The organism is Alteromonas sp. ABV2_168 (assembly GCF_056161165.1).
In genome coordinates this window covers 57672-115342 of record NZ_JBSWYQ010000012.1, presented here as the reverse complement: position 1 = coordinate 115342, position 57671 = coordinate 57672, and the positions used below count along the sequence as shown (strand labels likewise).

Genomic DNA, 57671 nt, shown 5'->3' with positions numbered 1-57671 from the left:
TACATGCTGAAACTGAACCACTTAGTAGACGACAAGATGCACGCCCGTTCTACCGGTTCTTACAGCCTGGTTACACAGCAGCCTCTGGGTGGTAAAGCACAGTTCGGTGGTCAGCGCTTCGGTGAGATGGAAGTGTGGGCACTGGAAGCATACGGTGCTGCTTACACACTGCAGGAAATGCTGACTGTTAAGTCGGATGACGTTAACGGCCGTACCAAAATGTACAAGAACATTGTTGATGGCGATCACAGAATGGAGCCTGGCATGCCAGAATCCTTCAACGTATTGCTTAAAGAAATTCGTTCACTCGGTATCAACATCGAGCTGGAAGAAAAGTAATACGGCTAACGCCATTGTATGATTTGATGGCCCGGTTCGCCGGGCTATAGAGACTGACTCCGCCGGGAGAGTAATGTGAAAGACTTATTAAAGTTTCTAAAGCAACAAAACAAGACAGAAGAATTCGATAATATTCGAATTGGTCTGTCATCACCTGACATGATTCGTTCATGGTCATTTGGTGAAGTTAAGAAGCCTGAAACCATCAACTACCGTACGTTCAAGCCTGAGCGTGATGGTCTGTTCTGTGCGCGTATTTTCGGACCTGTAAAAGACTACGAATGTCTTTGCGGTAAGTATAAGCGTCTGAAGCACCGTGGTGTTATCTGTGAAAAGTGTGGCGTTGAAGTGACATTGACCAAAGTACGTCGTGAGCGTATGGGTCACATCGAACTGGCCAGCCCGGTTGCCCACATCTGGTTCCTGAAATCACTGCCGTCACGTATCGGTCTGATGCTGGATATGACTCTGCGTGATATCGAACGTGTACTGTATTTCGAATCTTATGTTGTTACCGAACCTGGTATGACAACGTTAGAGCGCAGCCAGCTTCTGAACGAAGAAGAATATCTGGATGCTCTTGAAGAGCACGGTGACGAGTTCGAAGCGAAAATGGGTGCTGAAGCCGTTTTCGATCTGTTGAAAGTCCTCGACGTAGATGCAGATGTTGCTGCAATGCGTGAAGAGCTGCCTTCAATCAACTCTGAAACTAAGCGTAAGAAAATCACTAAGCGTCTGAAGCTGCTTGAGTCATTCCAGCAGTCTGGTAACAAGCCAGAGTGGATGATCATGACTGTACTGCCAGTTCTGCCACCGGACCTGCGTCCTCTGGTACCACTGGACGGCGGTCGTTTTGCGACTTCTGACCTGAACGATCTGTATCGTCGTGTTATCAACCGTAACAACCGTCTGAAGCGTCTGTTGGATCTGGCTGCGCCGGATATCATCGTACGTAACGAAAAGCGTATGCTTCAGGAAGCGGTAGATGCGCTGCTTGATAACGGTCGTCGCGGTCGTGCAATTACCGGTTCTAACAAACGTCCTCTGAAATCTCTTGCCGACATGATTAAAGGTAAGCAGGGTCGTTTCCGTCAGAACCTGCTCGGTAAGCGTGTTGACTACTCAGGCCGTTCTGTAATCACCGTTGGTCCTACACTGCGTCTGCACCAGTGTGGTCTGCCTAAGAAAATGGCACTTGAACTGTTCAAGCCATTCATCTACGGCAAACTGGAAGGCCGTGGTCTGGCGACTACCATCAAAGCTGCTAAGAAGCTGGTAGAGCGTGAAGCACCGGAAGTATGGGACGTTCTGGATGAAGTCATCCGCGAACACCCTGTGTTACTTAACCGTGCACCAACACTGCACAGACTGGGTATCCAGGCGTTCGAACCTACCCTGATCGAAGGTAAAGCGATTCAACTGCACCCACTGGTGTGTGCGGCATATAACGCTGACTTCGACGGTGACCAGATGGCGGTTCACGTACCTCTGACTATTGAAGCACAGTTAGAAGCACGCGCCCTGATGATGTCTACCAACAACATCCTGTCTCCTGCGAACGGTGAGCCAATCATCGTACCTTCACAGGACGTTGTATTGGGTCTGTACTATCTGACCCGTGACAAAGTAAACGGCCGCGGCGAAGGCATGGTATTCACCAGCCCGCACGAAGCTGAAAAAGCGTACCGTACCGATGCGGCAGAACTGCATGCACGCGTAAAAGTACGTATTACTGAATATGACATTGCTGAAGACGGCACCAAAACTGAGAAAGTAACATTAACTGACACTACTGTTGGTCGTGCGATTTTCTCTCTGATCCTGCCTAAGGGTTTGCCGTTTGAAATTATCAACCAGGCAATGGGTAAAAAGCAGATCTCTAAACTGCTTAACGAGTGTTACCGTACGCTGGGTCTGAAAGACACTGTTATTGCAGCTGACCAAATCATGTATACCGGTTTCCACTACGCGATGATCGCGGGTGCGTCTGTAGGTATCGACGATATGGTTATTCCTGATGCGAAGAAAGATATCATCGAAGGCGCTGAAGCCGAGGTTATCGAAATTCAGGAACAGTTCCAGAACGGTCTTGTAACAGCCGGTGAGCGTTACAACAAAGTTATCGATATCTGGTCGAACGCCAACGAAAAAGTTGCCCGTGCGATGATGGATAACCTGAAAACGGACACCGTTATTAACCGTGACGGCGAAGAAGAAGAGCAGGCATCATTTAACTCTGTTTACATGATGGCCGACTCCGGTGCTCGTGGTAGTGCCGCTCAGATTCGTCAGCTTGCTGGTATGCGTGGTCTGATGGCTAAGCCGGATGGCTCAATCATCGAAACACCTATCACGGCTAACTTCCGTGAAGGTCTGAACGTACTACAGTACTTCATCTCAACTCACGGTGCCCGTAAGGGTCTTGCCGATACGGCACTGAAAACTGCGAACTCCGGTTACCTGACTCGTCGTCTGGTAGATGTTGCACAGGATTTGGTTATCACCAATGACGACTGTGGCACGTTTGAAGGCGTGAAGATGACACCACTGATTGAAGGTGGTGACGTTGTAGAGCCGCTGCGTGAGCGTGTACTGGGTCGTGTGGTAGCAGAAGACGTAATCAAGCCGGGTACTGACGAAGTGCTGGTTGAACGTAACACGCTGCTGGACGAAGCGCTGGTAGACATGCTGGAACAGAATTCTGTTGACCAGATGATGGTTCGCTCGGTTATCACTTGTGACAACGACTTCGGTGTTTGTGCTAAGTGTTACGGTCGCGACCTTGCCCGTGGCCACATGGTGGCTAAAGGTGAATCTGTTGGTGTTATCGCTGCTCAGTCAATCGGTGAGCCGGGTACACAGCTTACCATGCGTACATTCCACATCGGTGGTGCGGCATCAAGAGCGTCAGCAGAAAACAGCGTGCAGGTTAAAACTGCAGGTAGCCTGAAAATGCATAACGCTAAGTTCGTTCGTAATACCGACGACAAAGTGGTTATCGTTTCACGTTCAACCGAGCTGACTGTTATCGACAGCCATGGTCGTGAGAAAGAGCGTTATAAGGTGCCTTACGGTGCAATCCTGTCTGTTGATGATGGTGCTGCTGTTGAAGCCGGCGAAATAGTTGCGAACTGGGATCCGCATAGTCACCCAATCATTGTTGAGCGTCCGTCTAAGATCTCGTTTGCAGATATCGACGACTCCAACACTGAGATGCAGCAGGACGAGCTGACCGGTCTGACCCGTATTGTGGTTAAAGACCTGGCTAAGGTTAACGCCAAAGAGCCTAAGCTTATTCTTGAAAGCGAAGAAACGGGTCTGCAGGAAATTCGTCTGCCAAGCTTCACCACTATCGAAGCGGCAGATGGCAAACTGGCTCATGCCGGTGACGTGTTAGCACGTATCCCGCAGGAAAGCTCGAAGACACGTGATATCACCGGTGGTCTGCCACGGGTTGCTGACCTGTTCGAAGCGCGTAAGCCGAAAGAACCTGCAATCCTGGCTGAAATCTCCGGTACCATTGGTTTCGGTAAAGAAACCAAAGGTAAGAAACGTCTGGTTATCACACCGAAAGACGGTGCCGATGCTTACGAAGAGATGATTCCTAAGTGGCGTCAGCTGAACGTGTTCGAAGGTGAATCTGTAGAGCGCGGTGAAGTTCTGGCCGATGGTCCTGAGTCTCCACACGATATCCTGCGTCTGCGTGGTATCAGTGCGGTTTCTAACTACATCGTGAACGAAGTTCAGGAAGTTTACCGTCTGCAGGGTGTAAAAATTAACGATAAGCACATCGAGGTGGTAATCCGTCAGATGCTGCGTAAGTGTATTATTACTGCTGCCGGCGATACTCAGTTCCTGGAAGGCGAACAGGTTGAAGTGGCTCACGTTAAGATCGCGAACCGTGAAATGGAAAAAGCCGGTAAACTGCCTGCACTGTATGAAACACAGTTGCTGGGTATTACTAAGGCGTCACTGTCTACAGAGTCATTCATCTCTGCAGCATCGTTCCAGGAAACTACACGCGTACTGACAGAAGCCGCGGTACAGGGCAAAGAAGACGATTTACGTGGTCTGAAAGAAAACGTAATTGTTGGTCGTCTGATCCCTGCCGGTACCGGTTTCGCATACCACGAGCGTCGTATGCAGAAACGTGCTGAAGCCATTGAAGAGATGTCTGTATCTGCTGCTGAAGCAGAACAGGCACTGACTGAAGCATTAAATGCTGAAGTGAGTGGTGGAGACGCATCAGACGAGTAAGACTTGTCACTGAACGGTGGATATTTCGCCGTTCAGTGCATTCAGGGTATGCAAACGTGAATAATCGCCTGGTTATCCTTTGTACACCTTGACACTGGCTTATGAGATCATTAGAATTCCGCGACCCAATTTCTGGTAAGTCCGCTTAATTTAGCGAAGACATACTGAAACAGGGCCGCGGTTTTTTTGTTTTCGGGGCGGGTAAATGTAGAGCACGTTTACAACAAGCTTCAGATTCAATAAGCCGTTTAACAGACCCGACCATGGATCGGGTTTTCATTTTTTACTAACAGGAGCTAGTTAATGGCAACAGTTAACCAGTTAGTGCGTAAGCCACGTCGTCAGCCAGTTGCAAAAAGCAACGTAGCTGCACTGCAAGCTTGCCCACAACGTCGTGGTGTATGTACTCGTGTATATACCACTACGCCTAAGAAACCAAACTCTGCACTGCGTAAAGTATGTCGTGTACGTTTAACTAACGGTTTCGAAGTGTCTTCATACATCGGTGGTGAAGGCCACAACCTGCAAGAGCACAGCGTTGTTCTTATCCGTGGTGGTCGTGTTAAAGACTTACCAGGTGTTCGTTATCACACTGTTCGCGGTACTCTGGACTGCGCAGGCGTTAACGATCGTCGTCAAGCCCGTTCTAAGTACGGTGCGAAGCGGCCTAAATCTTAACGGTTCTCCGTTAGTAAGGCCAAACTGAAGTAATCAGAGTTTTGGGATTTCCCTGAATTCATACGGAGAATTGTAAAATGCCAAGAAGAAGAGTCGTAGGTCAACGTAAAATCCTACCAGAACCAAAATTTGGTTCACAACTGCTTGCTAAATTCATGAATGTCGTAATGCTCGACGGCAAGAAATCAGTTGCTGAAAAGATTGTTTACGGTGCGCTTGATATTGTTGCTGAAAAAACCGGCAAAGCACACTTAGACGTGTTCGAAGACGCTCTGGACAACATCCGTCCTACAGTGGAAGTTAAATCACGCCGTGTGGGTGGTTCTACTTACCAGGTTCCTGTAGAAGTTCGTCCTGTTCGTCGTAACGCGCTGGGTATGCGTTGGATGGTAGAAGCGGCACGTAAACGTGGCGAAAAGTCCATGGCACAACGCCTTGCAGCTGAAATGTTAGATGCAGCAGACAACAAAGGTTCTGCGGTTAAGAAACGTGAAGACGTTCACCGTATGGCCGAAGCGAACAAAGCGTTCGCACATTACCGTTGGTAATCAACGTTTAAACTGAGAGAGACGTATGCCTCGTAAGACCCCAATTGAACGTTATCGTAATATTGGTATTGTCGCTCATGTAGATGCGGGTAAAACCACCACTACTGAGCGTGTCCTGTTCTATACAGGGTTATCACACAAAATCGGCGAAGTGCATGATGGCGCAGCCACCATGGACTGGATGGAGCAAGAGCAGGAGCGTGGTATCACGATCACTTCTGCTGCTACCACGTGCTTCTGGTCTGGAATGCAGCAGCAGTACGATCAACACCGTATCAACATCATTGATACGCCGGGACACGTTGACTTCACCATTGAAGTTGAACGTTCTCTGCGTGTTCTTGATGGTGCGGTGGTTGTATTTTGTGGGTCTTCCGGGGTAGAGCCTCAATCAGAAACAGTCTGGCGTCAGGCTGATAAATATCGTGTACCGCGCATGGTTTTCGTCAATAAGATGGACCGTGCCGGTGCCGATTTTGAACGTGTTGTGGGTCAGATCCGCAAACGTTTGGGCGCAACCTGTGTACCGATTCAACTGAATATTGGTGCAGAGGAAGAATTCCGTGGCGTCATCGATTTAATCAAGATGAAAGCCATCAATTGGAATGCAGAAGACATGGGTATGACTTTTACCTATGAAGACATTCCGGCTGAACTGGTTGCTAAAGCAGAAAAATACCGCACAGAGATGATCGAAGCGGCTGCAGAGGCTTCCGAAGAGCTGATGGAAAAGTACCTGGAAGGCGAAGAGCTGACCGAAGAGGAAATCCGTCAGGGTCTGCGTACCCGCGTACTGAACAACGAAATTGTTCTGGCAACCTGTGGTAGCGCATTTAAGAACAAAGGTGTTCAGGCTGTGCTGGATGCCGTTATTGAGTATTTGCCTGCACCAGTCGACATTCCTTCTATTAAAGGTGTGTTAGACGACGGCGAAGAAACTGAAGCAGAGCGCCATGCTGACGACAGCGAACCGTTTTCTGCTCTGGCATTCAAAATTGCCACAGACCCGTTCGTGGGTACCCTCACGTTCTTCCGTTGCTATTCCGGCGTGGTTAACACAGGCGATACCGTCTATAACCCCGTGAAGCAAAAACGTGAGCGTTTTGGTCGTATCGTGCAGATGCACGCTAAAGACCGTGAAGAATTAAAAGAAGTTCGTGCCGGCGACATTGCCGCAGCTATCGGACTGAAAGACGTGACCACCGGTGACACCTTGTGTGATCCGAATCATGTTATTACACTTGAGCGTATGGAATTCCCTGATCCGGTAATCTCCATCGCCGTAGAGCCAAAATCTCAGGCAGACCAGGAAAAAATGGGTCTTGCTCTGGGTAAACTGGCTGCAGAAGACCCGTCGTTTAAAGTACATACTGATGACGAAACCGGACAAACAATCATTTCCGGTATGGGTGAACTGCACCTCGATATTATTGTCGACCGTATGAAGCGCGAATTTAAGGTTGAATGTAACGTAGGTAAACCACAGGTTGCTTATCGTGAGACTATTCGCAGCAAGGTTGAAGCGGAAGGAAAGTTTGTCCGTCAGTCAGGCGGACGTGGACAATTTGGTCACGTCTGGCTACGTATCGAGCCACAGGAAGAAGGTGCAGGCTACGAATTCGTGAACGAAATCGTTGGCGGTGTTGTACCTAAAGAATTCATTCCTGCGGTAGACAAAGGAATTCAGGAGCAGCTGCAAAATGGTGTGCTGGCAGGGTATCCTGTACTTGATGTAAAGGTTACACTGTTCGACGGTTCATATCATGATGTTGACTCTTCTGAAATGGCGTTTAAGATCGCCGGCTCTATGGGTTTCAAGAAAGGTTGTGCTGAGGCAAATCCAGTATTGCTCGAACCCACTATGAAAGTTGAAGTAACAACTCCAGAAGATTGGATGGGTGATGTTGTAGGCGATCTGAATCGTCGTCGCGGCATGATCGAAGGTATGGAAGACGGTGTAGGCGGGATCAAGATTGTTCGCGCGAAAGTACCGCTTTCAGAAATGTTTGGGTATGCGACTGACTTGCGTTCACAAACGCAGGGTCGTGCGTCATACTCTATGGAGTTCTTCAATTACTCTGAAGCGCCTAGCAATGTTGCAAAAGCGATTATCGAATCAAGAAACTAAATCTTAATGAAGGTTCGGTCCGGTCTGTATTGGGTCGGACTTTTAACTTAGGAAACGAGAAAAATGGCAAAAGAAAAGTTTGAACGTACGAAACCCCACGTAAACGTGGGTACAATCGGCCACGTTGACCACGGTAAAACCACTCTGACCGCAGCAATCACTACTGTACTGTCTAAGACTTACGGCGGTTCTGCTCAGGCTTTCGATCAAATCGATAACGCGCCTGAAGAAAAAGCTCGTGGTATCACCATCTCTACTTCACACGTAGAATATGACACGCCTACCCGCCACTACGCGCACGTAGACTGTCCTGGACACGCCGATTACGTTAAAAACATGATTACTGGTGCAGCTCAGATGGACGGCGGTATCCTGGTAGTTGCTGCGACTGATGGTCCTATGCCACAGACTCGTGAGCACATCCTGCTGGGTCGTCAGGTTGGTATCCCTTACATCATCGTATTCATGAACAAATGTGACATGGTTGACGATGAAGAGCTGCTGGAACTGGTTGAGATGGAAGTTCGTGAACTTCTGACTGAATACGAATTCCCGGGCGACGATCTGCCAGTAATCAAAGGTTCTGCTCTGAAAGCCCTTGAAGGCGACGCAGAGTGGGAAAAGAAAATCATCGAACTGGGTGAAGCACTGGATTCTTACATTCCAGAGCCAGAGCGTGCTATCGACAAGCCGTTCATCCTGCCAATCGAAGACGTATTCTCAATCTCAGGCCGTGGTACTGTTGTAACTGGTCGTGTTGAGCAAGGTATCATCAAAGTTGGTGAAGAAGTAGAAATCGTTGGTATCAGAGATACAACCAAAACTACTTGTACCGGTGTTGAAATGTTCCGTAAACTGCTTGACGAAGGTCGTGCAGGTGAGAACGTTGGTGTTCTGCTGCGTGGTACTAAGCGTGATGACGTTGAGCGTGGTCAGGTACTGGCTAAGCCTGGTTCAATCACTCCTCACACTCAGTTTGAAGCGGAAGTATACGTACTGTCTAAAGATGAAGGCGGTCGTCACACTCCATTCTTCAAAGGTTACCGTCCACAGTTCTACTTCCGTACAACTGACGTAACTGGTGCCGTTGAGCTGCCAGAAGGCGTAGAAATGGTAATGCCTGGTGACAACCTGAAATTCGTCGTTGACCTGATCGCTCCAATCGCGATGGAAGAAGGTCTGCGCTTCGCAATCCGTGAAGGTGGTCGTACAGTAGGTGCTGGTGTTGTAGCTAAAATCATCAAGTAATTGATGACTACACACTAGTCCGGAAAAAGGTCGCGCAAGCGGCCTTTTTTATATTTGTTATCCGCCTGAGTCAGTTGCAAGCCAGACTGATATTTATTAGGGGTAATCCCCTATGTCGGTTAAATAGTCAATGGGCAATACTCGTTGTGTAAACAAGTGAGGTTACCCATGAAAATATTAAATAAGAAAACACTGCTTTCCGTTGCTGTTAGCTGTGCCTTGCCCTTCGGCGTAGTTAATGCAAAAACTTTCGATTCCGCTCTCGCGGCACAACTTGCCGAAGCGCCTGTTGAGTTACAGGAAGTTATCGTTACCTTTGACGGTTCCGGTCCGGTATCAGCACTGCAGCTTAATGCCCTTAAATCCCTTGGTATCACTACCGGCGTTTCAATGCAGAATTTGCCTATTGTTGGCATTCTTGCGACCAAAGCTCAGGTAGATGCACTGTATAGCCGGGATGATGTGGTATCGGTTTATCACAATGCTCCTCTGGATTTTGAAAACTACGAGTCCACGCAAATTACCGGAGTACAGACCATGCGGGCTGACCGTAACTTGCGGAACGGTGGCGTACCGTATTCCGGTCGCGGCATTGGTGTGGTGGTTAACGATTCCGGTGTAGACGGCACCCATTCAGATATCGCTTATCCGGATCATGTTGTTCAAAACGTCCTGGCACAGACCAACCTCGCGTCTTTCAGCAGCATCCTGCCGGTCACCTATCAGGAAAATGTCGCTAACAGTGACATCGGAGGAGGTCATGGTACCCACGTTGCAGGCACTGTAGGCGGTAATGGCGCCAAAAGTGGCGGACTGCATGCCGGTGTGGCACCCGGGGCTGATATCATCGGCTACGGCTCAGGAGCAGCCTTATTTATTTTAGATACCATCGGCGGCTTCGATTACGCGCTGACCCATCAGTACGACTATAACATCCGCTTGATCTCTAACTCCTTTGGCAGTACCGGTGATATCGGAACGCCCTTTAATCCGGATGATCCAACTAACGTAGCTACCAAAGCACTGGCAGACCGCGGCATTATTACCGTCTTTTCTGCCGGTAATTCCGGTGCCGGTGAATCCACCATTACCGGCAACTTTAAGAAGGCCCCCTGGGTGATAACCGTCGCTGCCGGCGACAAAGACGGTAAGCTGGCTGACTTCAGCTCCCGCGGCGTTGACGGCAAAGGAGGGGAAGTGGTTGTTGACGGTGAGGTGTTTACCTGGGAAGACAGGCCCACGGTTACGGCACCCGGTGTAGACGTCATTTCTGCCCGTGCGTCAACGTCAAGCCTGGGAGGGCTGAGTGCTCAGGATGACGCAGATATGATTGAACCGCAGCATCTGCCGTTTTATACAGTGTCAAGCGGTACCTCAATGGCTGCACCGCATGTGTCGGGGATTGTTGCATTGATGCTCGAGGCAGATCCGGATTTGCAATGGTATGACGTCAAACATATTTTACAGGAAACAGCGACGCCCATGGCGGGTCGCAGTGCGTGGGAAGCCGGGGCCGGTTACGTTAATGCCCACGCTGCGGTTAATGCTGTTGTCAATGGCACAGAGGTTTATGGTGATACCGTCAAACTTAACCGCAGCTTCAATGCGTTTGCCAATGTGACTGAGGGCGACAGTTTCACTATGCAAACGACATACATTCCGGTAGGAGAAAGCCCGACGGAAACCTTCGACGTTTCTGCGGATGTGTCAATGGTGCTGGCTTCCGCAAGTATTGAAACCGGTACGGCATTCGTGCTGGAAGACCCGGCCGGAAACCGTTACGGGTCTGGTATTGGTTTACCGGTATTGGGCTCAGCGGTTGGCGCTGCGGCTCCGGGTATGGCCGGCACATGGAAGCTTTACAGTCGCGGAATTGGCAGTGTAAGCGGAGTGTCTCTTGATCCGCTTGGCGTCACCAATGGTGTGGGTGTACCCGGTACGGTGGACGTCAATATACGTTTGCTGGAAACGGCAGGTTATACGGGCATTGAAGACAGCGAAGGGCACGGCGCTCAGAGCTTTATTGAGTACGTGGTAAGCAGACACCTGATGGACGCCACTGCTAATGGCTTTAAACCAGACAGTTTCATTACCAGGGCTGAACTGGCAGATACCCTTACGTTGGCAACCAGTCTGCGTCAGACGTTGTCAGGGAATGCGTCTGATTTTGCTGATGCCGGCAGTTATGGTGCTTCTATAAACAGCGTGTCAGCTGAAGGCACACTGCTATCAGACCGCGAACAAGCCATGAAACCGGTGATGCTGAATGACTCTGCCACGGTATTTGGGGCAAGTGATCTGGTCAGCCGCGAAGAACTGGCTTACTCACTGGTACAGGGGCTGGGACTGCAGGCGGAAGCCGAAGCCTTTGACCCGGATTCTCCGGTAGTGGCGATTGTATTCGGGGAAGCGGTGGAGATAGACGATGCCGGTGAGATAAGCCCGTCAATGCGGGGTTATGTTCAGCAGGCTCTGGCACTTGGTCTGATGCAGCCTGAGTTATCTGTGACACAGGGGCGGTTCGATTTGGAACCGGTCATATCTGCCTCCTTCGTACCTGCAAACGCGGTTACGCGGGCTGACACCGCCTTCAGTATCACGCTCAGAGAGCAGCTTTAATTATTCCAGCAGGCCGGCTTTGCCGGCCAGACGGATTAATTCTGCAGAGCTGGTGACATTCAATTTTTTATACATATTGCTACGGTGATTCTCGGCGGTTTTGAGACTCATCGTCAGCAATTCAGCTATCTTCTTACTGGTATTTCCCGCCGCCACAAGGAAAAACACTTCCCGTTCTCTGCGGGTCAGCACACTGAGTGGATTCACAATATTACCTGATGCGGGGGCTGCTGCACCTTCCAGGCCGGGAAATACGCTTTTTCCTGATGCAATCTGCTTAATAGCACAAAGCAGTTCGTCAGCGGAGGTTTCTTTCTGAAGGTAGCCCTTTGCACCGGCATCAAACATGGCTTCCATGTATTCACGTTCATTGTGCATGGACAACACAAGTACCCGTGTCATCGGCCGCTGGGTGAGGATTTTATCAATAGCAACCAGGCCACTCATTTCCGGCATGGAGATATCCATAATCACTACATCCGGGTTTTGTGTGATCACAAGGTTGATCAGACTCACGCCGTCACCACATTCGCCGGTGACAGTAAACTGACCGTCTGCTTCGAGCATCTGAATAAGCCCCTGACGCATAATGACATGATCATCTGCCAGCACGATTTTTATAGTCATAGAGGGATCACCACTGTGGTTGTTGTACCGCCACCGGAGGCGGATGCTATTTCCAGAGTAGCATCAAAGGCCCTGGCACGATCGGCAATACTGGTTAAGCCTACACCCTGCTTTACGCGGCCGGTCTGAAAGCCTTTCCCGTTGTCACTGATTTCAAGGCGGATGGTGTTGTAACTGTTTTGCAGCCGCACCGTCACAAGTTCAGCTTCGCTGTGTTTCAGGGTATTGGTCAATGCTTCCTGAGCGATGCGAAAAATCAGGGTGCTGATATCTTTACTGATATCACAATTTATCGTTATCTCACAGCGACATTGGATAGCCTCTTCTTCAAACAGGGAGCGGCATAACCATTTCAGCGCCGGTTTGAGCCCCAGATCATCAAGAATGACGGGACTCATCATGCGGGACAGCTGCCTTACGTCTTCAAGTGCCAGGTTAGCCAGTTCAGCAAGCTCTGCCATTTTCGGATCAGCGGCACTCAATGTATGCAGACGGCGGGTGAGGGCGGTAAGCAACTGGCCCACACCATCGTGGAGTTCACGGGACAAATTGGCCTTATCCGCTTCCTGCTGTGCCCACAAACGTTTGGCCATCAGGGTTAGCTGCTGCTGTTCTTCGTCCAGACGATTTCTGAGGTATTGCTGCTGACGGAGAATATCGTCAATGAGTGTTTGCTGTTCACTGCTCAAGATACGTCACCCTGTATTGTCTGGCCTGATCTTCTGTCAGACGGGATAACCAAATCTCAAGAGACTCGCTGGCAAGCTGCGTATTGCGCTCACCTTTCAGCACCCGGTAATAGAGATGGCTGCGCCAGTAATCAGGGTGAGCGGCCAGCGCCTGTTCCAGCTTCCCGGCGACGTCTTCTCCGGCTTCAGCCTGCAAGTAAAGCAGTTGCAGATAATACTGATAATAAACAGGCTTCACCAGGGCTTGAGCCCGCTGCATCAGTGGACTGTCTTTATCAAGGTTCAGGCGTTGTTGCAGATCCAGTGCAATTTTTATTTCTGTCAGTACCGGAATATTGCCGGGAAACAACGTTGTGAGCTGATCACCGGTCAGTGTCACAGTATTGCCGGCTTGCTGTGATGAGCTTGCCAGCTTCAGCCAGTTCAGCACCGCCATCTGTTCGGTCATTTCGGGGGTGACTGAACCTGTGGCTTTATTGATTTGCCGGGTGAGGCAGGTAAAGTCAGCAATCAGCAGGCAAACCTCACCGTGCCACAGCGTGATCTCGGCCAGCGAGCGGGCGTCTGTTGTATCTACTGCCAGCGCTTCGGCCTCTGCCAGACGGGTAAAACTCTGCTCAAGATCACCTTTAACAAAGTTCAGGTAGCTGTAGAGCAGGTGATTGATCATCTGCTCATGGTGCATTGCCTCAGTCAAAGCGCCGTCTGTACGGGTCAGCAACCTTCCTGCTGCTATCCAGTCACCTTTTACCAGCGACAACTGGGCCATATTTTGCTGCGTACGGATAGTATGGGCTTTATCTTTCGCTTCCATGAATTGGTTCAGCGCCTGCTGCCAGTAAATATCTGCAAGTGAAAAGTCGCCGGTGAGAAAATGCATGTAGGCCACATTACTCATACTGGCCGCTTTTTCACTCTGATTGTTACCGGACGCACGGATATCCAGACCTCTTTTGTAATTTATCAGTGCCCTAGCGTACTGTCCCTGCTCTTCGAACAGGAACCCCAGTGTATCAAGCACGTGAGCAAGCTCTTCGTCGTCACCCAAATCGGCGAGGATATCTGATGCTTCATTCAGAGCTTCCTCTGCTGTGTCGTAGTTACCCAGTACTGCCGATGCATTGGCGAGGTTAGCAAGTGTGGTTGCCCGTTGAGCAGGGAAAGTATCTGCCGTACGTAGCATGAGTGCATCAGTAAAATAGCGGCTGGCAGCTTCGTATTCCGCCAGTCTGAGGTGTGCCACGCCAAAAGCATTTAATACCAGCCCTTCGCCTTCTTTGTCGCCCCTGATACGGAATGCAACGAGGGCTTTGGTCAGCTCGTTATTGATAGCTTCGTTAATATTTCCGTTAATGATTTTAAGGCGGGCAAGTTCAAACCAGTACTGACCATTGCCGGGGGCTTTCTCTGTTGCCTGCAGCCAGGCTTGCATGGCGCCGGCGGCATCACCGTTCCATTCCAGCACCATTCCTTTTTCTGCCAGTAACTCTGCACGACCGGGAAAGCGGTCAGTCAGCAAGGTTATTGCTTCAAGTGCAAGACTGGCATCATCGTTGAGCAATGCGCGGATATATTGGCCTTTCAACTGCCAGTAAGGCTCAGAGTTTGACAGCTCTGACAATCTGTCCAGATAGATGCGGGCCGAGGCCAGATCATTATTGTTCAGCGCTTCCTCTGCTGACAGTACCCAGCCTGCCGGATAGTCTGGTGCGGACTGCCGGAGACTGGCGAGTGCTTCTGCCGCGGTACCCGGGGATGAGGGGGACATAGTTGCAACCACATCACTTATAAACGCCATGTCCGGCACGTCTGATGGTGTATCTGTCACTCCGGCCAGCGCTTCAGATAATTCACCGGCAAACCTGGCGGCATCTCCGGTCAGTGTGTCAGCCGAGAAGGGGGTGGCCAGATCAAACAATACGTCATCAGAGATACCTGCATACCCGGTCGCTCTGATAAGCCAGGTGGATGATGATGCTTCTGAGGCATCCAGGGCAATAACGACTCCGGCATCCAGAGTGATGGCAAGGTCAGTACGGTCGTCCCGGTTTTGCAGCGGCTTTAACGACAAGTTCCGGCTGATCTCAGCCGTTTCTCCGGGGTCCAGCACATCAAACTGAGGTGAAGTACTGAAGGGGAGGGCAGTCATTGCACTTATGACACTCAGAACCGGTACATCCGGCGCGGAGACAATCACAACCCGTTGGGTGCCCGTGAGTACAGGGGCTGCTGAGCGGGTTCCCGGGTAGAGCCCGGTCAAAGCAACGAGCAGCACTGCAGAAGCCACAAGCAGAGTTCTGCCTGCCCGACCGCGTTTTTTTTCTTCCGTCTGCGTTAACAGGGTATCAATGTCCGGCCTTTTCAGCGGTGGTACGGCAGTCATGGCTTTGAGCATATTCCGCTGTCGCCGTTCCCATCGTCGGTCCTGAATAGATTTCGCTGAGAAAATTACCGCATCCAGCGCCAGCGCCAGCACTTTGCCAGCTGAATAAACATCTGATGTGGCTGCCGGTATGCCGGTCTGAAGAATTTCCGGTGCAGTAAAGCTTTCATGACCGCTGGTCTGCTCCGCACTGTTAACCGACTGACCAATGCCGAAGTCAATCAGCACCAGATTGTCTTCCTCATCAATCAGAATGTTATCAGGCTTTAAATCACCGTGGCGGATCCCGCTGTGATGGCAGGCCGCCACGGCCTGCAATAATGACACTTTCCACTGTTCAAACTGGCGGGCAGTAACCGGCTGATTGAGACGCACGTAAAGTGGTTCACCGGCAACATAGGCCATGGTAAAAAAGGCATCAGCGTGATGGGTGTAGATGTCATGGATGCGGATAATGTTCGGGTGTTGCAATTTCCGTCCTGTGAGGACTTCATTGCGCAATACTTCCATTTTTTCCGGGTGGCGGTTTGCGCCCGGGATATATTTCAGCGCAATCTGTGTATCCAGAAGCATGTCACAGGCGAAGTAAACGCTGGCCTGAGCGCCCTGACCTAAGTGTGAAATGATACGGAAACGATCAGACAGGACTGTACCTGCCTCGAGAAGAGAAGCGTTCTGCAATTGCTGAGTAGCCAGTGCGTCACCATGGGCCGCACCATTATTATTATTCTGCAAAACCAGCCTTATTATCCTGAAAAAGGATAAATTCAGGAACGACGTAACAAGGCTAGTTTATGTTCGATAGAAAGGAATAACAAACGTAATGACAAAATATCCGCGATCTGGCGGGCAAAAGCCACTTCTGTGCCGGTAAAATACTGCCTGCCGCTTGTGTTGTCTCCATACAGTACACCAGTCACACCGTGATCACTGATAAGAGGAATACACACAGCCGCGCATATATGATTGTTCAGCACACTGGCTTGCTGATTATATTGAGGCTTTGCACTGATATTGCCGATGGCAAGCGGTTCACCCTGCGTAATGGCGTTGCGGATCACAGTGCGGCTGCCGGTAAAGCGGTTCTCGTTCATCCACTCAGGATGTCCGTCGGCAAAGCTGATATTGGCCTGACGGTCGCAAAAGATGACGGCAGCCCTTTCGCAATGCAGGGTTTGAGTAAAGCAGTTCTGCACCATCTCAATCAGTGAACGGGTGTCGTCGCAATCTGACAGATCCTGTTTCAGCTGGTTTAATCGTTGTTGCCGCCATACGGAAACGGAATCAGTGCGCAAGGTGATGTCGTCGCTCAACCGCTTCACTTCACAGGCTACTGGGCCGAAGTGCAGCACCTGGGCATCGCCGAGACGCATTGACGACACCGGTTGTCCGTTAAGGTAGCAGCCGGTACTGCTGGTATCGTCCAGCGACCAGTTGTCATCGTTCTCAGCACATAACAGTGCATGCTCCCGTGACACCTGGGGGTGGGGAATAATGATATCGGCCTGCTCGCTGCGTCCGAGAACATAGCGGCGGCCGGGCAGCAGCTTGTGTTCAGTCACAATACCGCTTTGCCCGGCAATGGCTAACTGTAAAGGCATAGTGAAATGATTCCGGTCCTTACATTACCCGCAACGCGTAGCGCAGGCTGGTCAGCGAGGACAACAGTTCGCCTTTTACATTTGTCAGGCTGTCTGATGCCTGCCACACATCCGGCATGGCACCTTTGTCACTGTTTTCAATCACGGTAATTAAGGCGTCAGTCTCTTCCAGGGCGGTATCGTAATCCTGCGAAGACACGGCCAGTGACAAAGAAGACAGTAAGCTTTCCACGGTGCTCAGCAGCGGGGCTGAAATTGAATGACTCTGCGCGTTGACGAAGGCATCCAGTGCTGCGGCTTTGTCTGCCACAATGGTTGCCGGTGTGCGGGTGTCGAGCAGGATCATGAAGTCAGAAAACTTACCAGTGTTACCACGGGCACGGATACTGCCGGCAGATACCAGCGTGGTGATATCTTCGAAAGTGCCGTCTGCGTGTGAAGTAAACAGACGCAAAGGCAAATCCGGAGTGTAATGAATTGCTTTGGTATACAGTTCTACGGTGGCCACGCCTTCGAAGGCAAAACCACTGTCAGGATCCGGTGTCAGCGACACGATAACCGGAAATGCAGCAGCCGGTGCAATCAGAGTCGAACCCAGCCTGTCTGTGATGGCACTGTCCAGCGGCGAGAGTAACTCTGCACTGACCGATAATGTATTGGCATTCAGGCCAATGACTTTTTCGAAACTGACGGTCAGGTCAACGGCAATGGTATTACTCACCTGAACAGATGCTTTTAACTGGTTGTCTGTTACGGTAATGGTATCGGGAAGTACAGCAACGGCGTTCGCCATTGGTGCCATCGTTAAACACAGTGCGGCTGCGATGGCCAGCGTGCGAACTACTTTTGCTTTCATGTTGTCACCTCATAACTATTGATTAAAAATAAACCAGATGTGGCGTGGCAGCAAGTATAACTACCACGCTTCTGGTACTTTATTGGTAGTACTGGGTGAAGAAACGTGAAGCCAATACTGCGTAGTGCGCCCGTGTTATCATGCCATCCGGATCAAAGCTGGCTGTCAGTGACGGTGTTAAGTCGAACTGACCCTGAGTCAGACCGAATTCAACATTGACCAGCGACAACGTGATTGCCAGTTGCACATAGCCTTTCAGCTCATCAGGAATTGAATCCTGATCGGCGAGCACAATTTGCTCTCCTTTATATTCAACGATGATATCGTCAGCAGGATCAAAAGCGGTCGCCACATCCTGAAGACCAAGCATCTGAACAAAGGAATACGCAGCATCTAGTCGCTTGTAGGTCCCGTAAGTGTTGGCAACATCCATGTCAGCCAACAAAACGGGGTTTTGGGAGCCGTCGGTATCTTTAAGTGCACCACCACTCACCAGAACAGATTCCATATAAGGTTTTTTCGATTTCGGGATACCCGAATGCCCCTGAGCCGGTTCGTTTAACAAATCACGATATTGTCTTACGGCACCGCCCATAACAGCGTAAGTCGCGAAACCGTGACGTTTAAGCTGGCTGTCAGGAGAAAACTTATTCGGGCTCAGACCATCCATTAAGCGTTCGCTGACGGCAAATTCGATGGCGCCGGCGTAAGGGTGACCTTCCACATCATCCATGCCCTGAAACCCGCCTGACAGCTGGTAAGTCACATCAACAGAAAAGCTTTCCGGCAGGCCGGGTCCGTTGGTCAGGCCCAGAGGGTCAGCCTGCACACCGGATAATGACGTCAAACCGTATACATAGACGCCCCATGTGCCGGCCATGCCGGGGGCAGAAACACGCATGTTTTCACTCAGTACCGGTGTGGTGAGATTGCCGAAATACTCCGTACCGTCAGGGGCAACCAGAACCAGTTTTGTAAGATTCGCCAGCGTGGATGCGGCTGCTTTTACCAGCGCAACATCGTCACCCACTTCAAAATACTGAATATCAGGTTCACCCACTGGTGAATAGAACACATCCAGAGTGGTCACATCATCAGACTCAGTGGTGAGGGCATTGGTATTAAAGGTTTTTTCTGCTAGGTTGTTAACGGTAACGCTGTAGTCCATATCGTAATCCAGAGCAGCAGCCACGGCGGCCTTTGCGTTCACATAGCCGGCACCTACTTCCCAGCGCTCGTAACCCGGCATATTCGTTGCTGTGTCCTGAAGCAGTTTTTTGATCGTCAGATTATCCAGTTCAGGGTTAGCTTCCAGCATGAGTGCAACAATGCCGGCAACATGGGGTGTGGCCATGGACGTACCTGAGATCATGGTGTAGAAGGGCACGTACCCGGCTTCCATCGCGCCAAGGTCGGCATCGCCCCCATTGGCAACAAGGTTGGTAGATGCCCGTGCAGAGATAATATCCACGCCCGGAGCAACAATGGTCACATCATTGTTGTACGTCCATTCGGTGCCGTCAGGCATCGTGAATGAGCCGGACTCTGAAGCCAGCCCCCGTGATGAGAAGTCTGCCAGTTTGCCTGATTTGTCGCCTGCACCCACTGACATTCCCCAGGGGATTTGGGCGTAAGGGTTGTGAGAGTCTTCACCGGGACCATCGTTACCGGCAGCAAATACACTCAGGATCCCCAGTTTATGGGCTTTATAAGTTGCCATGGAAACCGGCCCCAGTGGTTCGTACTTGCCGCTGGAACCCCATGAGTTGCTGATAACTTTAATCGGACTGTCATAGCTGTATAAATTGCTGATAGCGAAATCAAAACCGCCCAGTGAATCAAGAATCAGCACTCCGCCGCCTGAACCGTAACCCACAAGATCCGCATCCGGTGCGGCCCCTTTGTGCTTGCCGTCAGACATAACGCCGGTGCCTGCAATGGTGCCGGCGCAATGGGTACCGTGACCTGAATTCAGATCTGTATTTGGCTGACCTGTTAATGTAAATCCGTTGGTGACACCGGTGAGAGACAGCGCCTGAGCATGGGTGGCTGCCTGCACGTTTTCCACGACTTTATCGCCGAAAAACAAATCCTGATGGGTAGCATCAATACCTGAGTCGTTCACCATAATGGTGACGCCTTTACCCGTGAAGCTCATACCGTTGCGGGTAATAAAGTCGTCACTTTGTAGCTGGTCAACGCCTGTGATTTGTCGGGAAACATCATTGAAAAATTTCACCGGACGGTTGGCAAATACAGAGCGCACTCCGTCCATCGCGGCAATCTGTTCGATTTGAGATTTGGTTGCCAGTACACCGATGATGGGGAGCGTTTTAAACTGCACACCCTCTGTAATGCCTAAATCGAGCAGTTGGCGGATTTGGGTTTCTGCCAGCGGGTCCAGCTGTTCGTAGGTGACTACAGCCATCACAGGCGTATTTTCAGCCAGTGTTGTCAGTGTAGTTTGCATTTGTTCGCCAATGTACGCATCAGCAAGTGCATCTTTTGCCGGAAGTGTTATCATCGCCGCCGCTAAGGCCGAGAGGGTGAATTTTTTCATTTTGTCGCTCCGTCACTTTGTTGTTTACCAGCCAGTATTGATTCCGGCTTTTTGCTTTTGTAAACACAGTGTCGCTGTTTGCTTTTTGCGCCGCTATAGGGGGTTACCCCCATATGCTTATGTTGAATCGCAAAATGCCGGGTAGTGACAGACGCATGCAACAATCCCTTCACATAGCTGCGTTACCCTGAGATGTTTCCACAAAAATGGTGTTCGCCATGAGATTTGATTCCATTAAGTCCCGCCTGATGCTGATGACCCTGATCTGCGTATCAGGAATGAGTTTGCTGGTGGTAAATCAGCATTTATTCACTAAGCGCCTCTTTCATTTGCATGAGCAACACAATTTATTGCTGCATCTGGAGCAGGAGTTGTTGCAATTAAGACGTCACGAAAAGGACTTCCTGCTGCGACATCAGATGGACTACTATCACCGGTTCACGGCGCGCTCCGAGCGGTTTAATAATGATCTTGCCGGGTTGTCGCCGTTGCTGGCCGACTATGCGTTGCCGGTAGAGCAAACCGGCGAACTTGCGCAAAGCATGCATGATTACCAGCGCCTGTTCCGTGAAGTGGTTACTCTGCAAAGTCAGTTGGGATTAACCCGCCAGTCCGGTTTTCAGGGCAAACTCACCGGCATAGAGGATGACATGTCTCGGGTGCCATTCTTTGCCTATGGTAGTGAGGCTTATCAGCTGAAAGTTGCCCTGCAACTGGCTACCCGCAATTATCTACTGACCCGTGAAAGCTTTCACCGTCAGGCTGTACGTCAGGCCCTTGAAAAGTTGCAGCATGCGGCGGTGATCAGTAATGACGGGCAGGCACAAACCCTGACGGCAGAGTACACCCGGGTGTTTAATCAACTGGCTGACGCGGTTACGACAATGGGCGTCACCCATAATGATGGCCTGCAGGGAGCCTTCAGGCGTCAGGCCCATGATGTGGAAGACAAGCTGCGAAGTGTGGAAACCGCATTGCAGCCGTTGATCACCGATCAGCAAAATAAAGTCAGGGTGTACAGTTTGTCGATTGCGGCAGTGACATCCATCGCATTGATTTTACTGCTGGTCAAAAGCTTCGCCACATTTCACCGTGCTTTTGCTAATTTCGTCATGTTCTTTTACCGTTGTAAAAGGCAATATCAGAAAATTGATACCCGGCAGCTCGGGTTTGCTGAATTTAAGTCGCTTGCTGAGCTGGCAAACGAGATGGTGGAATCCCGCAGGGATATCGAGAAAAAGCTGGCGAAAGCCGAAGCCCGGCTTCAGGAACAGAATTCTGTAGCGAAATGAGGCTAAGCGGCAGACAGCCACACCAAAAATGAATGAGAAACAGGTTAACTGCGATATGAAATATACAACGTTGGGCAGCAGCGGGCTGTCAGTCTCTGAAGTGTGCCTGGGTACGATGACCTGGGGCATCCAGAATACCCAGCAGGATACTGACGGGCAAATGGCTCTGGCACTGTCCAGGGGCGTAAACTTCATTGATACCGCTGAGATGTACCCGATACCGCCGAACGAGCCGACATCCGGTGATACGGAGCGTCAACTGGGCGACTGGCTGAGTCGCAATCAGAGCCAGCGTGAAGAGCTCATCATCATGACCAAGATCGCAGGCAGCGGTATCAGCTGGATCCGCAACGGCGATATTATCAACGCTGAGAATATTGGTATTGCCATTGAAGGTTCGCTGAAGCGTTTGCAGACCAGCTACATTGATGTGTACCAGTTGCACTGGCCGAACCGTACCTCTCCGCATTTCGGTAAACACTGGCCAGGCAAAGTGGATCCCACCACCTTCGATAAAGAAAAAGAAACGGAAGGAATGCGCAATATCCTCAGCGGTCTGAAAACCGCCATCGACGCCGGTAAAATCCGTCACTGGGGACTGTCTGACGACACGCCCTGGGGCATTCATACTTTCCTGCGTCTATGTGATGAAATGGGTATACCGAAACCGGTATCCATTCAGAACGAGTTCAGCCTGCTGCACGGAAAGGATCTACCCTACCTGATTGAAATGTGCCACCTGGAAGATATTGCTTATTTGCCATGGTCACCATTAGCAACGGGAATGCTGGCCGGTAAATATCTGGACGATGCGAGACCGAAAGGATCCCGCTGGACGTATGTTCAGCGTCAGGGTCTGTTCCGTGATAAGCAGCCGGCCCACGATGCAACACGGCGTTATGTGGAAATTGCTTGCCGTGCAGGGATTACACCTTCGCAACTGGCGCTGGCCTGGTGTCAGCAGGTACCGGGAGTCACTGCAACTATCATCGGTGCCACTACTGAAGCGCAACTGGCAGAGAACATTGATGCGTTTAATTTAACGCTGGATTCTGCCGTACTGCGCCAAATCGAAGACGTTTACAGAGCGTATCCTGTTCCTTTCTGAGGCATGACTGCCGCGTTCATTTCGCTGTCATAAATCCGCCATACACTTGCTTATCTGAACATAAGTGAGTGTATGCTTTATTATGACGCTATCCCATACCAACATGGAACCGACGGTTGCGGCAGGAACGCCACGTCATTCAATAAAAAACTGGTTTGTACTCCTTGCCCTGGTTTATCTGATGCTGCTGGCAGTATCGATGATTGGCAGTGGCTTTAAATTCGCCACCGCTGACCATGCGCGGGGTTTATTCGAATTTGCCTCAAATCCGGTGATGGGCCTGATCATTGGCATGGTCAGTACCGCCCTCATTCAGTCATCCAGCACGGTGACCTCCATCATAGTTGCCATGGTTGCAGGCGGGTTGCCCGTACCTATTGCTGTGCCGATGATAATGGGAGCGAATATCGGTACCAGTATTACCAACACCATAGTGAGCCTGGGGCATGTAGCCCGCAAAGATGAGTTCAGACGGGCTTTCCATGCCGCGACAATTCATGATTTCTTTAATGTTATGTCGGTGATGATTTTCCTGCCGCTGGAAATGGCGACAGGGATATTAGAAAAAAGCAGTCAGTATCTTGTCTCGCTGCTGCAGATGGACAACAGTGTGGCAATGTCCGGCGTGAATCCGGTAAAGGCGGTCACTGAACCGGTTGTACACTGGGTCACAGAGGGCCTGATGTTCCTGCCGTCTGTGTATCCCGGGGTCGTTAAAATCCTGCTGGGTGTTTTGCTGATTGTGGCTTCAATCACACTGATGGGAAAAGTCATGAAAGTGCTTATGGTAGGCAGGGCGAAAGATATTCTGCACACCAGTATCGGCAAAGGGCCGGTATCAGGCATTACCTCCGGGGCTGTAATGACAGTGCTGGTCCAGTCATCGTCTACCACCACGTCACTGATGGTTCCGCTGGTGGGTAGTGGCATTCTGAAAGCCCGTGATATTTATCCGTTTACACTGGGTGCAAATATCGGTACCTGTATTACCGCGCTTATCGCTGCGCTGGCGGTGACTGGCCCGATGGGTGGTGTTGCCATGCAGATTGCGCTGGTGCATCTGTTATTTAATATCTTTTCAGTGCTGCTGATATTTGGTCTGCCCTTTCTGCGTAACATTCCACTCAGTCTGTCATCATCACTGGCCGGTCTGGCAGCAGAGCGTAAAATTTACGGTGCTGCTTATATTGCCGGATTGTTCTTTGTTATGCCGCTGTCTGTGATTTTTATTTCACAGTGATTTACATTCCGCCGCTTCACATCAATCTGAAGCGGCCCTGTCATCCCCGCCGGAAAATGCAGATTACACCGCAAAAAGCTCGCAGAATCCGGGTTCATCAACAATAATTAAGTGACTGATTTTATTAAGTCACAGCAAAAACAATAAATGAGCCGGAAAAGGTTCGTATCCTCCCTGAATCGTAAGACTTTGGTCGCAACATTCATGATTTATAGGGTAATCCGCTGTAATTTGTCTCACAATGAAATTGTTTTGTTAATGTTAATTTTTCGTTAGAAGGTTGAGGGTGACGTACCTGTTCGTCCCTTCGCTTTATCCTCAATAAGAAAAAAGAACACCATTTAAAAACCAAATCTGATTTTAAAAATGAATCGGGAGAAAACACATGTATACACGCATTGCAGCCTCGTGCGCACTTATCCTGGCGGGTAGCCCTGTCTACGCTTATGATTTCAGCTTCAAAGGCATGATCAAAACGGAAGTCGTGACATCCAGTCAGGGTGTCGGCAGTTACGGAAGTACTTACAGTCATGTTGCACCAACACATGCACTGAGAACGGATATTTTCGGCGGTGCCCCTGCAACTGCGCAAGAAACGAATTATCTGGAATCCCAGTCTACTTCTTTCCAGGCTTCTCAGTCCCGTTTCTCCCTCAATATGAAGCACGATAAAATTCGCGGAGTACTTGAGCTGGATTTCATTGATGGTGAAGACGGCTTTACTAACCAAACCGCATTGCAGGCGCAGGAGCCAAGACTTCGTCTGGCAACGCTTTATTACGATTACAGCGATAATCTGACGCTGTTTGCCGGCCAGAAATGGTCTACTGCATCAGGGATCAAATCCAGCGGCAGCTACAACTGGGTTGGTAATGGTTACCGTGCAGGTAATTCCGGCTTCCTCGCCATGGAAGCGGGTGCAACTTATAAAGTTGATAACTTAACCCTGACCGGCGCAATCACCGGTAAGGGCCGTAACCTGAGTAGCAGCGGTGTGAATAATAATGAGCTGGGTGGTATGCCGGGCTTCGCTGTAGATGCTAACTACAAAATATCCGGCCACGTCATCGGTTTTGCGGCACACGTAGCCGAACTGCAGTTTGAAGATGAGCCGGGCTATGTTGAAGGCAGTAACCAGGATGCCAACCTCTTTAAAGTGTACACAACACTTAACTTCGGAGCGGTTAGCCTGAATGGTGAATACTACACCGGTGAAGCACTGAACAACCAGAATGCGTTGGGTGTAGCGCCGGCAGTGACATTAAGTGGCGGTGTGGTTAGCGAAAGCTTCTCAGAGAGTGGCTATATGATGTACGCAAGCTGGACGCCGGCAGCAGGGCATAACGTGAAAGTAGGTTACGGTAGTGCGTCGGTAGACTCCGGTGACCGTGATCGCCTGTCTGCAACCAGCCTGAACGAAAACACGACTGCCTATATTAACTATGGCTATCAGGCTACCGAAGGCTTAACCACTTTTGCTCAGTTAACTCACTTCGATACTGAGTATGGTTCTGACTTTGAAAGCTTCACAACCGTGGTTGCACGTGCCGGTGTGATCTTTAAGTTCTGAGGCAAATTTAGCGGCATCCTGCCACCCGTCTGCTGTCTGCGTGATATTCACTATCAGTTGCGCAAATAGCCGGTGAGGGTGGCACTGTTTACCTGAATACTTTCAGCTTTTGTTCATCGGGTCTGTTGAGCAATTTATCCGGATTATCTTCTTTTACGCAGTCAGGTTAAAGGTAAGATAATTGTGATTTTTTCGTTATTTTTTCAAAAGAGGATGTATTCCTCTGAATTAAAAAACTGGCTGTTGGTCTATGAGACTAAGGTTGTATCTTTTTGTCTTAAAAGAGCAAAATCGCTAAGACCAAAGTCTCATTTTGCTTTACCTTAGAATGGCTACCCTGTTTAACAGACAATTATTACTGGATTAACATGACATCGGAGGCATTATCCATGACTGCCAGCAAGACGTATCCTGTACCGGACAACATTCTGGAAAACACGCATTTGACGCAAGAGCAGTATGATCAGATGTATAAGCGCTCTGTAGAAGACCCGGAAGGCTTCTGGGCAGAGTACGCTTCAACGTTAGAATGGTACAAGAAACCAACTAAAACCAAGAATACGGTATTTGGCGCAGATAACGTTTCAATCAAGTGGTTCGAAGACGGCGAAATCAACGCCAGCTACAACTGCATCGACCGCCACCTGGCGAAGAATGCAAAGAAAACGGCGTTGTTCTGGGAAGGTGATTCCCCTGAAGACAGCCAGGAAATCACTTATCAGGAACTGCATTACGAAGTATGTAAACTGGCAAACGGCCTGAAAAAGCTGGGTGTCGGTAAAGGCGACCGCGTTGCGGTATACATGCCTATGGTACCGCAGGCTGCTTATGCCATGCTGGCATGTGCCCGTATCGGTGCGGTGCATTCTGTTATCTTCGGCGGATTCTCGCCTAATGCAATCGCGGACCGTATTAACGACAGTAAAGCTAAAGTTGTTATTACTTGTGATGAAGGCCGCCGTGCAGGCCGTTCTGTCCCTCTTAAAGTGAATGTAGATAAAGCGCTGGCTAACGGTGCGTGCCCGTCTATCACTAATGTCATTGTACACAAGCTGACCGGCGGCGATGTTAACTACAACAGCGACGTTGATGTGGTGTGGGACGAGCTTACTGAAGACTGTTCAGCCCAGTGCGAACCGGAAGTCATGAACGCGGAAGACCCGCTGTTTATTCTGTATACATCAGGCTCAACCGGCACGCCAAAAGGTGTGGTGCATACTACCGGTGGTTTCCTGCTGTATTCATCTATGACCTTTAAGTACGCCTTTGATTATCGTGAAGATGACATTTACTGGTGTACAGCGGATGTGGGCTGGATCACAGGTCACAGCTATATGGTTTACGGACCGATGATCAATGGTGCTTCTCAGGTATTCTTTGAAGGTGTGCCTACTTACCCTGACGTACGCCGTATTGCTCAGGTAGTAGAAAAGTACAAGGTGAACAGCCTGTACACAGCACCTACTGCAATCCGCGCCCTGATGGCCCATGGTGAAGCGCCGGTGGAAGGTTGCGATTTGTCTTCTCTGCGTCTGTTAGGGTCTGTGGGTGAGCCAATTAACCCTGAAGCATGGGAATGGTATTACCGCGTGATTGGTCAGAGCCGTTGTCCCATTATGGATACCTGGTGGCAAACAGAAACCGGCGGCATGATGATTACTCCGCTGCCGGGTGCGACGCCACTTAAGCCTGGTTCGGCTTCCCGTCCGTTCTTTGGCATCCAGCCTGCGCTGTTTGATGCAGACGGTAATGATCTGGAAGGTGCCGCTGAAGGGAACCTGGTGATTAAAGACAGCTGGCCAAGCCAGGCCCGTACTGTTTACGGTGACCACGAGCGCTTTATCCAGACTTACTTCAGTGCCTACAAAGGCGTGTATTTTACCGGTGACGGTGCCCGTCGTGATGAAGACGGATACTACTGGATCACAGGTCGCGTGGACGATGTACTGAACGTTTCCGGTCACCGCTTAGGTACTGCTGAAATTGAAAGTGCGCTGGTGGCTCACCCTAAAGTGGCTGAAGCTGCGGTGGTGGGATATCCCCACGATATCAAAGGGCAGGGTATCTATGTGTACGTTACCCCTAACGAAGGTATTGAGCCGGACGAGGCGTTGACGAAAGAACTTCGTGCGTGGGTACGTCAGGAACTGAGCCCGATTGCCACACCGGATATGATTCAGTGGTCCCGCGGACTGCCTAAAACTCGCTCAGGTAAGATTATGCGCCGCATTCTGCGTAAGATTGCCGCTAACGAGCATGAGCAACTTGGTGATACCTCAACGTTGGCGGATCCTTCCGTTGTTGATACACTCATCGAGGAGCGCTTAAACAAATAAGGGAAAAGAATGATAACGCTGCTGATTGCTGATGACCATCCGCTGTACCGGGATGCACTGCGGGGAGCGTTATCGTTAACCCTGCCGGATCTCATTCTACGGGAAGCCGGCGATCTGACTACCACGGTCGATATCCTCGAAAAAGAAGATATCGACCTGCTTCTTCTCGATTTACATATGCCCGGCAGCCATGACATGTTTGGTCTGGTACACATCCGTAAACTTTATCCCGAGCTTCCTGTAGCCGTTGTCTCCGGTACAGAGGACGCTGCCATTATCTCTAAAATTGTCGGTGTAGGCGCGCTGGGATTTATTCCGAAAACAGCCAGTTCCGGCGATATCGCTAATGCTGTGCAGTCTATTCTTGACGGTGATATCTGGTTACCGGAATCGGTGAGTGAAAAGATTGAAGAGGTCGACGAAGCGTTTTCCGAACTGGCAGATAAAGTGGCGTCGTTAACACCTTCTCAGTACAAAGTGCTGTGTTACATGCGGGATGGTTTGCTGAATAAGCAAATTGGCTATAACCTGGATATCGCAGAGGCAACGGTGAAAGCACATGTCACCGCTATCTTTAAGAAGCTGGGTATTAACAACCGTACACAGGCGGTACTGATTGCCTCCCAGCTTGAGCTCGAGCCGCCGAAATAATTATCCGGCGGGACGTTTTTCCGTCAGAATAAACTCATGTTCCGGGTCTACAATAAAGCGCCCGTTCATGGCTTCTCTGCCAAACAACATAAGATAAGTCATTTCACGCCGGTCGGTGAGTGTTAACTGGATCCGCCAGGCTTCACCGGACATCACCACTTCCGTGTCGATAACATATCTGCGCTCCAGGGTTGCCGTGGAGCTTTTCACCTTCTTGCGGGCGACGACTTTCGCCTCACGGCGCACAATGCTGTCTACATTGTGAATGTCAGGATGAATATCGAAACTCACCCATAAATCGCCGTCACGGTCGAACTCGTCGATATTATCGACATGTAATGACGACGTTGCCGCCCCCGTATCGACCCGGATTGTCAGGTCGTTAATGGTCAGCTCGGGTAAATCACAATATTCCAGTGCACCTATCAAGCGTTTTTGTTGCTCTTGCATCAGTGTTCCTCTAACAAAGGTAGTCAACCTATGGTTGGGATTGTTCGGTTGTTACCAGGTTATCCTGTAGTAATTCTACGTGTTCAGCCACCGTGTCCGGTTGTTTGAAGTAGCCGATGTGATAAATCGCTTCGCCTTCCTGCGCCAGCGGAATATTCTGCTTACCTACAATTACACCATCCATAGGACTGTACATAATTTCCAGTACCTCACCGAAAGGATTGGAAATCGTCGCCAGCTTGTCACCTTTAACAATATGGTCACCTAACTGGGCGATATGATTCACCAGACCACTTTCCGGTGCCCGCACCCAGCCACTTTCTCTGGCAATAAAGCGCTTAATGTCGTGACCTTTACTGCGACTCTTGTTCAGCATGCCCACGTGGCGCATGGTGTTAATAATGCCTCTTACGCCGGCGCGGATAGAAAACTCGTCATAACGCAGTGCCTGGCCAGCCTCGTACAACAGAATTTTTACGCCATCTTCGCTGGCGGCCTGACGCAGACTGCCATCTCTCAAATCTGCGTTCAGTAATACCGGTACACCAAATGCTTTCGCCATTCCCAGCACTTCCGGATCGTCCAGATTCGCGCGGATCTGCGGCAGATTACTGCGGTGTATGGCTCCGGTATGCAGGTCGATGCCGATATCACACTTACTCACCACTTCTTTAAAAAAGAGGTTCGCCAGACGGCCTGCCAGAGAGCCTTTTTTGCTGCCTGGAAAGCTGCGGTTCAGATCTCTGCGGTCAGGCAGGTAACGTGACTGGTTCAGTACACCGTACACATTCACCATAGGAACAGCGATAAGTGTTCCGCGAAGCCTTTCAATAGCTTTGGAATGAATAAGACGGCCCACAATTTCAATGCCATTCAGTTCATCACCGTGGATAGCCGCCGACACGAACATAGTCGGGCCGGGTCGTTTACCTCGTTTTACATAGACCGGAATACTCATGTTGGTAGCGGTATAAAGCGGCGGCATTTCAAGCTCAATCTTTTTGCTTTCGCCGGGCAGAATACGCTGACCACCAATTTCCAGTGCTTTTTCTGCCATTAACCTTTACCTCGTGTACGGGTGTTGCCCGGTTTTGCTGATTTGGCAATAAAGTCGATAATCATGCCCGCCACATCTTTTTTGGTGGCTGCTTCAATACCTTCCAGACCCGGTGACGAGTTTACTTCCATCACCACCGGTCCATGGTTAGAGCGGAGAATATCTACACCACAGCAATTCAGACCCATGGTCTTTGCCGCTGCAATAGCCGTTTTTCTTTCTTCCGGTGACAAGCGCACCAGACTGGCTGAGCCGCCCCGGTGCAGGTTAGAGCGGAATTCACCGGGCGCCGCCTGGCGTTTCATGGCCGCAACCACTTTATCACCGACAACGAAACAACGGATATCAGAGCCACCGGCTTCTTTGATGTATTCCTGGATCAGAATGCTGGCATTCAAACCCATAAAGGCCTCAATGATTGACTCTGCGGCTTTCTGGGTTTCCCCCAGTACCACGCCAATACCCTGAGTACCTTCCAGTAGTTTAATTACCACCGGTGCGCCACCCACGTTTTTAATCAGATCTTCAATGTTATCCGGATGATGGGCGAAGCCTGTACGTGGCAAACCAATGCCTTTACGGGATAACAGCTGCAATGAACGTAATTTGTCCCGCGAACGGCTGATAGCAACCGATTCGTTAATACTGTAAGTCCCCATCATTTCGAACTGACGGACAACAGAGGTGCCGTAGAAACTGACTGATGCACCGATACGGGGGATAACCGCGTCATAGAACGGCAACCGCTTACCTTTGTACCTTACTGAAGGCCTGGCACTGGTAATATCCATGTAGCAGTGCATGGTGTCGATAATATCGACTTCATGGCCTTTCTCTCTGCCTGCTTCCAGTAGCCGGCGGGTGGAGTAAAGTTTAGGATTGCGGGACAGAATTGCGATACGCATAATTTTTATTACACCTGTAATGGTAGAATAAGGGCTGCTGCATCCGGCGAACAGGTGCGGATGAAAACACAGACAGACCAAAGCTTTAGTTGATAATATAATACGAACCGGACATAAGAGGTGATATAATTTTGCCTCTTTGTCATTTTCATTTTTTGTCGTGTCGATAACTCAGTATAGGGAACCCGGTCAGGGGTTGTCCGGTTTACTTTTTTTCCGGTTTTTGTGCCCCGCAAACGCGACAATTAACATCTGTTCAGGAACTTACCATGCAGTGGTTGGAACAAGTGACGCGCTGGCTGGAAACTTACCAGACCAACGTGATTTGGACAGCGGTCATGCTGTTGCTTTATTTGCTGATGACCCGTTTTGCCATCCCCCGTCTCGAAAAGAATGTAGAAAAGAGTAAACTCAAATCTTCCAGTGCGCTGAAAGGGTTGTTTACTGCCAGAATTTTAAGTGCCACTGTCACCCTGGCGTTAATACTGATTGCCTGGGGAGTGGATATTTCCGGCCTGCTGGTGCTGTCTACGTCAATTCTTACCTTACTGGGTGTTGCCCTGTTCGCGAACTGGTCGCTGATCAGTAACGTTACCGCATACTTTATTCTGCTGACGAATGTGACATACCGGCGGGGGAACTATGTGCGTATTCTCGATGGCGACAACTTCATTGAAGGTTACATAGCCGACATCAATTTGTTCAACACCCGTCTGGTCACGCAGGATCGCGAAACGGTGCTGTATCCGAATAACCTTATTCTTACCCGGCCTGTTCTGGTTAATCCCAAGGGGCGCTGGGGAACATTAGGCAAGGTCACTGCCGCTAACGGTACGAACGTGCAATCAGCAGACAGCCAGACGCCGGTACAGCCTGTTCCGGCCACTTCACCCGTTCAGGGCGAGGGGCAAAGCCCGCCCAAAGCGTAAATTTCTTCTCCGGAGCCAGCCGGCAATCTACTGCTGCCGTGGCTCCCTGCGGCTATCTTTTATATGCCGGGTCAAACTTTGTAATAACGCTCTCAGTTTGGCTGGTTTTAAAGGCTTGGTGAGGTAGTTCACGCCCTGTTCTTTACACTGTGCAATCAGACTTTCTTCATGATTGGCCGTGACAAGAGATGCCGGCACGACGATATTCAGATGCCGGCGGATAGCCTCAATCAGGTCCAGCCCGTTCTGGCCCGGTCCTAACTGATAATCCATTAACAGAATTTGCGGCGAGAATATATCTGCCTGACGTATCGCGTCGTCCCAGTTATTCGCCAGCACGACTGTGACTCCCCATTTTTCCAGTAAGGTTTGAAGTGCATCCAGGTTCTCCTGCTGATCATCTACGCACAATACACGGACCCCTCTGAAGGTTGAAGAACGGCTCAGTTTGGTTGGATCAGTCTGACGGCGGGGCGACGCCTGGCCCATGGTCAGGGTGAAACAACTGCCTTTGCCCGGCACTGAGGTCACCTGTATTTTACTTTGCATCTGCTGACTGAGTCTGCGTACCACTCCCAGACCCAGGCCAACACCGTGTTCAGCGGATTCGTGGGTACGGTAAAAGTCACTGAAAATCATGCCCTGTTGCTCAGACGAGATACCGATACCCGTGTCCCTGACTTCAATCAGCACACGATCGCCCCTGGGACGTACGGTGAGCAGTACCTTACCGGATTCTGTATACTTCACTGCATTTGACAGCAAGTTTTGCACAATACGGTACAAGAAGGTTTTGTCGCCGAGTACCCAGCAGTCCCGGATCCTGGCCCGTAACTGAAGACCTTTCTCCCTGGCCCGCATACCCATTTCGTCGGTTAACTGAGACAACAGGGCGGGAAGGTGTACGGCTTCCACAGAAGGTTTCAGTTCGCCCTGATCCAGACGGGATATGTCGAGCAGGGTGCCGATAAGCGCTTCACTGGAGGTGACTGAATGATTCAGCTTCGTAACGATATCTTTAACCGGTGCAGAAAGTTCAGCTTCTTCGAGCGCGGTCACATAAAGCTTCGCCGCATTAAGTGGCTGCAAAACATCATGACTGGCCAGCGCCAGAAAACGGGTTTTGCTGGCGTTAGCATCTTCTGCCGCTTTTCTTGCGCGGATAAGTTCTTTTTCAGCTTCAGAGCGACGCTCTATTTCCAGTCTCAATTCGGCATTGATGGAGTGTACTTCTTCCGTGCGCTTTTTAATTCTGGCTTCCAGGTTGATGTTCGATTCTTCCAGCGCCTGCTGAATTTCGATGTGACCGGTGATGTCATTGAAACTGGTTACAAAGCCGCCGCCGGGTAACGGGTTGCCGACCATTTCAATCACACGGCCATCACTGCGCTGGCGGGTAAACCGGTGAGGCGTACCGGAGCGTAAATGTTCCAGCCGTTTTTCTATCTGGATTTCCACATCACCGGCACCGAACTCACCTTTCTCTGCGTTATACCGCACCAGCTTTTCAATCGGTGTACCCACTGCCAGCATGCCGTCAGGATAGTTATATAAAGCGGTATAGCGTTTATTCCAGGCAACCAGATTCAGGTGCTTGTCTATCACACTGATCCCCTGATCCATATTCTCCAGCGAAGTGAGCAGGGCAGTCATGTTGAACTGCATAGCCTGAGTCGTATCGTCGAAGAAGTTAATGATTTCGGTAAAATCCAGCTTCTTTCCTTTCAGGATGGAGTCGATTAACGCTTTAGCACTGGATGCACCGATTACACCGCCTAGTGCCCGTTCGGAAAAGGCCATAAAAGATTCATCGGGCGTTTCGTCACGGTTAATTTTGCAGTGATTCAGTTGCTGATATTCTTCCACCAGTTGCTCACACCGGCCGCTGCCCATAAACGTGGACAGCAGAGTAATGAGGTCAGCAATGGTCACATGGGTGTTGTGCCGGCGGTTCGATGCCGTTCTGTTATCTGCCGGAGAAACGAAGGCTTCCGCCTGGATCCGGTCAACTAATCTTGCAGGAGCAAAAAGCGAAAAGCCGATGTAGGCAGCAAAATTTGCAGCAAGGCTGATTAGTGCTCCCTGGCTGATTTGTTCGTTTTGCTGCAATGTGGTCGCGCTGTCATTCACCAGCGGCAGCACCAGCCAGAGTACCCAGGTAACCAGTCCGGCAACCAGACCGGCATACACACCATGAGCATGAGCACGTTTCCAGTAAAGCCCGCCAACAATGGCAGGAATGAGCTGGATCACCAGTGAAAAGGCAATCAGACCGATGGAGTGTAGCGAACGGCTATTGGTCATTTGCTGGTGGTACAGAAAAGCCAGCAACAGAATAAGGCCAATGACAATACGCCGGATCAGCCGGATACGCCGGCCATAATCTTTATTGCCCGGGTTACTGTGTTTGGTTAGCAGAACCCGCGGCAGGATCACGTCGTTTGTCAGCATGGTACTTAAGGTCAGTGTGGCGACGATGATCATGGCGGTGGCGGCCGACAGCCCGCCAATAAAGACAATGATCTGCAACAGCGCTGACTCCGAGTAAATTGCCATGCTCAGTACATAGGTATCGGGCTCCACATTCTGCCCTGCAAATATGGCATTACCGGCAATGGCGATGACCGGAATGACTGCGGCGGTGATCCCCAGATACAGGGGAAAAAGCCAGCGTGCTGTTTTCAGGTGCCCCAGGCTCAGGTTATCTATAATTGCCACGTGGAACTGTCTTGGCAGGCACACTACCGCCGCGGCGGCCATGATTGTCTGGGATATAAAGGAGTAAGAGCCGAACTGCGACAGGGCTTCGTCGCTGAAAAAAGTATTGAACTGCTCAGGATTATCAGTGGCTTGCCAGGCGCTGTAACCCACAATGGCCACCAGCACCAGCGCGGTCAGTTTGATACTGGATTCGAACGAAATGGCCAGCATCAACCCCCGGCGGTACTCTGTGACATCGGTTTGTTTTGTGCCGAAATAAATCGCAAAAATAGCGATGAACAGGGTCGCCACAATAATGATGAAGTGGCTGTTCGGTTGCTGCGTCAGTAGCTGAAATGTTGAACCGATGGCCTTAAGTTGCAGTGCGATATAAGGAATGGTCGCCAGCAGTGCAATAAGTGTTACCAACAGCGCCACACCCTGACGTTTGCCGTAGCGCGAGGCAATAAAGTCGGCAATGGTATTGATGTGCTGCTTTTTACTGACCAGCGTCATTTTATAAATAAACTTATAGCCCAGCACGTAAACCAGTACCGGCCCTAAAAGAATAGGCAGATATATCCAGGTGTCACGACTGGCAGATCCGACCGCACCAAAGAATGTCCAGGCGGTGCAGTAAATGGCCAGTGCAAGGGAATAGATAGCGGGATGGGACGTCAGCCAGCGTGCGGTGGGGGAGTTTTTGTCTCCCCAACTGGCAATATAAAAGAGAAAAAACAGATAAACCAGTGCAAGTGAAACCCAGGCGAATGTCATAGTTTTATATACATCCTTTTAACATGTCTGTATGTATTATACTCACTCTATAATCCTCCTACCTACGACCATGGTCTCATTCCTCGAAAGCCAAGCCGCGACTAGAGTATAGAGAAAGCGAGACCCGACAGGGTTTTTGCGTGGTTTTTGACAAAAGTAAACAGAAAAAAGATTACTGAGGCCACACAAAAATCCGGTCGTTAGATAAATGTAAAAATAAAACATCCACTTAACCTGACATGAGGACGGAAAGATGGCATTTAGAAATGAAGACGACAAGCAGGCGTACTGGAAGGAGAACCTCTCCCTCCTCGCCAAATTGTTGGTGATTTGGTTTGTTGTGTCATTTGGCGCAGGCATCATTTTTGCCGATGCACTTAACCAGATCCAATTCTTTGGATTCAAACTGGGCTTCTGGTTTGCACAACAAGGTTCCATTTATGTATTCGTAGTACTTATTTTTGTTTATATGGCAAAGATGAATGCACTGGATAAAAAATACGGCGTAGACGAGGAGTAGGCCCATGGATGTTCAATTACTGACCTTTATCATCGTCGGCGCATCTTTCGCCCTGTATATCGCTATTGCGATTTGGGCCCGTGCCGGTTCAACTAACGACTTTTACGTAGCAGGTGGTGGTGTACCCCCTGTCATGAATGGTATGGCGACAGCCGCTGACTGGATGTCTGCTGCCTCATTCATTTCCATGGCCGGTTTGATTTCCTTTATGGGATACGACGGTGCCGTTTACCTGATGGGCTGGACCGGTGGATACGTACTGCTGGCACTTTGTTTAGCACCTTACCTGCGTAAATTCGGTAAGTTCACTGTACCGGATTTCATCGGTGACCGCTACTACTCGCAGACTGCCCGTACCGTGGCGGTATTCTGTGCCATCTTCGTTTGCTTTACTTATGTAGCAGGCCAGATGCGCGGCGTGGGTGTGGTATTCAGCCGCTTCCTCGAAGTAGATATCGTAACTGGCGTGGTTATTGGTATGGCAATCGTATTCTTCTACACCGTACTGGGTGGAATGAAAGGCATTACCTATACACAGGTTGCTCAGTACTGCGTTCTGATTTTCGCTTACCTTGTACCTTGTGTGTTCATCTCCATGATGGTTACCGGTCATATCCTGCCACAAACTGCATTTGGCGCCACACTGGCCGACGGGTCGGGGATATATATGCTGGAGAAACTCGATAGTCTCTCGGTGGAGCTGGGCTTTAATGAGTATACCAGCGGCACTAAGAGTACCATTGATGTGTTCTTTATCACCTTCGCCCTGATGGTGGGTACAGCCGGTCTGCCACACGTTATTGTTCGCTTCTTTACCGTACCTAAAGTACGTGATGCCCGTAAATCCGCTGGCTGGGCGCTGTTGTTCATCGCCATCCTGTATACCACTGCGCCGGCACTGGCTTCCTTCGGTCGTGTAAACATGATTGAAACCATCAACGGTCCTGATATGGCGGGTACTGATTATGCTGAGGCTCCGGCGTGGATTAAGAACTGGGAAAAAACCGGCCTGATCACCTTTAAAGATAAAAACGGTGACGGCAAAATGTTCTATGCAGCGGGTAGCATTGATGATCCGGCGAGCAAGAACGAAGTGAATGTTGACCGTGACATCATGGTACTGGCTAACCCTGAAATTGCGAATCTGCCGGCATGGGTTATCGCCCTGGTTGCTGCGGGTGGGGTAGCTGCGGCGCTGTCTACCTCTGCGGGTCTGTTGCTGGTAATTTCCACTTCAGTGTCTCACGACCTGTTGAAACGTAACTTTGCACCGAATATTACCGATAAGGCTGAGCTTTTCTATGCCCGTCTGGCTGCCGGTGTGGCGATTGCAATTGCCGGTTACTTCGGTATTAATCCGCCGGGCTTCGTAGCACAGGTGGTCGCCTTTGCCTTCGGCCTTGCTGCCTCCAGTTTCTTCCCTGCTATTATCATGGGTATCTTCAGCAAGCGCATGAATGGTGCAGGGGCAATCTCTGGTATGGTGGCGGGTATTGCGTTCACTGCGGCCTATATCATTTACTTCAAGTTTGTGAATCCGGCAGCGAATACGGCTGATAACTGGTGGTTCGGTATTTCACCTGAAGGTATCGGTACGCTGGGTATGATTGTTAACTTCGTGGTTGCCTTCGTTGTCTTCAAGATGACCGGTGAAGCACCTGCAGAAATCCAGCAAATGGTAGAGGATATCCGTTATCCGAAAGGTGCAGGTGAAGCGTCAGCGCACTAAAACCTGTTGCACTTAACTACTGACGACAGAAACTGTAAAGCTCACCCTCAGCGGTGAGCTTTATTCTTTTTGAGGATTAAACAATGAGCGTTGTGCCACAACAAGTCACAGACTTTCTGAAAACCTCTGCACCTTTTGATCAGTTGAATGAAGAAGAGATGATTCATCTGGCGAAACAAGCCAGCCTGATTTACCTCACTGCTGACAACACAGAGACATTGCTGAAAGAAAATGAAGGGCGGTTGTTTCTGATCCAGAATGGTCAGTTTTCGGTGAAAGACGCAGAGCAGAGTGAACGTCACCTCAGCGAGGGAGATTATTTCGGTTATCCGAAGTTGCTGGATAACATAGATTACCCCTTGTCGGTAAAAGTCGATAAACCCGGGCTGGTGTATTGTTTCACCGCCGCTGCGTTTCATCATGCCCTGAGTTTCCCTGCGATTGCTGATTTCTTTCACGGTACCCGTACCGGTGCATTGCAAAATCAGGCTGTCGTGGAATCTAACTCCATGTGGCTATACAAGGCACTGCATGAGGTCATTGAACATGAGCCAGTTCAGGCGGCAGAATCTGTCAGTATTCAGCAGGCCGCGCAAATCATGTCGGAAAACAAGGTGTCTTCTTTGCTGATCACCCGTGACGAAAAGCTGGTGGGTATTGTAACCGACAGAGATCTGCGCAACCGTGTAGTGGCAAAAGGCGCTGATATTTCTCTGTCTGTCGCTGACATTATGACGGCTACGCCGGCCATGATTCATCAGTACCGGACCATGTTCGACGCTATGGCACTGATGAGTGAACGTAATATCCATCACCTGCCGGTGGTGGACAGGAACAGTCGTAAACCGCTGGGAATGATCACCGCATCAGATATTGTCCGTCACCAGCGGGGTAACGTGCTTTACATCATCGGTGAATTGTCGAAAGCCGATAACCTCTATGAACTCACCCGCCTGTCCTGGCAAATGCCACACTACTTTGCCACCCATGCAAAACGGCCCGGTGACTTCGATATTGCCGGTAAAGTATTGTCTCAGGCCACGGATATTATGACCCGCAAACTGATACATTATTACCAGCGGGAACACGGACCGGCACCGTTGCGGTACAGTTGGGTGGTGTATGGTTCCCAGGCCCGTGAAGATCAAACAATGGGCTCAGACCAGGATAATGGTCTGTTACTGGAAACCACGCCGTCTGACAGCCAGGCAGACTACTTTGCCGGCATGGCGGACTATGTATGCAATGGTCTGGCGAAGTGCGGTATCAAGTTATGTGACGGCAATATCATGGCATCGAATCCGGAATTGCGTTTGTCACTGGCACAGGCTGAGAAGGAAGCCGGTGAATGGGTCAGGCAACCTACGTCTAAAGCGATTATGCATTTCAATATTTTTCTGGATGCCCGCTGTGCTGCGGGAGACGCAGAGCTGTTCAGAAAGATGCAACTTGTCAGAGTGCCGCTTTTGAAGCAAAAGATGTTTCTGGCTGCGCTGGCGCGTCACAATAATGATATTCCCGTCCCTCTCTCGATGTTTCAAAAATTTGTTTACGAGAAAGGTTACGAGGAAAAGGATGTGATTGATTTGAAGGTTAAGGCCATCGCAATCATCAATAATCTTGCCCGCATTTATGCGCTGGCAAACGGCTTAACCATGCCCTCTACACTGGCACGGCTGGCGGCATTGCCGTCAGGTTCCGGATTGTCGACTAAAGATGCGCAAAATCTCCGGGATATCTGGCTGTTTCTGAACCGTCTGCGCTGGCGTCATCAGTTGTCCGGCAATGTCACAGACAACCGGGTATCAGTATCTTCATTGTCATCCATAGAAAAGCATCAGCTTAAAGCCGCGTTTAAGGCTATCGACAGAGCGCAGCAGGGTGCGGTGATGAATTTCTCCGGAGGCATGAGCTGAGCATGCTGAGTATGTTAAAGCGCTGGTTGGCAGGAGCCCCGCCACTGCCGGAAGGCTGGGCGGAGAAGTCGCTGGCAACGCTGCCGTTACTGGCCGTTGATCTGGAACTGACATCACTGGATGTCCGTGAAGCGCAAATTACCTCTGCCGGCTGGGTAGAAGGACGGGGAAGTCACATAGATATCAGCCGTTGCTTTTATTCAGTTGTCAGAACCAGTGCGGATCTTGCCCAAAGCCCGGTCATCCACGGTCTTACCGGTGCCGACATAGCGCAGGGGGCGCATATTAAAGAGGTACTGGAGCAACTGGTCGGTTATGCCGGAACGCATTTGTGGGTATGTCACAACGCTAATCTGGATTTAAGCGTGTTACAGGCGGCATTGTCGGCTCAGCAAATATCCTGTCCGCCGGTGGTGGTACTGGATACGTTAAAGCTGGCAGTCTATCAACTTAAAAAGCACCATGAAGTACTGCCGCCAAACAGTGCAACGTTAACGGTTTGCCGGCAGCGCCTGGGGTTACCTGCTGCACCAGCTCACAATGCGCTGGATGATGCTATGGCAACCTTGCAACTCTGGTTTGCGCAAAATCAGGTGCTGAATGGCGGGAAAGTAGTCAGTGTTGGCGATTTACTGCACACTCAGGCCATTTCTTGCAAAAAAATGGAAAAAAACTGAATTTGTTGATTGACAAAGACACCGAACATCCGTAAATTGCGCATCCACAACGAGACGGGGCAAACGCCCGATACACAAAGTCTCTTATGCCCAGGTGGTGAAATTGGTAGACACGCTAGCTTCAGGTGCTAGTGCTCTAACGGGCGTGGCGGTTCAAGTCCGCCCCTGGGCACCATTTTTTATACTCTTCTTTAGTAAATTTCAAAGCAGTACAATCTATATTCTCAGCAACCTGCTGATATTCTGCAAAAAATTCATTATTTGTCTGTTTTAGTTATTCTTTTAGCTGTTTCAGCGCAAATTACTTATAAACTTATTATTTTGTTCCTTTTGTTTTGATAGCGGAAACGCTTGATTCCCCGCCGTATTATTAGACGAAAGTTCAGTGATTAGTCATGTTGGTCATAACAGCTTATCGAAAACTATACTTTATAAAACTGTCATATCGGTAATATCATTGACATTAACCAATGGGTTATTGGATTTATAAATACTTAATAATTTACCGGAAATGGTCAGCAGAACTCCTTCTTCACTACATTCAGCACTCTTTTCACTGCATCTGTATAAGTATGCCTTTTCCGGCCTTGCTTTTATCAGTCTGATGCTGGTGACGTTCAGCTATTCGCCGTTTAACCTGGTCACTGAAGATGTGCTTGCCAGTGGAAGCGTGGTGGATGTAGCCGGCTACCGGGAAGAAAGTCAGTTTGAAAAAACAAAATCAGGCTACGTTCTCGACTGTTCTGTGTCTGAGCCAAGGTTATTTGAATTATGTGGTTTAACATTCAAATACATTGCCGCGGATAACACTTCATCACTGCCTTCATATGCGAATCTGGACGAAGTTGAAATAGATGCATTCATTGAGACAGATAACCCGGGGGCTCAGCACCGCGCCGGTGTGACATTTATTTCGCTGAGGGATGACGTTGAGTACGACGAAGACGATCTCAGTACCAAGCGCTTTCAGTCCGTCTATTTTTTACCTGATGACGGCGTACAGCTTATTAACCGTGATCGCATCGTGGTGGATGCCTGGTGGGAAAAGCACTATCAGGTACCCTACGACATCGCGGCAAGTGATTTGTCTGCGGTAGCCAGTATTTTGGTGTCGGTTGAAACGTTGAATCAACTGGATCCCGGACGCTATAAACTGTATCTCAATAGTTTCTTGTTAAAACATCACATCATTACACCTGCATCGGTGAATTTGTTTCTCGCACTGATTTGGCCGGCGGTAATGCTGGTTTTTCTGTGTCACTTTGTTGTCATCAAGCGGGTAGAAATGCAAAAGCTCCAACTGCTCGCAGACAGAGACCCCGACTCGGGATTTATTAACCTGAATGGTCTTAAGCGACTTTATCCGGGTAAGCTGAATAGCCCGCTGACGATTGTGAATATCAGAGTGAGGAATTACCTTGCCCTGCAACGGGAATTCTCAAAGGAAACGGTCACATCACTGATTAAAGCCACATTTGGTCCTTTCACTCAGGACAAACACCGTGAAGCATTTCTGGTCCGGAAGCAGGATGAGAATATCCTGCTGGTGCTGAAAGACTTCGACGAGGCTTTCTTCGGTAATTTAATCTCGGCTTCCCGGAAAGGGGTGAATATTCCTTCTCTGGGGCATTTAAGACTGGATGTAAAGCTGGGGATTGCCCGTGGTGAGAGAGGGATGACTGTTGATGAGTTACTCGCTCAGACGACTATTGCCATCGACGCGATCATGGACAACGAGCTTGGCTATAAAATTTATCAGCCTGAACTTAAGAAAGAGTATCGTCAGGCGAGATTCGTTGAGCAGGAACTGCGGATCGCACTGGCGAACAAAGCCTTTCATCTGGTCTTTATGCCTGTTTACGACAGTGAGGAAAACCGGATTGCCGGTGCAGAAGTGTTGTTGAGAACGTCCCATTTGCCCCTTAAGAGCTTTTCTCCCGAAGTTTATATCAGAGTGGCAGAAAAGGCCGGACTCATTCGTGAAATAGACTTCTGGGTGCTTGAGCAGGCTATTCTGGCATTACAGAAGATCCAGCAGCCGGATTTTGTCTTATCGGTAAACATTTCTTCAAAAGAGTTGATGGATACCCGGTTTGCGGAAGAGCTCAGCAGGCTGATTGACCAGTATCATTTCAGGCCGGGCAGTCTGTGTCTTGAAGTCACAGAAACCTTCTTTATTGATGTAAATACCATCTGTTTTGAGTCTATTCAGGCCATCCGGAATCTTGGCGTTAAGTTATCGCTGGATGACTTCGGTACTGGCCATGCTTCTCTTCAACATTTGCTGAATATGCCGGTTAATGAAATTAAAATTGACCGAAGTTTTGTGTGGACGCTGGAGAGTGAAAAAAGTGCAGTGATTGTGGATGCTATCGTGTCGATTGCCCGCATATGTCAGTATGACGTGGTTGCAGAAGGGGTGGAGACCGCAGAGCAGCTGGATAAACTTATTGCATTGGGTTGCCGTTATTTCCAGGGGTACCTGATTGCAAAACCGGACTCACTGGATGCACTGTTGCGCTTTTGTCATGAAGTACGGCATAGCCCTGCGATGATTCAGAAAATAAGGGCTACCGGTTAGCGGTATCCTGATGCCGGAATTCAGGCGGCGGGGTTACCGGGAGCCGTTATGTTCAGTATGCGCCGGATTTCCGCAATCACATCTTCAATTTGATCTGCAGTGACATGCTCCGGCGCTGTTTTCAGGGTCTGATCAATTTGCTGCAGGGTGTAAAACAGTCTGGTGGCACCCACTTCTCCGGAAGATCCTTTCAGTGAATGCAGTGCAAGGTGCTGATCTGCTATCTGGTCTTGCGGCAGTGCTTCCAGCATGGTCAGCATCTCCCCGGCCTGCTCAGTAAACATGACCAGCACTTTGTTATACAGGCTGTGATTATTTGCCAGCCGCGATAATGCGGTTTCTTTATCTAATACCGGAAAGTCATTCATCCTGCACCTACCCGTGATTCTCCGTCCGGACCGACAAACGCATAGGAGTTACGGCCGTTTTCTTTTGCCAGATATAAACACTTATCGGCCGCAAGCATGGTTTCATCAATCATGTCTGCAGAGTTCGGGTGATAAGTTGCAGCACCGGCACTGACGGTTAAAAAACCGGAAGGAGACAGGGCGTGAGCTATATGCTCAGTACTCACTGTCTGAAGTATGCGCTCACATACTGTTTGCGCGCCTTCTTCATGGGTGCCCGGCAGGATAATCAGAAATTCCTCACCACCTACCCGAACTAACCTGTCCATCGGTCTTAGCAGTGAGCCTTTCAAAGCCTTGGCAATTTTCCACAAGCAGGTGTCACCTTCAATGTGGCCATACTTGTCGTTGTACTGCTTGAATAAATCAATATCGAAAATCGCAATCGAGAGCGGTGTTCCTGTGCGATCAGCCTCTCTGACAATATCCGGTAAGCTTTCTTCAAGATAATGCCTGTTAAAGCAGCCTGTTAGCCTGTCGGTATAAATAAGCTGCTCAAGCAGGTCAGTTTTTAGTTTATGGGCCAGGTGAGACTTTACGCGATTTATCAGTGTGGTGGCATTAACCGGCTTTTGCACAAAATCCACGCCACCGGCATTCCAGCACTTTTCCTGCTCTTCATCGGACACTGAAGCAGTAACGAAGACGACGGGAATATGCTGGGTTTTAGGGTTGTTAGCCAGTTGACGACACGCTTCGTGGCCATCCATATCGGGCATAAAAACATCCATAAGGATTAAATCAGGCAGGGTTCTGCTGCAAAACTCCAGGGCTTCTTCTGCACTGGCAACAGAATCACAACGGGCCACGTTCTCCAGCAACGTCGACATGACCAGACGACTTGACGCCTGGTCATCAACGATAAGAACATGACAATCTGCCAGTGAGCGGGAAGTCGACCGGATTACCACCTGATTACTCCTTTGGTTGTACTCATTCGACCACTATAAATGCCACATTAACGGCAAGCCAAATTTAAGTAAAACTTTTTATTTTCTATGAACGGATTATTTAGCCAAAACTGTGTACAACTTTATATCTGTAAGCTCTGCCACCGCAGCAACATATTGTGCCAGTTCATCGGGCATCGCCAAATCTTTAACCATTGTCAGGTTTCTTAAAACCGGGAAAACAAAGATATCATTCCATCCCAACTGGTTCATTTGCTGAGCCGGCAAAGGGGGGGCAGGCATATCTGCCAGTGCAACTTCTACTGCCTTTTTATACTTCTCTGTATTATCAAAAGCCTCTTCAAATGACATACCTAGGGATTTCTCTTTCTTCTTCCTGAAATACTCGCGGGCTTCTTCTGTTGCAAACTCCGGCTGCTCAATCATGACATTACGGGGAAACAGCAACGCATTTATTTCAAACGAGACGGATTCCAGGTATTTGGTATACTTTTCCGGTTCTGTCTTCGGTAACAACTTCTTCCCCGCAGGGGCCATTTCAATCAGCTTTTCGACAATATCCAGGCTTTCACCCATGGCTGTGCCGTCGTCAAATTCCAGAATAGGAACCATTTTTGCGCCGATGAGTTTGTGACAGGTCGCTTCATCATCATTAAGCAAATACGACTTTTTATGCTCTATGCCCAGATAGTTAGCTGTCATGTCTGCGCGGACACAATAGGGGCAGTGCAGGTACTGATGTAATGTAGGCATTGTTACTCCGTAATCCGGTAGTTAATTGTAGACTATATTGAGAATGATACTTCTTTAAGTTTGATTTTTCTGTCAATACGCGGCAAACACACGTTTGTTCGACGTGATACCGTATATTATTTGATACTACTACCGGTGTTTACGGGCAGAACTGAAAAAAGTTCGCCGTCCCGGAGGGGCTGACGATATGCAGGAACTAGTAGCGTGGGTCAGCCGGAAAATAAGATCAGAGAGGGGCAGGGGGCAACCCGGTCAGCGTTGCCCTTCCAGTTCCTGCCACAATGCAGCCAGTTGTTGACTGACCTTGTGTGAAGGCGCGAGATACGGAAGCGGAATACGTTTCGAATGGGACTCTTTCACTTTTACTGTACTGTTAATTTTGCTGTCCAGCACAGGTAAGGATTTCTCTTTGAGTGAAGCAATCAGTTCTCCCGGTAACTTTGCCTGCGGGTTAAACTGATTAATGATGATGCCCTCCAGCTCCAGCTCCGGATTATGATCGGTACGCAATTCCAGAACGTTGTCGAGCAGACGGCCGATAGCCTGAACAGAGAAGTCATCGCAGTCAAAAGGGATAATGAAGCTGTCTGCAGCAATTAATGCAGCCTTGGAATAGAAGTTGAAATTGGGCGGCGTATCAATGTACACGCGGTCAAAATCTTCCTCCAGCGTTGCCAGTGTTTCCTTCAGCTTAAACATCTTATAACGGGTTTCCAGTTCCCGCTCCAGCTCGGTAAGGCTGGGATGGGCGGGTAAAACAGACAAGTTTTCAAATGCTGTTGGTCTGACAAAAGCCGATGGCGGCTGAGGTTTGGAAAACCAGCCAACAACCTGTTTAAACATATCTGCAACAGTGAGGCTGTCATCGTTTATATCCACCCCGCAGTAATGCGTACTGTTTCCTTGGGCATCTAAATCGACCAGTAGCGTTCTGAACCCGTTTCTGGCACTTTCCGCGGCTAAATTAGCACTGATAGTCGACTTTCCCACGCCCCCTTTCTGATTGAACACGACACGTTTCATTGGATCTCCGGTGAGAGTTCGACGGTAAGGTTAAAATATGTCCGATTTTGGTCACTGTTGTAAAGGGATCAGCGGTTCACATTGAAAATAATCAGGGTTACCGGTGAGATTTCCGGCTCTGCGATGAACGGTTGAATATACAGTGTGAATTAAATGTAAAATAATTGTTATGAGTTATACTTGAGTCACGCCAATTGAGCAGGGGTGACGATATGAAGCAGATTCGACTTTTAACCGGTATGCTGTTTGTTGTCCTCATGTCCGGCTGTGCATCATTACCGGAATCCTTTACCGCCAGCGAATTGCCCCTCAACGATGACGTATTTACTCAGTACCATGAGTATACGCCGGAATCCGCAGACGAAATATTTAAGCTTGATGCTGCTGCCAGAGAATTTGTCGATAATTCACAGTCACCTTTATCCGGCGACGGAGACAATCTTAAGAATTTGATCCGACAAATCTTCGATGGCGGAGAACTGGGGATCCGCTATATCACCAATGCGAACACTATCGCTTCTGAGACATTTGCGAACCGTGCCGCGAATTGCCTGTCGCTGACTATCATGGCGAAAGCCATGGCGGATTATGCCGGGTTTAATGCCGTATTCTACGAAGTGGATATTCCGGAGTACTGGACCCGCCGCAGCGGAGTGAATTTACTCAATGGTCATATTAATTTGCGGGTATCCGTTGCGGACACGCTGAGAAAGAACCAGATTTCATCGCATTTCATCGATGTGGACTTTGATCCGCAGACCATCCGCTCCCATTTCCCCCGTAATGCCATCAGCAAAGAGAAAATCACGGCTATGTTCTATAACAACAAAGGTGCTGATGCGTTGCTCAACAATGACGACATAAAAGCCTATGCGTATTTACGTGCAGCCGCTTTGCTCTATCCTGAGTTTGGTTCCACATGGGTGAACCTCGGGGTGTTGTACCGGCGTCACGGATTACTGGACAGCGCCCGTGAAAGCTATGAGCTGGCACTGAAGCTCGACAGTGAAAACTTAACCGCATGGGAAAATCTGGCGTTACTGCATGAACTCGAAGGTCGTACAGCGCAAGCCAGAGACATTGCCAGAAGTGTGCGTAATAAACGGGAAAGTAACCCCTTCTATCACTTCATTCTGGGTGAAGAGGCGCTGGATTTCGGTGACGCGGAGCAGGCGCTTATCCATTACAACCGTGCCCGCAGGCTGGATAACAGCCGCCATGAAATTTTTTTCGGAATGGGGAAGGCGCACTATGAGCTGGGCAATATAGACCGCGCCGCTGACTTCATGAAGCTGGCGGCTAAGCATGCGCAAAACCGCCAGGATGAATATCGTTACATGAGTAAGCTGTCTGACTTACAAAGCGCCCGTTAGATAACGCCAAGCTCTCTGAGACGTTCCTGCAAATAGGAATGTGCAGTATGTCTTTCTGACAACACTACATCAGGGCGCGGGTGAAGGAACAGGGGTAATGAAATCCGTGACTTAGTCATGTCCGTTCCGGCAGGATTAATCACCCTGTGAGTGGTTGACGGGAAATAATGCCCTGATGCTTCCTGCAACATATCGCCAATGTTGACGATAAGGTTACCAAAGTCACAAGGCACATCAATCCAGCTGCCATCTTTACCTTTAACCTGTAAACCCGGCTCGTTCGCGGCGGGCAAAATGGTGATAAGGTTAATGTCTTCATGGGCTGCCGCACGGATAGCATCCGGTTCTTCATCACCCTGGAACGGCGGATAGTGCAGAACCCGTAGCAGGGTCTGATCACTGTCTTTGATCATATTCGACAAAGGCTGACTGTACAGCTTACTGACTTCAGCCGGCGAATGCTTCTCAATCCAGCCCAGTAACTCTTCTGCCAGCGTGTTAGCTTTTGCGTAGTATTCCGCCAGTTGAGGACGCAACGCTTGCGGGCACTGACCCCAGGGATAGAAGTGGAAGTACTCTTTAATATCTTTTTTGGTAAATCCTTTTGCCACTTCAGATACGCTTTGCGGGAAGAATCCGTCCTGAGTCCCTTTGTTGTAGACGTAGTTATTCTTTTCTTCGCTGTCGAAGAAAGTTTGCCAGGACTGATAAATGCCGGTCACCATTGCCTGGCTGATTGGGTGATTTTTCAGTACGCCAAACCCTGTCTCACGGAGGGATTCTACGAATGCTTCCTGTGCACCGGGAGCCTGATAGTCAACAGCTTCTAATTGCATAACGATACCTTAATTAAATGACCGCAGAATTATAGGGAATCCCGCGTCTTCGTAAAAGTAACGGCCTTTGATATACGTCAATTACCGTTAGGTTAAGTGGTCAGTTTTCGTTACAAAGCTGACCATTTAGTCTGGTTTGTCTGGTTAAAAAAGTGAGCCACGCTCACTTTTTTACGGTGCCGGGTGTATCCGGCTCAGCCAAGCGAGAGATAAAAGCCGGCAAGTGATGCACTCATCAGGTTCGACAGTGTTGCGGCGAAAACCGCTTTCAGACCCAGTTGTGCAATTTCTTTACGGCGGGTTGGCGCCATTGCACCAATGCCTCCCATGAGAATAGCAATGGAGGAGAAATTCGCGAATCCGCACAGGGCAAAGGTAATGATTGCCTGAGACACTTCGGATAATTCACTTTGATGCTTAAGGAAGTCGAGGTATGCCACGAATTCGTTCACCACAAACTTCTGACCGATGAAACTGCCTGCCAGACGAGCTTCTTCCCAGGGAACACCGATGATCCAGGCCAGCGGCTGTAGTAAGTAGCCTAAAATGCCCTGGAAGGTTACATCCTCATAGCCAAACAAGGTGCCTGTCCAGCCGATAAGACCATTCAGCATGGCGATAAGTGCCACGAATGCCAGCAACATAGCACCTACGTTCAGTGCCAGTTGCAAGCCTGATGCAGCACCGCTGGCAGCCGCGTCGAACACGTTAGCATAGCCGGTTTCAGACGCATCAATCTCTTCCAGTCCGTCCTTCGCTTTCTCAGTTTCCGGCAACATGATTTTTGCCATCAACAGGCCGCCGGGAGCCGCCATGAAGCTGGCCGCCAACAGGTATTTAAGCTCCACACCCATGCCGGCATAACCCGCCATGACCGAGCCGGCAATAGACGCCAGGCCGCCGACCATAACAGCGAATAACTCAGATTTTGTCATGTGGGGGATAAACGGGCGGACTACCAGGGGGGCTTCGGTCTGGCCAACAAAAATGTTGGCCGCGGCGGACATAGACTCAGGACGACTGGTACCCAGGACCTTTTGTAAGAAGCCGCCAATGAGTTTGATGACCCAGCTCATCACACCGAGGTAATACAAGACGGCAATTAATGATGAGAAGAAGATGATGACCGGCAGCACGTTGAAGGCGAAAATGAAGCCGAGGGATTTGTCACCGACCACGCCGAAAACAAAATTAATGCCTTCCTGACTGTAGCCGATGATGTTGCCCACGAAGTCAGTCATACTGAGCAGTAATTGAATGCCCGGCTCAAAATAAAGAATAAATGCGCCGATCAATGCCTGAATCGCGAATGCTCCGCCCACTGTGCGCCAGTTAATATTCCGGCGTGCAGAGGACAATAAGAATGCAATTCCGGGCAATAGCAGTATGCCCAGTAAACTCACCATAATGACGTTCCTTTGTTATTGTAATGCCTGTTGTATATGTGACTTGATCACATCCAGGGCGATTTGGTTTTTGCCACCTTGTGTAACGACGACATCTGCTGTGAACCTGCTTGGTTCGATAAACTGATGGTACATCGGTTTTACCGTTGATTCGTATTGCTTGGCAATGGATTCAAGGGTACGGCCACGCTCTTTAACATCACGCATCATGCGGCGCATAAGGCAAATGTCGAGCGGTGTGTCGATGAAGATTTTTACATCGTAGTGAGGTAATAACTCTGGTCTTGCCAGCAGCATAATACCTTCAAGAATGATCACCGGAGCCGGGTTCAGACGCTCTGTTTCCGGTAAACGTGTATGGGTTTTAAAGCAATAGTGCGGGTAATCAATGGGTTCGCCATTGCGCAACGCCTGCAGGTGCGCTTTCAGCAATTCGTGTTCGAATGCATTAGGGTGATCATAGTTATTCTTCTCCCGCGCTTCCATTGGCAGGTGGTCCTGCGCACGGTAGTAGTGATCTTCCCGTAATATTTGTACTGGGCGACCTTGCGCACTGAAGGCATTTAACAGATTTTTAGTAAAAAGTGATTTCCCGGAGCCCGAAGCTCCGGATATAGCGATAATTAATGGCGACTGCATAACTCTGGACGGCTGATATTCCTCCTGCAAAGATACGCATTTGGCCCTCGCGAATCAACGTATAATTCACGATCAGTCAAAAAGTGGTTCAGTCTTTGCAGACCGGACACAACTGGTTGAGCTAATACCTGCCGTACCTGGTACGGCGTTTTCTCTGGGCTGGTGGAGCAATCAGGCTTATTTTCCGAGTATAACAATGTCCTCATCAGTAATCGGGGGAAGTGCATAAGAATGCTGTTTGGATCTGGAGCCTTCACCCTGTGCTCTGGGCGGGTAATATTTTTCTTTTTCCACCGGGAAGGGCTCAAAAGTTTCATCCAGCGTCGCACGGATCTCACTTAAAGTTTTATCCAGGTTGGCATTAAAGTCCGGTCTTTTACGTTTGGTATGGCCCAGTTCGATCAGACGCAGGAAAACCCGGTTAGCAATCGTTATGAGTTCCTGGGGCACATCTTTATTTTGTGGCAAGGTCGCATCAGGATTCTCAATGCAGTATCTGACCAGCGCTGCGTAAAAGCAGAACGGTTTGTTTTGCATCAGGATAGCCCGGCCGTCTGCGCCGTTGCCGATACATTTCGTGTTCAGATCGATAACCAGTTTAGGTTGGGGTGGTGGCGGTGCTTCTTCTTTCGCAGATTTACGCTTACTTCTGGCCCGCGGTTTGTAGCCAATTAACACCGGAGCAGCAATCAAAGCCGCCAGAATGGCCAGCGGATGGATATGCACCGAAAAGTATAGCGGGGTAAGACTCAAACCAATGTCGATATTTTGTTCTGCGGTGGATAATGTGAATGTGGCGGTTTCAACCGTTTCTTCCACCGGTTCTGCAGTGGCAGTAACGTGCTGGATTTCACTGATTGTAAGGGGGTAAGACTGCTCCGCCAGAGTTGCATTAATGCGGCGCATATAATGACGGACCGCGGCATCATTCACCGGTGTTTTCAGTGTTTCATTGCCCACATCCAGATAGGCGAGATCAAGACTTATCCGTCGTTCCACATTATCAATAGCCTGGTGACGGTTAAGCCAGGCACCGGCAAACTGACCCGTGAAAATACAGCTTTGAAACAGAGCAAATAGTCCCAGCGCGGCTGCCGCTGTTCGTCCCCACTGAGAGGCTGTCATTTCACTGAGCGTTTGCATTTACACAAGGCTCCTTCAGTTCTACCTGCTGATAGTATTTTTTATTTTGTGCGGCAGAAATGGCCTGAATCACGTTTTGCACGGCGCATTTTAAATCTGTGTTGCGGGTCTGCATTTTCAGGTACCAGCGCATGCCTTTTACACTGTTTTCAAGCGGTGTGATATAAGTGCGCGACAGGATTTCGCCGTCATTTTTATCCCAGTAGGATGAAATAATATCGACGTCACCGGAAAGCAACGCTCTGCGCATCTCTTTGTGAGAGCTGTAATAATGCAGCTCTACATTATTCGGATTCAAATCTAGAGTTTTCAGTACCTTCTTAGGCACAATATGGCCTGAGCGGCTGCTCGGATAATCCAGTATGCCAATACGCTTGCCCAGTAAATACTCTTTAGATAGCACCGGTTTTTCCTTTAAAGCGATAAAGTAGGCTGCATAGTCCTGATGGGAGGCAACTTCTTCGTAGCCATAAATCTCACTGGCACCAAAGGCACTGACAACATTGTTCTTTACGAGGGCAAGATCACTTACGCCGTGGTTGATGTAGCGGTATGTATCGTAGTCATTTTGTCCCACCGTAATTCTCACATTACCAAACTGACGCTTAATCACCGGGTTCTGACAGAAAGCTTTCAGCGCACTTTCTGAGAAGGTTTGCTCTGTCAGATAGATGTCGAAATCGTCTGCATTAGACGAAAATCGGTCCTCGCAGCTCAAAACCTGACCAGTTTGCGGCGCAACTAAGGGCAGATTTCTAAATTTTTGAAAAAAACCTGTGGCAAGGCAGCATGCAGCAATAAGCACGACGATGATGACCCTGTATTGTTTCAAAAATGAAAAACTGACCACTTGAATAAATTTACGTAGGTTTATTTGTTGGCGCAATTTCACCAGTTAAGCTTATTTAATGCAATAGGTAAGATTATTTTAATCGTGTAAATGTTTGTAATTAAATAACTTTAAATCAATGAAGCTGAATTCAAATAAGCGGTGTTTATCTGAAAAAAATCTGCGTTGAATAGTCGGGCTGGCGATAAGCTGCACGTTCTGAAGTTTTTGCGTAAATTTTCCGGACCATTTGTTCCGGATAATAATAAAAAAATCAGCATGGTCAGTGTGTTAGAAGTTCCTTCGTTTACATTGCTGTCATAAAGCTGACATAAAACTCGCGAAGAATTGCAGCCGTTTCCAGTTAATGCCGGTAGCGCCATTTTCTCTGTTTTGATGTTGCTACCGTTTGTCGATTATGACCAGGGGAAAAGCCAAATCTCCAAAGTGCATGGCTTTTCCCCGGTCAGAATCACAAAAACATACCTGTAAGAAGAATAAGAAGGCAGGTTGTTGCAGCCACAGTGGTCAAATTTGCGGTCACCTGGCGTCAGAAAACTTACCAGCCAACAAGCAATTGTTGGCTGGTTCCTTTCCGTTGTATCAGAGGGAAGTGGCGGTTTATCTGTGAAAAATAAGACTGGATAGTATTTCTTTAGAGTGAATGTTTCTTCCGGGTTAAGTCACCGGATAGTTCGCTCTGAATCGTGATGTGCGTGAAGTTGAAAACGAAAGTGTCATGAACTGTCACATTTCTGAGGTCATGGCCAGTCAGCATCACGGGAAAGTAGTTATCTTGATCCGTTGGACAAAAATAAAAACCCAACGTTCAGAGAGTTTTTAAAAAACGATAGGGAAACACACATGTTCACTAAAAGTAAGTTCAATCGCATTGCGATGGCTGTTGCGCTTTCAGTAGGCGTAGCATCTGCTGCAGTTGCAGCCGAAGGCCAGTCTTCTGCGATGCGTGGTGTAATTTCGGGTCCTCAGGGTAATCCTGCAGCGGGCAGTGTTATTACTATTCTTCACCAGCCTTCCGGTACGGTAAAGGAAGTGACTGTAAATGCTGACGGTCAGTTTTCTGCCCGTGGTCTGCGTGTTGGCGGTCCTTACACAATTATTATCGAGTCTGATAAGTTTCAAAGTGCCGTTATTGAAGATGTCTATCTGGACATCAACGATGCATTCGTTCTTGACCAGGCTCTGGAAGCCCAGGGCGACGTAGAACGTATCACTGTTACCGGTGCACGTGATTTCTTCGCTAATAAAGGTTCAAGCTCAGTGTTCGGTCAGGAACAGCTGAACAAAATGCCTACCTTTAATCGTGATATCAAAGACGTACTGCGTGCTAACCCGCTGGCAGTCGTAGACGGTGACGAACTGTCAGTAGCCGGTTCAAACCCGAAGTACAATGGACTGACAATCGATGGTGTGGGCGTAAACGATACTTTTGGTCTGCAAGGCAATGGTTACCCTACTAACCGTCCGCCAATTTCTCTGGATGCAGTATCTCAGGTCTCTATCGATTACTCTCCGTTCAGTGCCCGTGCCGGTAAATTCGGTGGCGGTAACATCAGCGTAGTCACTAAATCAGGTACTAACGAATTCCACGGTACAGCTTTCATTGAGAATGTTCCATGGACTGGTGATGCGAAAGACAATCGCCTGAATCCGGGCAACGAAATTGAAGTGAGCAACGACGAAGAGTCATACGGCTTTACTGTTGGTGGTCCGATCCTGAAAGACAAATTGTTCTTCTTTGGTGCTTATGAGCATTGGGAAGAAGATGTAGCCTTCGATTATAACCTCAGCAATCTTGAAGCTTCTGGTCATGATGTGACTAATGCCGAAGTGGATCAGGTAGTTAGTATTCTGCAAAATACCTATGGTCTGACTGATTCAATCGGTGGTGCACCAGCGCCAAATGAAGATGAGAAAATCCTGATCAAACTGGACTGGAACATCAACAGCGATCATCGTGCTGATTTCACCTACAGCGACCAGGATACCTCTGAACTGAATGGCTATACCCAATATTCGGACACGGTAAGTCTGTTATCTAATCAATGGACTATGGCACAGACCAACCGCTTCTACACCGGTCACCTGTATTCAGACTGGTCTGCGGATTTCCAGACTGAAGCTTCTTTGTCTTACAAAGAATACAAGCAAGCATCTAACACCAACTCCAACTGGGGTGAAATTAACATTCGTACTGCAGACGGTACCATCGTTGCAGGTCAGGACGAAAACCGTCAGGCCAACGAACTGGCTAACGAAGTCTGGAACTTCGGTCTGCACGCTACCTATCTGGCTGGCGACGTAGAGTACAAGTTCGGTGTTGAAATTGAAGATACCTGGAACTACAACCTGTACGGTCGTGACTCTGCCGGTACCTGGACCTTCGACAGCATTGAAGACTTTGAGAACAAAGCGCCTTCTTATGTTGAATACTCCAATGCCTACACCAACAACGTGCAAGATATTGCCTACGACGTAAGCAGCACTCAGTACTCATTGTACGGTGATGCGACCTTCGAACTGTTTGATGATTTTGAAGTGACTGCCGGTCTGCGTTATGAGTATCTGACAATTGACGATACGCCACAGGAAAACGCTAACTTCGTAAATACTTACGGCTTCTCTAACACAGAGAACATGGACGGCTTCAACATCTTCCTGCCGCGTGTAAGCTTTAACTACGACGTCACTGAAAATCTGACTATCCGTGGTGGTATTGGCCGCTTTACCGGTGGTATGCCTCTGGTTTGGGTATCCAATGCTTATACCAACGATGGTGTGACTAAAGACGGCGCGACATCTTCTTCCATCGATGCATCAGAAGTTGATTTCACTACTGTACCGGCATCTCTGCAGGCTGAGCTTGCGCAAGGCGCTGGTAGCACTAACCAGATCGATCCTGATTTCGAACTGCCTTCAGACTGGCGTTATAACATCGCCGCTGATTACACCTTTGATATTCCGGGTGTAGGCGAAGACTTCGCGTGGACTACTGAGTTTACCTATACTGATAAGCAAAACGCAGCATACTGGGTTGACCTGTCCCGCGTAGACAATGGCAGACGTACTGCTGATGGCGGTCGTATTATCTGGGACAGCGTGTATGACGGTACTGAGTACGAAGGTAACTATGATCTTCAACTGACTAACTCAGACGATGGCGGTCGTAATATTCTGCTGACTACCATGCTGAACAAATCATGGGATAACGGTATCAAGTGGAGCGCAGCTTACACTTACACTGATATCACTGAAGCAAACCCGGGTACCAGCTCTACCGCTGAGTCTAACTACCAGTACGAAGTGGGTGTTAACCGTAACGTTCCTATGGTTGGAACTGCTTACTACGAGATTAAGCATCGTCTGGTTATGACTTTAGGCTACGATCACGAGTTCTTCAGTGGTTACAACACTAACGTAACTATGTTCTTTGAACGTCGTTCAGGCCGTCCTTTCTCCTGGACTCTGGGCGCGTACAACGATGTTGGTCTGGGTGATCAGTATACCTTCGCTGGTTCAGATACCTATCTGCCTTATGTACCAACAGGTGCAGATGATCCTGCTGTAGATTGGGCGAACAGTTCTCTGACTTACGAAGAAGTAATGGCATTTGCTGAAGCTGCCGGTATTGCCGGTGCTGCGGGTGGTTATCCTGATAAGTATACTTCTACTCAGCCTTGGGTAACGACAATGGACCTGTCTATTTCTCAGGAAATCCCGGGCTTTGTTGAAGGTCATAAAGGTAAGTTTTACCTGAACATCGACAACTTTGCTAACCTGCTGAACGATGAGTGGGGTCAAACTTATGACCTGTCATATCCGCAGAACCTGCTGTATGACTACGACATCAACGAAAATGGTCAGTACGTTTACGATGAAGCGTATGGCGGTACTAACCTGAGCAACTTCGACTCGTTTGATTCTATTGAGTCAACCTGGCGAATCAAGGTAGGCGTGAAGTACATCTTCTGATAAGAGATGACTAACGGATTATAATAATAATAACCTGACGACAGTCCATTCAGAGCCAGCTTTCTTCCGGATAGCTGGCTTTTTTCTTTATGTTTTTTTCCTCCGCAATATACCTCTTCGATACAAAATCTCTCTTGTAATAAATATGACACAAAATATTGCTTCACTAGGACCGTTTTATGTCAGTAAACCGTAAATTTCTGCTGGATAGCGCAAATAATGTCCAGTAATATTAAACGGGGTCGGCGCATGAAATGCCAAAATTTTCCGGCAAACTGGCTACGTATTTTTTCATTTGTACGGAACCGGCTGGGAAGAGCCATAGATTTGCGTCGAAAACGACAGAAAAAGCATTTTAGTAAAAAAGGATTTTAATCGTTGTCTTGGCAGTTTCAGACCAGTTGGTCTGATTGGCCTATACGCTGTACAGGAACCAACACGGCAAGCTGTTTTTGTCATAAAAGTGTCATCCTGTGTGGGTACTCAGGTCTTAACCGCTCAGCACGATATGCCTGCAGGCATCCTGAATGCGGATAAATTAAAATACTCAAGGGAAAACACACATGAACACACCCGTTAAACTCACGCGCATTGCGCTTGCAGTGGCATTGTCCGTTGGTCTTACCGCTGCAGCCGTTGCACAAGAGACATCGTCATCGATAAAAGGTAGCATTGTTGGTCCTATGGGGAACCCTGCACCTGATACGGTTATCACCCTGAAGCACATCCCAACAGGTGCTGTGAAAACCATCTCTACTAACTCTGCAGGTCAGTTCTCACTGAGTGGTCTGCGTGTTGGTGGTCCATATGAAATTACTGTAGATTCTGATACCTTCAATGACACTAAAGTGTCTGACATCTACCTGACTTTGGGTGAACCACTTAACTTTAATTACCAGCTGGAAGAATCCAGTAACATTGAAGTTATTCAAATCACCGCTTCTCAGCTGGGTGCTGCTGCATTCGGTAAAATGGGACCGTCAGCGAGCTTCGATCTTGAGTCGATGAAAAGTGCGCCGGCTATTAACCGTAACATCACGGATATCATTCGTATTGACCCAAGGGTTTACGTTGACGAAACCCGTGGTGACTCGAACCCTGTTCAGTGTGTGGGTAAATCTAACCGCTTCAACAGCCTGACTGTTGACGGTGTAAAAATGAATGACTCCTTTGGTTTAGGCTCAAACGGTTATCCGACTATCCGTATGCCTTTCTCTTATGACGCATTAAGTCAGGTTACCGTAGAAATTGCACCTTTTGATGTAATCTACTCTGGCTTTACAGGTTGTAATATCAATGCCGTTACGAAGACCGGTACCAACGAAATCCACGGTGGCGCTTTCTACGATTACGGTTCTGATTCTCTGCAAGGTGACTCACTGGAAGG

General features: G+C 49.2%; 41 protein-coding genes and 1 tRNA gene (2 of these 42 cut by a window edge). 23 read left to right on the top strand and 19 right to left on the bottom strand.

Annotated elements, in window-relative coordinates; translation table 11 throughout:
- From rpoB to ACXAH4_RS17135, 7 genes are all read left to right on the top strand, one after another.
- Positions 1-339 carry the 3' end of a DNA-directed RNA polymerase subunit beta gene (gene rpoB / locus ACXAH4_RS17165; protein WP_474846211.1) on the top strand. Its footprint begins 3690 nt before the window's first position, so only the last 339 of its 4029 coding nucleotides appear in the window; its start codon lies beyond the left edge, outside the window; its stop codon occupies positions 337-339.
- A 75-nt stretch (positions 340-414) separates the two neighbouring features.
- Positions 415-4596 (top strand): DNA-directed RNA polymerase subunit beta', encoded by a 4182-nt coding sequence (rpoC, locus tag ACXAH4_RS17160; protein ID WP_119502614.1) that lies wholly within the window; start codon positions 415-417, stop codon positions 4594-4596.
- A gap of 303 nt (positions 4597-4899) precedes the next feature.
- Positions 4900-5274 (top strand): 30S ribosomal protein S12, encoded by a 375-nt coding sequence (gene rpsL / locus ACXAH4_RS17155; protein ID WP_070123207.1) that lies wholly within the window; start codon positions 4900-4902, stop codon positions 5272-5274.
- Positions 5275-5351: 77 nt separating this feature from the next.
- Positions 5352-5822, top strand: a complete 471-nt coding sequence (gene rpsG, locus ACXAH4_RS17150) for a 30S ribosomal protein S7 (protein WP_070123208.1) — start codon at positions 5352-5354, stop codon at positions 5820-5822.
- Between the two features lie 25 nt (positions 5823-5847).
- On the top strand, positions 5848-7950 hold the full coding sequence (gene fusA / locus ACXAH4_RS17145) for an elongation factor G (protein ID WP_474852893.1): 2103 nt from the start codon (positions 5848-5850) through the stop codon (positions 7948-7950).
- Positions 7951-8013: 63 nt separating this feature from the next.
- Complete coding sequence (tuf, locus tag ACXAH4_RS17140) at positions 8014-9198, top strand: elongation factor Tu (protein ID WP_474845340.1); 1185 nt, start codon at positions 8014-8016, stop codon at positions 9196-9198.
- A 168-nt stretch (positions 9199-9366) separates the two neighbouring features.
- Complete coding sequence (locus ACXAH4_RS17135; RefSeq protein WP_474882757.1) at positions 9367-11817, top strand: S8 family serine peptidase; 2451 nt, start codon at positions 9367-9369, stop codon at positions 11815-11817.
- Here ACXAH4_RS17135 and ACXAH4_RS17130 read toward each other — a convergent pair whose 3' ends face one another.
- The 6 genes from ACXAH4_RS17130 to ACXAH4_RS17105 form a co-directional block, all read right to left on the bottom strand.
- On the bottom strand, positions 11818-12444 hold the full coding sequence (locus ACXAH4_RS17130) for a response regulator transcription factor (RefSeq protein ID WP_349589489.1): 627 nt from the start codon (positions 12442-12444) through the stop codon (positions 11818-11820).
- The gene (locus tag ACXAH4_RS17125; protein ID WP_349589487.1) at positions 12441-13133 is read right to left on the bottom strand and encodes a sensor histidine kinase; all 693 of its coding nucleotides are present in this window, start codon (positions 13131-13133) and stop codon (positions 12441-12443) included. The genes ACXAH4_RS17130 and ACXAH4_RS17125 overlap by 4 nt, the downstream gene beginning before the upstream one ends.
- A complete protein-coding gene (locus tag ACXAH4_RS17120) occupies positions 13123-16251 on the bottom strand; it encodes a protein kinase domain-containing protein (protein ID WP_474882755.1) in 3129 nt (1042 codons plus the stop codon). Before ACXAH4_RS17120 ends, ACXAH4_RS17125 begins: the two co-directional genes overlap by 11 nt.
- Before the next feature lie 32 nt (positions 16252-16283).
- Positions 16284-17117: an FHA domain-containing protein gene (locus ACXAH4_RS17115; RefSeq protein ID WP_474882753.1), complete on the bottom strand. Its 834-nt coding sequence runs from the start codon at positions 17115-17117 to the stop codon at positions 16284-16286.
- A gap of 19 nt (positions 17118-17136) precedes the next feature.
- Positions 17137-17973, bottom strand: coding sequence for a DUF6689 family protein (locus tag ACXAH4_RS17110; protein ID WP_474882751.1), 837 nt, complete (start codon positions 17971-17973; stop codon positions 17137-17139).
- 79 nt (positions 17974-18052) lie between these two features.
- Complete coding sequence (locus tag ACXAH4_RS17105; protein WP_474882750.1) at positions 18053-20533, bottom strand: S8 family peptidase; 2481 nt, start codon at positions 20531-20533, stop codon at positions 18053-18055.
- A 218-nt stretch (positions 20534-20751) separates the two neighbouring features.
- Here ACXAH4_RS17105 and ACXAH4_RS17100 point away from each other — a divergent pair, with 218 nt between their 5' ends.
- The 6 genes from ACXAH4_RS17100 (at position 20752) to ACXAH4_RS17075 (ending at position 28730) form a co-directional block, all read left to right on the top strand.
- Complete coding sequence (locus ACXAH4_RS17100; protein WP_474882748.1) at positions 20752-21825, top strand: chemotaxis protein; 1074 nt, start codon at positions 20752-20754, stop codon at positions 21823-21825.
- Between the two features lie 55 nt (positions 21826-21880).
- Positions 21881-22933: an aldo/keto reductase gene (locus ACXAH4_RS17095; protein ID WP_474882747.1), complete on the top strand. Its 1053-nt coding sequence runs from the start codon at positions 21881-21883 to the stop codon at positions 22931-22933.
- Positions 22934-23036: 103 nt separating this feature from the next.
- The gene (locus ACXAH4_RS17090; protein ID WP_474846307.1) at positions 23037-24173 is read left to right on the top strand and encodes a Na/Pi symporter; all 1137 of its coding nucleotides are present in this window, start codon (positions 23037-23039) and stop codon (positions 24171-24173) included.
- 385 nt (positions 24174-24558) lie between these two features.
- A complete protein-coding gene (locus tag ACXAH4_RS17085) occupies positions 24559-25743 on the top strand; it encodes a hypothetical protein (RefSeq protein WP_303574927.1) in 1185 nt (394 codons plus the stop codon).
- Between the two features lie 389 nt (positions 25744-26132).
- Complete coding sequence (acs, locus tag ACXAH4_RS17080) at positions 26133-28079, top strand: acetate--CoA ligase (protein WP_119502609.1); 1947 nt, start codon at positions 26133-26135, stop codon at positions 28077-28079.
- A 9-nt stretch (positions 28080-28088) separates the two neighbouring features.
- Positions 28089-28730, top strand: coding sequence for a response regulator transcription factor (locus ACXAH4_RS17075; RefSeq protein WP_119502608.1), 642 nt, complete (start codon positions 28089-28091; stop codon positions 28728-28730).
- Here the strand turns inward: ACXAH4_RS17075 and ACXAH4_RS17070 are convergent, their stop codons facing one another.
- The 3 genes from ACXAH4_RS17070 to rimK are packed head-to-tail and all read right to left on the bottom strand — an operon-like array spanning position 28731 to position 31142.
- Positions 28731-29180 carry an ATP-dependent zinc protease family protein gene (locus tag ACXAH4_RS17070; protein ID WP_119502607.1) on the bottom strand — a complete coding sequence of 150 codons (450 nt, stop codon included), beginning with the start codon at positions 29178-29180 and terminating at the stop codon, positions 28731-28733.
- 28 nt (positions 29181-29208) lie between these two features.
- Entirely contained in the window at positions 29209-30237 is a 1029-nt protein-coding gene (locus ACXAH4_RS17065; protein WP_119502606.1) for a succinylglutamate desuccinylase/aspartoacylase family protein, read from the bottom strand.
- Positions 30237-31142, bottom strand: a complete 906-nt coding sequence (gene rimK / locus ACXAH4_RS17060) for a 30S ribosomal protein S6--L-glutamate ligase (RefSeq protein ID WP_119502605.1) — start codon at positions 31140-31142, stop codon at positions 30237-30239. Before rimK ends, ACXAH4_RS17065 begins: the two co-directional genes overlap by 1 nt.
- Before the next feature lie 269 nt (positions 31143-31411).
- Here rimK and ACXAH4_RS17055 point away from each other — a divergent pair, with 269 nt between their 5' ends.
- Positions 31412-32071 carry a mechanosensitive ion channel domain-containing protein gene (locus tag ACXAH4_RS17055; protein ID WP_474846200.1) on the top strand — a complete coding sequence of 220 codons (660 nt, stop codon included), beginning with the start codon at positions 31412-31414 and terminating at the stop codon, positions 32069-32071.
- Between the two features lie 27 nt (positions 32072-32098).
- On the opposite strand, the gene ACXAH4_RS17050 is transcribed toward ACXAH4_RS17055, so the two are convergent.
- Positions 32099-35548, bottom strand: coding sequence for a PAS domain-containing hybrid sensor histidine kinase/response regulator (locus tag ACXAH4_RS17050; protein ID WP_474846198.1), 3450 nt, complete (start codon positions 35546-35548; stop codon positions 32099-32101).
- Between the two features lie 253 nt (positions 35549-35801).
- Between ACXAH4_RS17050 and ACXAH4_RS17045 the strand changes: the two genes are divergently transcribed.
- The 6 genes from ACXAH4_RS17045 (at position 35802) to ACXAH4_RS17020 (ending at position 42971) form a co-directional block, all read left to right on the top strand.
- Entirely contained in the window at positions 35802-36068 is a 267-nt protein-coding gene (locus ACXAH4_RS17045) for a DUF4212 domain-containing protein (protein WP_303574923.1), read from the top strand.
- A gap of 4 nt (positions 36069-36072) precedes the next feature.
- Entirely contained in the window at positions 36073-37797 is a 1725-nt protein-coding gene (locus ACXAH4_RS17040) for a sodium:solute symporter family protein (RefSeq protein WP_474846196.1), read from the top strand.
- A gap of 83 nt (positions 37798-37880) precedes the next feature.
- On the top strand, positions 37881-39713 hold the full coding sequence (locus ACXAH4_RS17035; protein WP_474882745.1) for a DUF294 nucleotidyltransferase-like domain-containing protein: 1833 nt from the start codon (positions 37881-37883) through the stop codon (positions 39711-39713).
- Between the two features lie 2 nt (positions 39714-39715).
- A complete protein-coding gene (locus ACXAH4_RS17030; RefSeq protein ID WP_474882744.1) occupies positions 39716-40390 on the top strand; it encodes a 3'-5' exonuclease in 675 nt (224 codons plus the stop codon).
- 88 nt (positions 40391-40478) lie between these two features.
- A tRNA-Leu gene (locus ACXAH4_RS17025) sits at positions 40479-40565 on the top strand.
- 336 nt (positions 40566-40901) lie between these two features.
- Positions 40902-42971: an EAL domain-containing protein gene (locus ACXAH4_RS17020; protein ID WP_474846190.1), complete on the top strand. Its 2070-nt coding sequence runs from the start codon at positions 40902-40904 to the stop codon at positions 42969-42971.
- 20 nt (positions 42972-42991) lie between these two features.
- Here ACXAH4_RS17020 and ACXAH4_RS17015 read toward each other — a convergent pair whose 3' ends face one another.
- The 4 genes from ACXAH4_RS17015 to ACXAH4_RS17000 form a co-directional block, all read right to left on the bottom strand.
- Positions 42992-43339: an Hpt domain-containing protein gene (locus ACXAH4_RS17015; RefSeq protein WP_474846188.1), complete on the bottom strand. Its 348-nt coding sequence runs from the start codon at positions 43337-43339 to the stop codon at positions 42992-42994.
- Positions 43336-44289, bottom strand: coding sequence for a GGDEF domain-containing response regulator (locus tag ACXAH4_RS17010; protein WP_474882742.1), 954 nt, complete (start codon positions 44287-44289; stop codon positions 43336-43338). The genes ACXAH4_RS17015 and ACXAH4_RS17010 overlap by 4 nt, the downstream gene beginning before the upstream one ends.
- A gap of 96 nt (positions 44290-44385) precedes the next feature.
- Positions 44386-45042 (bottom strand): glutaredoxin 2, encoded by a 657-nt coding sequence (gene grxB, locus ACXAH4_RS17005; RefSeq protein WP_474882740.1) that lies wholly within the window; start codon positions 45040-45042, stop codon positions 44386-44388.
- A gap of 252 nt (positions 45043-45294) precedes the next feature.
- A complete protein-coding gene (locus ACXAH4_RS17000) occupies positions 45295-46065 on the bottom strand; it encodes a ParA family protein (protein ID WP_474852648.1) in 771 nt (256 codons plus the stop codon).
- Positions 46066-46277: 212 nt separating this feature from the next.
- On the opposite strand from ACXAH4_RS17000, the gene ACXAH4_RS16995 reads away from it, so the two are divergent.
- On the top strand, positions 46278-47438 hold the full coding sequence (locus tag ACXAH4_RS16995; protein WP_474882739.1) for a tetratricopeptide repeat protein: 1161 nt from the start codon (positions 46278-46280) through the stop codon (positions 47436-47438).
- Here ACXAH4_RS16995 and ACXAH4_RS16990 read toward each other — a convergent pair.
- The 5 genes from ACXAH4_RS16990 to ACXAH4_RS16970 form a co-directional block, all read right to left on the bottom strand.
- Entirely contained in the window at positions 47435-48274 is an 840-nt protein-coding gene (locus ACXAH4_RS16990; protein WP_119502593.1) for an isopenicillin N synthase family dioxygenase, read from the bottom strand. The two genes, ACXAH4_RS16995 and ACXAH4_RS16990, sit on opposite strands and share 4 nt — an antisense overlap.
- A 194-nt stretch (positions 48275-48468) precedes the next feature.
- Positions 48469-49680 carry a NupC/NupG family nucleoside CNT transporter gene (locus ACXAH4_RS16985; protein WP_119502592.1) on the bottom strand — a complete coding sequence of 404 codons (1212 nt, stop codon included), beginning with the start codon at positions 49678-49680 and terminating at the stop codon, positions 48469-48471.
- A 15-nt stretch (positions 49681-49695) separates the two neighbouring features.
- Positions 49696-50319, bottom strand: a complete 624-nt coding sequence (gene udk, locus ACXAH4_RS16980) for a uridine kinase (protein ID WP_119502591.1) — start codon at positions 50317-50319, stop codon at positions 49696-49698.
- A 177-nt stretch (positions 50320-50496) separates the two neighbouring features.
- Complete coding sequence (locus ACXAH4_RS16975) at positions 50497-51462, bottom strand: hypothetical protein (protein ID WP_474852642.1); 966 nt, start codon at positions 51460-51462, stop codon at positions 50497-50499.
- Positions 51446-52180, bottom strand: a complete 735-nt coding sequence (locus ACXAH4_RS16970; protein ID WP_349589436.1) for a PhnD/SsuA/transferrin family substrate-binding protein — start codon at positions 52178-52180, stop codon at positions 51446-51448. The genes ACXAH4_RS16975 and ACXAH4_RS16970 overlap by 17 nt, the downstream gene beginning before the upstream one ends.
- A 975-nt stretch (positions 52181-53155) precedes the next feature.
- Here ACXAH4_RS16970 and ACXAH4_RS16965 point away from each other — a divergent pair.
- Positions 53156-56284 (top strand): TonB-dependent receptor, encoded by a 3129-nt coding sequence (locus ACXAH4_RS16965; RefSeq protein ID WP_474882737.1) that lies wholly within the window; start codon positions 53156-53158, stop codon positions 56282-56284.
- Between the two features lie 563 nt (positions 56285-56847).
- Positions 56848-57671: the 5' end (the start) of a TonB-dependent receptor gene (locus ACXAH4_RS16960; RefSeq protein WP_474882736.1), read on the top strand. The gene runs 2233 nt beyond the window's last position; 824 of the gene's 3057 nt are visible here — the first part of the coding sequence; its start codon is at positions 56848-56850; its stop codon lies off the right edge, out of view.

What these genes read in the sequence shown, in the direction of transcription:
- rpsL (WP_070123207.1), top strand. Translation starts at nt 4,900, where the DNA reads ATGGCAACAGTTAACCAGTTAGTGCGTAAGCCACGTCGTCAGCCAGTT.
- rpsG (WP_070123208.1), top strand. Translation starts at nt 5,352, where the DNA reads ATGCCAAGAAGAAGAGTCGTAGGTCAACGTAAAATCCTACCAGAACCA.
- fusA (WP_474852893.1), top strand. Translation starts at nt 5,848, where the DNA reads ATGCCTCGTAAGACCCCAATTGAACGTTATCGTAATATTGGTATTGTC.
- tuf (WP_474845340.1), top strand. Translation starts at nt 8,014, where the DNA reads ATGGCAAAAGAAAAGTTTGAACGTACGAAACCCCACGTAAACGTGGGT.
- ACXAH4_RS17135 (WP_474882757.1), top strand. Translation starts at nt 9,367, where the DNA reads ATGAAAATATTAAATAAGAAAACACTGCTTTCCGTTGCTGTTAGCTGT.
- ACXAH4_RS17130 (WP_349589489.1), bottom strand. Translation starts at nt 12,444, where the DNA reads ATGACTATAAAAATCGTGCTGGCAGATGATCATGTCATTATGCGTCAG.
- ACXAH4_RS17115 (WP_474882753.1), bottom strand. Translation starts at nt 17,117, where the DNA reads ATGCCTTTACAGTTAGCCATTGCCGGGCAAAGCGGTATTGTGACTGAA.
- ACXAH4_RS17110 (WP_474882751.1), bottom strand. Translation starts at nt 17,973, where the DNA reads ATGAAAGCAAAAGTAGTTCGCACGCTGGCCATCGCAGCCGCACTGTGT.
- ACXAH4_RS17105 (WP_474882750.1), bottom strand. Translation starts at nt 20,533, where the DNA reads ATGAAAAAATTCACCCTCTCGGCCTTAGCGGCGGCGATGATAACACTT.
- ACXAH4_RS17100 (WP_474882748.1), top strand. Translation starts at nt 20,752, where the DNA reads ATGAGATTTGATTCCATTAAGTCCCGCCTGATGCTGATGACCCTGATC.
- ACXAH4_RS17095 (WP_474882747.1), top strand. Translation starts at nt 21,881, where the DNA reads ATGAAATATACAACGTTGGGCAGCAGCGGGCTGTCAGTCTCTGAAGTG.
- ACXAH4_RS17090 (WP_474846307.1), top strand. Translation starts at nt 23,037, where the DNA reads ATGGAACCGACGGTTGCGGCAGGAACGCCACGTCATTCAATAAAAAAC.
- ACXAH4_RS17085 (WP_303574927.1), top strand. Translation starts at nt 24,559, where the DNA reads ATGTATACACGCATTGCAGCCTCGTGCGCACTTATCCTGGCGGGTAGC.
- acs (WP_119502609.1), top strand. Translation starts at nt 26,133, where the DNA reads ATGACTGCCAGCAAGACGTATCCTGTACCGGACAACATTCTGGAAAAC.
- ACXAH4_RS17075 (WP_119502608.1), top strand. Translation starts at nt 28,089, where the DNA reads ATGATAACGCTGCTGATTGCTGATGACCATCCGCTGTACCGGGATGCA.
- ACXAH4_RS17070 (WP_119502607.1), bottom strand. Translation starts at nt 29,180, where the DNA reads ATGCAAGAGCAACAAAAACGCTTGATAGGTGCACTGGAATATTGTGAT.
- ACXAH4_RS17065 (WP_119502606.1), bottom strand. Translation starts at nt 30,237, where the DNA reads ATGGCAGAAAAAGCACTGGAAATTGGTGGTCAGCGTATTCTGCCCGGC.
- rimK (WP_119502605.1), bottom strand. Translation starts at nt 31,142, where the DNA reads ATGCGTATCGCAATTCTGTCCCGCAATCCTAAACTTTACTCCACCCGC.
- ACXAH4_RS17055 (WP_474846200.1), top strand. Translation starts at nt 31,412, where the DNA reads ATGCAGTGGTTGGAACAAGTGACGCGCTGGCTGGAAACTTACCAGACC.
- ACXAH4_RS17050 (WP_474846198.1), bottom strand. Translation starts at nt 35,548, where the DNA reads ATGACATTCGCCTGGGTTTCACTTGCACTGGTTTATCTGTTTTTTCTC.
- ACXAH4_RS17045 (WP_303574923.1), top strand. Translation starts at nt 35,802, where the DNA reads ATGGCATTTAGAAATGAAGACGACAAGCAGGCGTACTGGAAGGAGAAC.
- ACXAH4_RS17040 (WP_474846196.1), top strand. Translation starts at nt 36,073, where the DNA reads ATGGATGTTCAATTACTGACCTTTATCATCGTCGGCGCATCTTTCGCC.
- ACXAH4_RS17035 (WP_474882745.1), top strand. Translation starts at nt 37,881, where the DNA reads ATGAGCGTTGTGCCACAACAAGTCACAGACTTTCTGAAAACCTCTGCA.
- ACXAH4_RS17030 (WP_474882744.1), top strand. Translation starts at nt 39,716, where the DNA reads ATGCTGAGTATGTTAAAGCGCTGGTTGGCAGGAGCCCCGCCACTGCCG.
- ACXAH4_RS17020 (WP_474846190.1), top strand. Translation starts at nt 40,902, where the DNA reads ATGGTCAGCAGAACTCCTTCTTCACTACATTCAGCACTCTTTTCACTG.
- ACXAH4_RS17015 (WP_474846188.1), bottom strand. Translation starts at nt 43,339, where the DNA reads ATGAATGACTTTCCGGTATTAGATAAAGAAACCGCATTATCGCGGCTG.
- grxB (WP_474882740.1), bottom strand. Translation starts at nt 45,042, where the DNA reads ATGCCTACATTACATCAGTACCTGCACTGCCCCTATTGTGTCCGCGCA.
- ACXAH4_RS17000 (WP_474852648.1), bottom strand. Translation starts at nt 46,065, where the DNA reads ATGAAACGTGTCGTGTTCAATCAGAAAGGGGGCGTGGGAAAGTCGACT.
- ACXAH4_RS16995 (WP_474882739.1), top strand. Translation starts at nt 46,278, where the DNA reads ATGAAGCAGATTCGACTTTTAACCGGTATGCTGTTTGTTGTCCTCATG.
- ACXAH4_RS16990 (WP_119502593.1), bottom strand. Translation starts at nt 48,274, where the DNA reads ATGCAATTAGAAGCTGTTGACTATCAGGCTCCCGGTGCACAGGAAGCA.
- ACXAH4_RS16985 (WP_119502592.1), bottom strand. Translation starts at nt 49,680, where the DNA reads ATGGTGAGTTTACTGGGCATACTGCTATTGCCCGGAATTGCATTCTTA.
- udk (WP_119502591.1), bottom strand. Translation starts at nt 50,319, where the DNA reads ATGCAGTCGCCATTAATTATCGCTATATCCGGAGCTTCGGGCTCCGGG.
- ACXAH4_RS16975 (WP_474852642.1), bottom strand. Translation starts at nt 51,462, where the DNA reads ATGCAAACGCTCAGTGAAATGACAGCCTCTCAGTGGGGACGAACAGCG.
- ACXAH4_RS16965 (WP_474882737.1), top strand. Translation starts at nt 53,156, where the DNA reads ATGTTCACTAAAAGTAAGTTCAATCGCATTGCGATGGCTGTTGCGCTT.